Below are 56,752 nucleotides of genomic sequence, written 5' to 3'. Positions count from 1 at the left end.
GGTTTGGTGCATATCTCATCATTATCGGATAAATTCGTGCAAGATCCGCATGAAGTGGTGAAAACCGGCGATGTGGTAAAAGTCAAAGTGATGGACGTGGACATCGCCCGCAAACGCATTGCCTTAAGCTGCCGTTTAGACGAACAACCGCAGGATAAAAACAGCTCAAACCGTGGCAGTGAACAGAACAAAAGTGCGGTCAATTCGCCGACAAATCCAAAAAATCATAGCCGCCGTCATGCGCCGCTTGGTAATAATGCCTTTGCCGATGCGTTAAAAAACTGGAAAAAATAGCTGTATCAAAACCGTCCGAGATCAAAAACGGACGGTTTTTTTTGACTATTATGGAGTAAATATTCGCCCATTTCCAAAATGAATGTGATTTCCCTCTCAATTTTCATAATCGAAAACTCAAAGTCCGAATGAAGCTGTTACAATGTGCGAGAAGATACATATTGTTTGCTATGTATCCCTACATATGATTAATTCAATAATAATTCTTATAAAATAAGAAGAGGTGTTCTATGATTGGTTTTTTTAAACCGGCGGCACATAAGCCGTTATTACCTCAAGAGAAAATCGACCCAACTTATACTCGGCTGCGTTGGCAGGTGTTTATGGGCATTTTCTTTGGTTATGCAGCATACTATTTTACCCGCAGTAATTTCGATTTAGCACAAAAAGGCTTGATCGAAGCCGGGTTATACACCAAAACACAACTGGGGATTATCGGGATTGCGCCGGGTTTGGCGTACGGACTGTCTAAATTCTTTATGGCAGCGATTTCCGACCGCTCCAACCCGAAAATGTTTATGCCGTTCGGTTTAGCACTTTCCGGAATGTGTATGACCCTGATGGGCTTGGTGCCTTGGGCAACCTCCGGCATTTTAATCATGTTCGTACTGCTATTTATCAACGGTTGGTTCCAAGGTATGGGCTGGCCGCCGAGCGGACGCAGCATGGTGCACTGGTGGTCGAAAAAAGAGCGCGGTACTATCGTGTCGATCTGGAACACGGCGCACAATCTCGGTGGCATGATGCCGGCGGTATTGGTCGGTTTAGCCAGTGTGATTTACGCTGCAAACCACCCGGAAGTCACCAAAGTCACCTTCGGTCACGTTTGGCAAGAAGCCTTGTATTATCCGGGTATTGCGGCAATGATCGCTTCGGTTATCATCTATTTTGCGTTGAAAGATACCCCTCAATCCTGCGGTTTGCCGCCGATTGAAGAGTATAAAAACGACTATCCGGAAGATTACAACGAAAAAACCTACGAACATGAACTGAATACCCGTGATATTTTCGTCACCTATGTGTTGAAAAACCGCCTGTTGTGGTACATCGCCATCGCTAACGTGTTCGTTTATCTGATCCGTTACGGTATTTTGAAATGGTCACCGGTCTATTTGGGCGAAGTGAAACACTTCGATATCAAAGCCACCGCTTCCGCCTATGCCATCTATGAATTTGCTGCGATTCCGGGCACGCTGTTGTGCGGTTGGATGTCGGATAAAGTGTTCAAAGGCAGACGCGGTCTGACCGGCTTTATCTTCATGGTGATGGTGACGATTGCGGTGGTGATATTCTGGATGAATCCGGCGACACCTGAAGCGGAACTGGCGCATTATGCAACGCTGCCGTGGTATCAAAACCCGTATCAATTGACTGACTTTATCATGATGACCATCATCGGTTTCCTGATTTACGGTCCAGTAATGTTAATCGGCTTGCACGCCTTAGAGTTAGCGCCGAAAAAAGCGGCAGGAACGGCGGCGGGCTTCACCGGTTTATTCGGTTATTTGGGCGGTACAGTAGCAGCCAGTGCGGTGATCGGCTGGGCAGCAGACACCTACGGTTGGAACGGTGGTTTCTATATCATGATCGGTGGCTCGGCACTGGCTTGTGTGCTGATGTTGATCACTATGGTGGAAGAAGCCAAACATAAAGCCAGAATTGCAGAAGAAGATCGCTTGATCAAATAATGCAACTTAATAGTGGAAAGGCGAACATTGTTTCGTCTTTCTTTTTACTTAAATTCTGCGATATTATTAAAAATAAGGAAAATGTTATGAAATTAAAAACCTTAGCTATCGTACTGGCAGCGTCAACCGCACTTGCCGCCTGTGTTGGCGGTAATCAGCACGCTAGCAACCTGAGCAATCAAGAAAAATTGGTGATCGCCCATCGTGGTGCCAGCGGTTATTTGCCGGAACACACGCTAGAATCCAAAGCGTTGGCATTCGGACAGAAAGCCGACTATTTAGAGCAAGATTTAGCGATGACCAAAGACAATCGCTTAGTGGTGATTCACGATCACTTTCTGGACGGCTTAACCGATGTGGCGAAAAAATTCCCAAAACGTGCGCGCAAAGACGGACGTTACTATGTGGCAGATTTCACCTTGAAAGAGATTCAAACGCTGGAAATGACTGAAAACTTTAAAGTCGAAAACGGCAAACAAGTGCAGGTCTATCCGGGGCGCTTCCCAATGTGGAAATCGCATTTCACCATTCACACTTTTGAAGATGAAATTGAATTTATCCAAGGCTTGGAAAAGTCCAGCGGCAAAAAAATCGGGATTTATCCTGAAATCAAAGCCCCATGGTTACACCACCAAGAAGGCAAAGACATTGCGTTGGAAACCCTGAAAGTCTTGAAAAAATACGGTTATACCACGAAAGATTCCGCAGTTTATCTGCAAACCTTCGATTTCAACGAACTCAAACGCATCAAAACCGAATTACTGCCAAAACTGGGCATGGACATCAAATTGGTTCAATTGGTGGCTTATACCGACTGGCATGAAACCGAAGAGAAAGATGCTAAAGGCAAATGGGTGAATTACGACTACGACTGGATGTTCAAACCGGGTGCAATGGCTGAAGTTGCCAAATATGCCGACGGGGTCGGACCGGGTTGGTATATGCTGATTGACGATAAAAAATCCACGGCGGGCAACATTCAATACACCGAAATGGTCGCTGATATCGCCGCCAACAAACTAGAATTACACCCGTATACGGTGCGCAACGATGCGCTGCCACCGTTTTTCAGCAACATCGACCAAATGTTCGATGCGTTATTAAACAAATCCGGCGCCACCGGTGTCTTCACCGACTTCCCGGATATGGCAGTGAAATTCTTGGGTAAAGATAAGCAATAACCACGCTTGATACCTAAAGTGCGGTCAGACTGAAAAGCTGACCGCACTTTTTGTTGCTGGGCAAAACGATTATTAATTTAACCACTATTTCCTGTGCGGTGACATGCTTTTTAATACCTCATCTTTGAAATAGAAATGGTGCAGCAACGCTGCCGCCGCATGCAATCCTGCTAATACCAGAAATAAATTGCCGAGAAATGGATGAAGTTCCCCAACAAAATGTAGCAGACTACCATTGTTATTTAACGGGATAGCCACGCCAAATGCACTGAACTGCTGTGTTTTGTTAGCCAGTGCCAACCAGCCGCTCAGCGGAATCAATGCCATGCAGAGGTAAAGTGCGGTTTGCACGATTTTTGCCGCTTTTTCTTGCCAATCGGCTAGCGCTGGCTGTTGTGGAATGTGGCGGCGGTAGAAGAACCGAAGAGGCAAGCGCACTATAAGCATACTTGCCACCAGCAGCCCGCTAAAAACATGCAGCTCCCCGATCAAGCCGTCGCGGGTCGGATGGCCGCTGCTGAGGTAGGCGATCAGCACCAATACAACCGTGAACCAATGGCTGTAAATCATTGCGTTAGGGTAACGAGTTGTCATTATCATATCCTTACTCATCATTATTGAACTTAGCCAATATTATATGCGGCAAAATTAGCTACAAATTAGGACGTACTGATTCCTTTATGTATTGATAAAAAAATCCCCTTAACCTTAGGGTAAGGGGAAAGAGGACAAACTCAATAGAGGAAGTTTGTTATTCAATCATTAATTTACTGCCGTCGTATTCCAATACTTGGATCGTACTCAGCGCCTTGCCATTCTCATTTTCACCGCCAATCAACAATACCTGATTGTGGTAAGAAACACTGACCGCACCGCTGACCGGATTGGTAAGTTCCCCGATCATTTTCCAACGTCCGTTTTTTAGCGCATAAATCTCTTTTTGTTGGACTTTTGCTAGACTCTGGTGAGCAAACAGCTCTCCGGCAGCAAATTGAGCTTGCGCTCCCGGAAAATTTGCACCACCTACAATCAAATAGTAGCCGTGGCTGTAACCAACACCTGCCCACGCAATGCCTTCTTGCGATTTGCCTCGCAATGTCGGCAAATTCGGCAGCGCTTTCCAACTGACCCCTTGCGCTGAAAGTCGCCCCTGTGCAGTAGTGGCGCTTGTCAAGCCGGGTTTAATCTCACCACTGACCACTAACAGTGTTTCACCTTGCCCTAACACAGCAGCCCCGATTCTCGGTTCAAAAGGGATTTTACCTTCATTTCGCCATTGGTTACTGTATGGCGTATAACTCAGCAATTCGTTGGTAAAAAAATAGTCCTGTGGACGTTTTTGAAAAAATGCCTCATCTACCACTTGTCGTTGTGCCGGATCTGAGGCGACGGCATAATCTTGTAAATAACCGTTTAACAAGGATAAATTAGCTCCGCCGAGCAGATAAATTTTTCCGTTATGAGTTACCGCACCACCGCCAGCCAAACCTCGTGGTGCCTCCGCATTGAGCTTGACCCAACGATCTTGCTGCGGATCATAACGGTGTACATCATTAATAAACTGGCGAACGCCCTGTTCATTGCTTTGCTGTCCACCAAAAACATATAACTGCTGATCCAGCACCGCAACAATTGGCTGTATTCGCTCACCACCCGGGAAATCAGCAATCGGTTGCCACTTTGCCTTGCTCTCTGCTGCTTGCAGCGACAACCGATAAAATTTGTCACCCGCAGTGCCCAAACCGACATACAGCATATCGCCAATCAACGCACCGCCGCCTTGCTTAATCGGCTGCGGCAAATCCGGGTACGCTGCTGACACAGCAACTGCCGTTGTCAGACACAAACCGAATATAAGACGGGATAACAGGGTTTTTATCGCTTTCATACTCTCACTTAGGTTAGAACTTGGCGATAATTCAACCAACACTGAAAGGTAATTATCATTCTTTATGTCAGGATGATATATTTACTCCATTTATAAAAGCAATATTAAATTCAATTTTGTTACCGGAATTTCAAGGAAGATCACACTTTTGCTACAAACATGGGGATATTTTATGCCGTAAAAGTGCGGTTTGTAGCTTTTACGGCAGGAGAAAAGGCGAGTTATTTTTTCTTGGTCGGACGCTGCCAGTTGGCAATATGGCGCTGTGGCACACGGCTAATCACCAGCTCGTTGTCGGCAACATCTTTGGTAATCGTTGCGCCGGCGCCGATGGTTGCCCCGTCGGCAATCTTGACCGGTGCTACCAACTGGCTGTCGGAACCGACAAACACATTATCACCGATAATGGTTTTGAATTTATTCACGCCGTCATAGTTGCAGGTGATCACCCCGGCACCGATATTGCAATTACTGCCGATTTCTGCATCGCCGACGTAGGTCAAATGGTTCACTTTTGAACCTTTGCCGACGTGTGATTTTTTAATTTCGACAAAGTTGCCGACATGGGTTTCCGCTGCCAACTCGGCGCCTGGACGCAGCCGTGAGAACGGGCCAATCACCGCACTTTCGCCAATCACCGCATCATCAATCACCGAATACGGTTTGACTTCAACATCCGCAGCAATCCGGCAGTTTTTCAATATGCAACCGGCGCCGATCCGCACTCGGTCACCCAGCTCTACTTTGCCTTCGATAATCACATTGACATCAATTTCTACATCTTTGCCGTGCAGTAGTTCGCCACGCAGATCAAACCGAGCCGGGTCAATCAACATCACGCCCGCCAACAATAGCCGTTTGGCCTGTTGCTGCTGATAATAGCGTTCCAATTGCGCCAGTTGCAGCCGATTGTTAGCGCCCTCGACTTCCATCCGATCCGCCGCAGGCACGGCACAGACTTGGCAGCCGTCTTGATTCGCCAACGCAATCACATCCGTGATGTAATATTCGCCTTGGGCATTGTTGTTATTCAAACGTGACAGCCAGTTTTTGAAGCTGGCGCCACTGGCGACCATCACACCGGTGTTGACTTCTTGAATCTTGAGCTGCTCAGAATTGGCATCTTTTTGTTCCACAATCGCCACCACATTGCCGTCCTTGCGGATAATCCGTCCATAACCGGTCGGGTCGTCCAGTTTCACCGTCAACAGTGAAATACCATGTTGTGGCTTAGCGGCAATCAGCTTTTCCAACGTCGCCTGTGTAATCAACGGACCGTCGCCGTACAACATCAGAATGTCTTCATCATCGGCAAAGTGCGGTGCTGCCTGCTGCATCGCATGACCGGTTCCCAATTGTTCCGCCTGCAACACCCAGTTAACCGGCTCTGCTTGCAACCGCTGCTGCATCAGCTCGCCGCCATGACCATAAATCAGGTGAATATTGTTGGTGCCTAACGCTTTTACGGTGTCGATCACATGCTTGACCATCGGTTTGCCTGCAACATTATGCAGCACCTTCGGCAGTTCTGAATACATTCGGGTGCCTTTACCGGCAGCTAAAATCACCACACTTAATTTTTGTTCGCTCATTTTCGATTTCTCTCGTTTAAATCAGATTGCACAGATTTTACCTTAAATTTAACGACTGATAAATGCAAATAACCGCACTTTATTGCCGAGCAATTCGGCAGCAAAGTGCGGTTAAGGTGTGCGGTTAAATGACGCTATTCAATCACTCAGTGCTGGCCTTATTCAACCCGCTCGCCATGCAACACCACATCCAATCCTTGGCGTTCTTCGTCTTTTTCCACTCGCAAGCCGGTGATTTTGCTAACCAGAAAGAACAGGATCACACTGCCGACGCCGCTGTAACCCACCGTAATCAAGATACTTTTAATTTGCACCCACAGACTGGCGCCACCACCCGTGATGTCGGTCGAAACAAACACACCGGTCAATACTGCGCCAACGATACCACCGATACCGTGAATCCCAAATGCGTCCAACGAATCGTCATAGCCTAACCAATATTTGAGTTTGGTTGCGCCCCAAAAACAGATCACACCGGAAATCAAACCGATGAAAACCGCACTTTGCACGCTGACAAAGCCCGCAGCCGGGGTGATCGCGACCAAGCCTGCTACCGCACCGGAAGCTAAACCCAACGCTGACGGTTTATGTCCCAGCAAGCGTTCGGTCAACATCCAAGCCACTGCCGCCGCGGCTGTCGCAATTTGTGTGGTTGCCATTGCCATCCCGGCACGACCGTCCGCTGCTAATGCGGAGCCAGCGTTGAAGCCGAACCAACCGACCCACAACATCGCCATGCCCACCAGCGTCAATACCAAGTTGTGTGGCGGCATCGCTTCTTTGCCATATCCAATGCGTTTACCAATAATCACTGCGCCGACTAAGCCTGCAATACCGGCATTGATGTGGATGACCGTGCCGCCGGCATAATCCAACACACCATCAGCCGCCAACCAGCCGTCCGGCCCCCAAACCCAGTGCGCCGTCGGCACATAAATCAACAGTGACCATAAAGCGCTGAACAATAACATGCCGGAAAATTTAATCCGTTCGGCAAAAGCGCCCGTGATAATGGCGGCGGCGATCACGGCAAACGCCATTTGAAAAAGCATAAACACCGGTTCCGGAATGGTGGCGGCACCAGGGAAGATCGTCAGTTGTTCACTTTCGGTAAAGACATTCATACCGCTCAGGAAAAAACGCTCCGTCCCGCCGATAAAGCCATTATTGGAGGTGAAAGCTAAGCTGTAACCAAAGCACATCCATAACAACGAGATTAAGCAAGCAACGGCAATACTTTGCACCATGGTCGCCAACACATTTTTCTTCCGTACCATGCCAGCATAAAACAGTGCTAAGCCGGGCAATGTCATAAATAGTACCAAAATCGCCGAGACCATCACCCAAGCAGTATCGCCTGCGCTGATGTCCGACATCGGGCGGATCCAGTCCGTCGTTTCTGAGGCAAAGCCTGCAGCAGGCAGCAGGGCGGTCATGCCGCCGATAACAAGTGATTTTTTCATGTTTTCACCTATACAGTTGTTTCCGAGTTTAAAATGAAATAAAAATAAAAAATTAAAGCATCGTTAAATGGCATTTTCATCGGTTTCACCGGTGCGGATGCGAATCACTTTATCCACCGGTTTTACAAAGATTTTGCCGTCACCGATTTTTCCGGTGCGCGCCGTTTGGCAGATGACCTCGACCGCTTGCTCGGTCAATTCATCGCTCAACACAATATCCAGTGAAATTTTAGGCAGAAAATCCACCGCATATTCGGCACCACGATACAGCTCGGTGTGTCCTTTTTGCCGCCCGAAGCCTTTGACTTCAGTGACGGTGATGCCTTGGATGCCGATGTCGGACAAGGCTTCACGGATCTCATCTAAACGGAAGGGTTGCACAATGGCAGTGATTTGTTTCATAAGTTTCTCCTTAGAAAGTCATACAATAAAACTTAAAATGAGGAGCAAACCTAATTTGTCTGACGACATAAAAAAGGTTGCTTTCCGAGTAAATATCAAAAAATAAAAATAAAAAAAGTACTGCTAAAAATCGCTTACAAAATATTTTCGTACTGATCGGTAATCCGTTTTGGCCACACGCTGGACTGCACTTGTCCGATATGTTCTTTATGCAGCAACAACATCGCCATGCGCGACTGTCCGATACCACCACCGATCGATTGCGGCAATCTGCCATTCAATAAATCCTGATGCCAAGGAAATTCAGCGCGTTCTTCGTTGTTAGTCAACGCCAACTGATGCCGAAGTGCGGTTTCATCAACCCGAATCCCCATTGAAGACAACTCAAATGCCGATTGCAGCACCGGATTCCACACCAGAATATCACCGTTCAAGCCTTTATATTCGCCTTCGCTTGGCGTAGTCCAATCATCATAATCCGGCGCTCGTCCATCGTGCGGTTTGCCGTCAGACAGCTTGCCGCCGATCCCGATTAAAAATACTGCGCCAAACTCTTTGCAGACCGCACTTTCGCGTTCTTTGCCACTCATATTCGGATAGCGACGCACCAGATCTTCGGTGTGGATAAAGGTGATCTCCGACGGCAGCGAGCCTTTAATCCCAAACTGCACTTCCACCATTTGCTCGGTTTCTTTGATGGCAGTGTAAATCGAGCGCACCGTTTGTTTTAAAAAGTCCAAATTGCGACTGCCTGCCGGAATCACTTTCTCCCAGTCCCATTGATCAACAAATACCGAGTGGGTTTGATCAAGGCTGTCTTCATCGGGGCGCAACGCAATCATGTGTACAAACAACCCTTCGTTTGGCTGGAAATCAAAGCGTCCCAACGTATGGCGTTTCCATTTTGCCAAGGAGTGCACCACTTCAAAGCGCACCCCGTGAATTTCACGAATATTCACCTGCACTGCATTTTCCACGCCGGACAGATTGTCCTGCATACCATTGCCGACTTGACTAAGTAGCGGCCCTTGCACCTCAACGATTTTTAAGTGTTCTTTTAACATTTGTGTGAAGGTGTTTTTAACGAAACTGATTTCTTGTTGTTGCAAAATAAAGGAATTTTTCATAATTTATCTAAAGTTTATCTGGGTTGATTAAATAAAAAAAACGTTTTGCTTGTCGTTTTTATGCATTATTCAACAAACAAACAAAAAATTCCAATACTTTTTTAATTTTTTTTGTTAATATGTAGTCATTAATCAATAGAAGCATATTTTTTTTGAAAAAAAACTAAAATCGGAGAAGCGTATGCAACATACCAGCCACATTGATGCTCTTGATCAACAAATCTTGCGAGTTCTGACCAAAGATGCCCGCACCCCTTATGCCGAAATGGCGAAAAAATTCGGGGTCAGCCCGGGAACAATTCATGTTCGAGTGGAAAAAATGCGCCAATCGGGCGTGATTGAAGGCACGAAAGTGCGGATCAACGAACGCAAACTGGGTTATGATGTTTGTTGCTTTATCGGCATTATTCTAAAAAGCGCTAAAGACTACGACACCGTGATTAAAAAGCTGCAAACTTTTGACGAAGTGGTCGAGGCTTATTACACCACCGGCAATTACTCTATCTTTATCAAGGTGATGACCCACACTATCGAAGAACTACATGGGGTGTTGGCAAACAAAATTCAGCTGATAGATGAGATCCAGTCCACAGAAACACTAATTTCTATGCAAAATCCTATTCTGAGAGATATAAATCCATAATGGTTTGGCGTAGAATATCTGCCTTAGGTTATAGGGCGTGTTGAGGTAATATCTCAACACGCCCTATATAGGTTTTATAGATAGATCAATAATAATAACAAGGAGATGTTTTTATGGCAGATGTATTTCATTTAGGGTTAACCAAAGCGGATCTGGAAGGGGCAACAGTTGCGATCGTCCCGGGCGATCCGGCACGTGTCGAGCGTATTGCTAAGCAGATGGACAAACCTAAATTTTTGGTCTCTACCCGCGAATTTACCTCATGGTTAGGCTATGTCAGCGGCAAGCCGATTATGATCTGTTCCACCGGGATCGGTGGTCCTTCTGTTTCAATCGCAGTAGAAGAGTTAGCACAATTGGGCGTGCGCACTTTCTTGCGCATCGGCACCACCGGTGCGATTCAGCCACATATTAATGTCGGTGATATTTTAGTCACCACCGGTGCGGTGCGTTTAGACGGTGCCAGCCAGCACTTTGCGCCGTTGGAATACCCGGCAGTAGCCGATTTCACTTGTACTTCGGCGCTGTACCAAGTTGCCAAAGAAAGCGGCGCAGCGACCTATGTCGGCATCACGGCTTCTTCCGATACATTCTATCCGGGACAAGAGCGCTACGATACCTACAGCGGCAAAATCTGCCGCCGTTTCAAAGACTCGCTGAAAGAGTGGCAACAACTGAACGTGATGAATTTTGAGATGGAATCTGCCACCTTATTCACCATGTGCTCAGCGTTAGGCTTAAGAGCTGGCATGATTTCTGCCGTGATCGTCAACCGCACCCAGCAAGAAATTCCAAACGAAAGCACCATCAAAGCCGCTGAAGGCACAGCGGTAGCCTTGGTGGTGAAAGCGGCTGGACAGCTGGCTTAAACCTTAACGATAGTCAGATAAATCAATCCCGCAACATTGGCCAATGTGCGGGATTTTTGATATTAGCGCCTATCCTAGGCTACTGCGTTTTTCAAAATCAGATATAACTCATCTTTGAGGCGCAGCTTCTCTTTTTTCAGATTTTCCACTTCGGTCACCGTACCCAATTCTATATTGGTTTCAATGGCTTTGATTTTGTGGTCAAGTTCATTGTGCTTGTCAAACAAACGGCTAAAGTGGGCATCTTCTAATTTCAGACGGCTGATCAAATCACGATATTCTGGAAACATACTAAAACTCCTGTTAAATGATGGGAATAGACGGAAGCAAATCAATTTTGTTTTACTCTAACACCAAATAGCAAATATAACTCAGCGACAGTTCACAAAATTGACTTTAATTAGGGTTTGTTGATGTTTGTTTATATAGTGAAATAAAAAACAGGACGCCACCGCTGCATCCTGTCAATGATAAAGCGAGTCTGCTTATTTGCGTAAACCGCCAACAAACTGCACCGCTTCTTGCGTGAGGCGTGTCACTTCATCCCAATTTCCAGCGGCGATTGCCTCATTCGGAATCATCCACGAACCGCCCACCGTCGCCACACAATCCAATGCCATATAATTAGCCACATTTTTCGGGCTAATCCCGCCGGTCGGGCAGAACGTCAACTGTGGCAATGGGGCAGAAATCGCTTTCAATGCCGGAGCACCGCCATTGGCTTCTGCCGGAAAAAATTTCAAATGATCGTAGCCCAATTCAAGTGCGGTCATCATCTCAGATGGCGTTGAAGTGCCTGGCATTAAAGGCACTTCGCCCTGCGCGGCATGTTTTAATAACGACAGCGTCGCTCCCGGCGAAATAATAAATTTCGCCCCTGCTGCAAGTGCCGCATCATATTGCTGTGGCGAAATCACTGTTCCGGCGCCCACCAGCGCCTCTGGCATCGCTTCACTGATGATTTTAATCGCCTCTAGTGCCACCGCACTGCGCAAGGTAATCTCAAACACCTTGATGCCGCCTGCCGACAGTGCTTGCGCCATTGGTAACGCATCCTTTAAATGTTTGATCACCATCACCGGCACCACCGGGGAAGCGGCAAAAACCGTACTGGGTTGTAAACTCCAATTCATAGCAAAAATCCTTGTTAAAAATTCCGTCAATCAAAAAACACAATATCAAAACAGCTTTTTAAAGATAGCAAAAAAACGGACCACTGTCGCATATCACACGATGAAAAGTGCGGTTTGAAGCCATTTTTTGTGATCTTGATCACCTAATATAAACACAAACGGACAGAAAATTCTGTCCGTTGTTTGAGCTAAAACGAGCTGTACGCTTAACGCGACGGTAAGTAGCGAGCCGGATCGACTGATTTGCCTTTGTAACGGATTTCAAAATGCAGTTTGACCGAATTAGTGCCGGAGCTGCCCATTTTGGCAATTTGCTGTCCGGCGCTGACTTCTTGCTGGTCTTTGACCGAAATACTTTCATTATGCGCATACGCACTGAGGAAATCATCATTGTGTTTGATGATAATCAGATTGCCGTAGCCGCGCAACGCATTGCCGGCATACACCACCCGCCCTGCGGCAGCGGCATTCACTGCTTGTCCACGTGAGCCGGAAATATCGATACCTTTATTGCCGCCGTCTGAAGAGGAGAAGCCTTGAATCACTTTGCCGTTGCTCGGCCAGCGCCAACTGATGTTAGAATTAACCGCACTTGGTGGGGTCGTATCCACACGAGTAGCTGCTGTGGCTACTGTTCCTGCCGTTGCCGTCACTGCTTGTTGTGCTTGCTGTTGCTGCGCCATAGTGGCGGCATTACCGGCTGAGGCCTTCACCGGTCCGATAATCGTACCGTCAGAGCCATATTGAGTATTATTCGGACCCGGTGTATAAGAAACCGCTGGTTGGGTAACGGCTGGAGTTGTCGCTGGTGCTGATTGTGCCGCCACCGTACCGACTGCCGGCGCTGAGCTAGGTGCAACCGCACTTGCTCCGTTGCCAATTTTCAAAACTTGTCCGACTTTCAGATTGTAAGGCTCGCTCATCTGGTTTTTCGCCGCCAGCTCTGCCACATCCATACCGGAAATATAAGCGATTAAAAACATGGTATCGCCTTTACGCACGGTGTAGCTATCGCCTTTATAAAAACCTTTATCAATTTGATTATAGATTGGAGCGTTAGTGGCGCTGTCACGCGGGATCGTGAAATCCTGTGAGGCATTATTAGTACGAGTTTGGCTGTTCACCGCCGTGCCGACAGTTTGAGTAGCCTGCTGCACTTGTCCAATCGGCTGTTGTACCGCACTTTGTACATTTTGCTGCACCTGTTGCGTTTGGGTTTGCGCTTGTCCGATCGGCTGTTGAATGGCTTGTTGCACCGACATACTTTCCGGCATGCTTTGCTGCTGAATTTCAGGCTGCCAACTACCATTGCTCGCACCACTGGCTTCAACCGGCTGCATAATGCCCGGAGACAGGTTGCCGTCCGCACTTTGTACCGGCGCACCGCCACTGCTGCTACAACCGGCTAAAACAGCCAACGCCAGCGCAGTTGCCGGGAAAAAGAACAGTTTATTTTTCATGTTTAAATCCTTGACTAACGTAAAATAAGATAAGCGATAACCGCTAAGACTACCACGCCCCAACCGATCACTTCAATAGAACGGCGCAACTTGGCTTCAATTTTTGGCCCACCCCAGGCGGACAATTTCGCGACCAGAATAAACCGTGCCGCACGGGAAACAAAGGCAGTCACGGCAAACGGCAGCAGTGCCATATGCAACAACCCGCCGGCAATGGTGAATACTTTATAGGGAATCGGCGAGAAACCGGCGACGAATAATACCAAGATCCCCCACTGGTCAAACCAAGCGATCACCTGTTCCATCTTCGCCTGATAACCAAATTGGATAATATAATGTTGAACAAAATCATAAGCGTAATAGCCGATTGCATAACCGAGCAATCCGCCCAACATTGAGGCAAGTGCGGTGTAAAGCGCATATTTCATTGCTTGTTTAGGCTTGTTCATCGCCATTGGAATTAACATCACATCCGGCGGAATCGGAAAAAAGACCGCTTCAATAAAGCTGACAAAGCACAACCAATAAACCGCTAAACGGTGACGTGACCACTGCATGGTCTTATCATACATTTTACTAAAAATTTTCACTGTAGCTCTCCTGCCACCAACGGTACAAATTTAACATCTTCTATATTTTCCACTCGATACCGATCGCCGATTCGAGTAATCAATTGCAATATTTGATTGCAAACTCCGATTGGGATCACCATTCTGCCGCCGTCACGCAGCTGTTGTAGCAACTCAATCGGCATATTTTCAGCCGCAGCAGTCACCATAATCGCATCAAACGGCGCTTTAGCTTTCCAGCCCTCCCAGCCATCAGCATGGCGCAGTTGCACATTATGCAACTCCAATTTTTTCAGGCGGTAAATCGCTTGCCATTGTAATTTTTTAATTCGCTCCACGCTATAAACTTTATGGCACAATTTTGCTAAAAGTGCGGTCTGATAGCCACTGCCGGTGCCGATTTCCAACACATGATGCTCGGCTTGCAATCCCAACAGTTCGGTCATTCTGGCGACAATGTAGGGCTGTGACAAGGTTTGTCCTTCGCCAATCGGAATCGCCATATTTTCATAACAACGGCGAGTGAACGCCTCCTCCACAAAAAACGCACGCGGAATCTCATAGATCGCCTGTAAAATAGCCTGATCTTTGATTCCCTGCGCCTGAAGGCGCTGCACCAAGCGGCGTTGTTCGATTTTAGACATCTTACGCCGTTTCCAACCAATGTTGTAGCCGTTGCAGTGACTGGTGTGCCGTCATATCAGTTTGAATCGGCGTCAAAGAGACATAGCCGTGCTCCACGGCATGAAAGTCTGTTCCCTCACCACTGTATTCCGGCAGACCGCTGGCACCCACCCAATAGATGCTTTCGCCACGTGGATCAATCTGCTTCACCATTTCACTGGCTGATTCGCGATAACCCAGCTTGGTCACTTTCGAACCTTTTAAATCGGCATAAGGAATATCCGGCACGTTGATGTTGATGATTTCGCGCGAACTCAACACATTGTCGTGCAGTTTCGGAATCAAATCACACACCACCTGCGCTGCGGTTTCAAAATAGATTCGTCCGTCTAATGACACCGCAATCGACGGCAACCCCAAGTGTCGTCCTTCCAACGCCGCTGCGACTGTGCCGGAATAAATAACGTCATCGCCTAAATTCGCACCGGCATTGATGCCGGAAACCACCAGATCAACCCGTCCGGCAAGGAAACCGTTCAGCGCCAAATGCACACAATCCGCCGGCGTGCCGTTGATACAATAGTCACCGTTTGCTAATTTTAGCGGTCGCAGCGGTTCAACCAAGGTTAACGAGCTCGAGGCTGCACTGCGGTTACGATCCGGTGCCACAATGGTCACAGTGGCAAATTTGCGTAATGCCGCCGCCATGGTTTGAATTCCCTCGGCGTGGATCCCGTCATCGTTACTTAACAAAATATGCATAATTGTCCTTGTTATTCTTCTTTTTCACTCAATAAGGCCACTTCACGCACCAGCGCCGTGGCATAACTGCCGCTGTCCAGATAAAACGATAAACGCAAGCCGTCTGCCACAAACTGCCAAGTGAAATCTTGCGCCTGCGCCAACAATGCGCGGCGCGCATTTTGCAACCGCTCTTGCTGCATTAAAGCCAGCAATTCAGGGTGTTGCTCTACCACCGCTCGTTCACGTTCGGCGGCTTCGGCTTGGCTGTCCAGCGGCTGTGAACCGACTAGCGCTGCGGTCAAAGCAAGATCATGTTGCTGCAAGCGCAACTGTAACAACGGCAATTCCGCTGCCGTTGCCACAAACCAACTGTGTGAGCCTTGCAATTGCAGCACATCACCGTCTAACACCGTCGTTGCCAACTGATCTTCAATCCGCTGTGAAACGATTAAATTAAACAATTCACTGCGGGCGGCAGAGAGGTAAAAGCTACGCTTTTTACGGTCTTTAACTTGAATTTCACCTTGCGCCCAACGCAGTGCCTGAGTCAAATTATGCCCGTCACGTCCGAAGCGTTGCTCCATAAAATAGTTGGGAAAACCGCACTTTTCAATTTGTTGTAAACGCTGAATCAAATCGGCACTTTGCTGCAAATCACGCAATAAAATCTCAAAACGGTTGCCTTGCAAGCTGCCGATGCGGATTTTGCGATTATGGCGGCTGACGTGCAAAATTTCAACGCCCTCCTCAACGCCCTCCAATGCAAACTGGCTGAAATCCGGTGTCGCCTTGCCCGGCAGATGCAGGCAAAACCACTGCTCAGTGACTGCATGGCGATCTTTCAAGCCGGCATAACTCATGTTTTTGGCGGAGATACCTGCAAATGCCGCCAACTTCTCGCCAACAAACAAGGTATTGGCATTGGTTTTGCGTACCTTTAAGGCAACAAATTCGCCTTCGCCACTGATGGCGTAGCCCAGCTCTTCTTTCACGATAAAATCGCTGAATTCAACTTTTAAGCGGGCGGTTTGTTGTGGTTTGCCGTATAAATATTGCAGTTCTGACATCAGCTATCCTTAAGCAGCAGTGCTACCGCTTCACAGGCAATACCTTCGCCACGCCCAGTAAAACCCAGCTTTTCCGTGGTGGTTGCCTTCACATTGACTTGTTGCACATCACAGCCCAAATCTTCGGCAATGCAAGCACGCATCGCGTCAATATGTGGTCGCATTTTCGGCGCTTGCGCAATAATCGTGACATCCACATTGCCCACTCGGTAGCCTTGCAACCGCACTTGGCGATAGGCTTCACGCAATAAGCCACGGCTGTCAGCACCTTGATATGCCATATCGGTATCGGGGAATAATTTACCGATGTCGCCCAACGCCACTGCCCCCAGCAAAGCGTCGGTCAAGGCGTGCAGTGCTACATCACCGTCCGAATGTGCCAACAACCCCTTTTCATAGGGAATTGCCACGCCGCCAATGATTATCGGCCCTGCGCCGCCGAAAGCGTGTACATCAAAACCATGTCCTATGCGTATCATTTGCCGTTTCTCCGTTGTAAATAAAATTCCGCCAAGGCCAGATCCTCCGGCCGGGTGATTTTCAAATTATCCGAGCGCCCTGACACCAAGTGCGGTCGATAGCCCAACAGCTCCATCGCCGAGGCTTCATCCGTCAGGATCAAATCCTGTTCAAACGCATGGGCATAGGCTGTTGCCAGTAATTCGGTAGGGAAGAATTGCGGGGTTAAGGCGTGCCACAATTGCGAGCGATCTTCAGTGGCTTGAATCTGTTGTGCACTATCGGCACGCTTAATCGTATCGGTTGCCGGATACGCTAAAATAGCCCCGTTTGGATCGTCAATTTGCAGCAATTTATCCAAATCTTGATGGGTCAAACAAGGGCGTGCCGCATCATGCACCAGCACCCAACTCTCGCCATTCCCGATTTCTACCGCACTTTGCAACGCAGCAAACACCGAAGCCGCACGGGTTTCACCACCGTGTACAATCTGAATTTGCGGATGTTGCGCTAAACCCAATTGCCGGATGTAGGGGTCGTCTTGCGCCACCGACAAAATCACTTTTTCAATCGGCGCATAACTCAACAGCACGTCCAAGGTGTGTTGCAAAATCGGTTTGCCGTTCAGCAATAAATACTGCTTGGGTTTATCCTGCTGCATCCGACTACCGACACCCGCCGCCGGCACGATGGCAATAATATTACGCGCCACCATTATTGATATTCGTCCGCTTTCATCAAACGGTAGAAAACTTCGTTGGATTTAACCATGTCGTGTTCTAGGCGGGCACGTTCTTCTACTGCCGCTACACCCTCTTTCAAATCTTTGATTTCTGCCATAATCAATTGATTACGCTGCGCCAACAGGGTGTTTTCCGCCGATCGTTGCTCAATTTCCTGCTGCACCGCCTGATAATCACGGTAGCCGTTTTTGCCGAACCAAAAGCTGTATTGAAACAGCAGCAGCAGACCACCAAGGATAATGATCAATACCCGCATACTTGCCTTTCCTGTTTGAGTGAAAATGGGGATAGTTTACCTTGAAACGGGGAGAAAATGGAATTTTAAACCAACCAATTAATAAAGATTTGTACTAAAACAGCACTTTTATCGACAAAACGGTAAAAGTGCGGTTTGCCGTCGAGCCTTAGGAACGGATAAATAACTGACGGTGATCCAGTGCCGGCAGTTGTGAGCGCACTTCAGCCAAGCGCCGAAAATCAAGGGTCGCCAGCGCAAAACCTTCGCCTTCGCCGACACCGCTGATAATCTCCCCCCAAGGGTCGATGATCATACTTTGCCCAAATGTAGTACGCCCATTTTGATGGCGTCCGCCTTGTGCCGAGGCAATCACATAACACTGATTTTCGATGGCTCTGGCACGCAACAGCACTTCCCAGTGCGCCTTGCCGGTGGTGTATGTGAACGCTGCCGGCAACACCAGCACGTCATACGGGGTTTGGGCGCGAAACAATTCAGGAAACCGCAGGTCATAACAAATCCCTTGCCCAACCTGAATATCGCCAATCTTCAGTTGTGGCACTTGATAACCGGCTTGAATGCTGTCGGCTTCGCAATATTTTTCACCGATGCCGGTGTAGCTGAACAGATGGATTTTGTCGTAACGGGAAAGTAGTTCGCCCTGTTCACCATACACCAACATACTATTTAACACTTTATTGTCTTCACTGCTGCGCAGCGCAATCGAACCGGAAAATAGCACGATGTTCAGCGCCTTTGCCAGCTCGGATAGTAATGTTTGTAATCTGCCCTCACCAAAAGCTTCGGCGATCGCCAGCTTGTCCTGCTCATGCGCCCCCATTAACGCCCAATATTCCGGCAAAACCACCCATTTTGCCCCAGCTTTGGCGGCTTTGCGTACGAGTGTCTGCATCGTATCGATATTGTTATTGATATCTGTGGTTGAAACCATTTGAATGGTAGCGACTTTAAAATTGGCTGCCGTCATATGCCCTATCCTTCTGTATTACCTCTATCGATTTCAGTATCGCTTGATTCTATTCCGAAAACAAGCTTTCTGCGCTATTTTTAAACGAATTCATGTCGTTACCCATCAAATTACAACTCCTTATGATGGTCAAATTATAGCGCACAAAAAGTAACATAGTGGTATTATCTGTACTCAAAATCTAAATACTTTTTTTAGAATTAAATATAAACATCATATGAAGCGAAATAGTGTTTGTAGTCTGCTTCTGAATAGCGTAATATTCGCTCGTTTTTACATCAACAAAAGGATATTTTAGTATGAACAAATATTTTGCTGAATTCTTTGGCACATTCTGGTTGGTCTTCGGCGGTTGCGGAAGTGCGGTTTTGGCAGCGGCTTATCCTGAATTGGGTATCGGTTTTGCCGGTGTCGCATTAGCATTCGGTTTAACCGTATTAACCATGGCCTATGCGGTCGGACACATCTCCGGTGGTCACTTCAACCCGGCAGTTTCCGTCGGACTAATGGTCGGTGGTCGTTTCAGCGCAAAAGAATTACTGCCATACATTATTTCTCAAGTGGTGGGCGCCACAGCGGCGGCGGCTGTGTTGTACTTCGTTGCCACCGGTAAAGCGGAATTCGACGCAGTAGCCAGCGGTTTTGCCAGCAACGGTTACGCTGAGCACTCGCCAAACCAATACAGCTTAGGCGCAGCATTGGTGATCGAAGTGGTACTAACCGCCTTCTTCCTGATCATCATCATGGGCGCCACCGATGAGCGTGCGCCGAAAGGGTTTGCCCCGATTGCGATCGGCTTAGGCTTAACCCTGATTCACTTGATCAGCATTCCGGTAACCAATACCTCGGTTAACCCGGCACGTAGTACCGGTGTTGCCTTGTTCCAAGGCGGTTGGGCAATTGAGCAACTATGGTTGTTCTGGTTAGCACCGATTGTCGGCGCAGCACTCGGCGGTATCATTTACCGTTCATTATTATCCGGCAACAAATAAGCATTTATTTTGCTCATATAAGCCGCTTTCTGGCAACGGAAAGTGGTTTTTTTGTATGTTATACTCTGCTTTTCGAGCAACAAACCCTATTATTCAATCATGGCAAAATCAAACTACATTACTCGCAACGGCTGGAATGTGCTGGATCAAGAATTGAAATTTCTCTGGCGTGAAGAGCGGCCGAAAGTGACGCAGGCGGTTTCTGAGGCGGCGGCATTGGGCGATCGCAGTGAAAATGCGGAATATATTTACGGCAAACGTCGCTTGCGTGAAATCGATCGCCGGGTGCGCTTTTTAAGCAAACGCTTGGATGTGCTGCAAATCGTGGATTATCACCCGAAACAAGAGGGCAAAGTGTTTTTCGGGGCGTGGGTGGAATTGGAAGATGTCGATGGCAACAACAAGCACTATCGGATTGTCGGCTGTGATGAATTTGATCCGCACAAAAATTGGATTTCGATTGATTCGCCGGTCGCACGCGCCTTAATCGGCAAAGCGGTTGACGATGAAATCAAGGTCAATACCCCGTCCGGTGAAGTGGTGTGGTATATCAATAAAATTTGGTATCAGGCGGATTAAGGCCGGTCATGACGAAAAGTGCGGTTTAATCTGCGCAAAAAAATCGGTTGATACAACGCATGGCGGCTTAAACGGTCGCTGATTTTTTTGATGCCGACAAAGGCAAGTGCGGTCATCGCCAACACAAACAGCGCAAGAATCAGTTCGTTATCTAAATACAGCGAGCCGACCACGGTCGAAAGCAAAAGTGCGGTCAGTGGCACGATATACAGCAGCATCGCCGAGAGGAGCATTGATTTTTCTTGCAGACCAATTTCGATCAAATCGCCCTGCCGCAGCGGTTCGGCAACGGCAATTTCAAACAACAAACTGCCATCGTTTTTGCTGCCGTTCAACTCAGAGAGCGCCGCCGCACCACAACCGGCACGCGCCGCACAACCGCCACACCCTTGTTTGGTCTCACACCGCACTTTGGCGATGCCGTTGTGGTAGTCCGCTACCACTGCGGTTTCAATCAACATCGTTATTGTCCGCTGCTGTCAAAGCTGAGATCTTTGACAATCCGTTTTGCCGTCGCCAATGGAATCTGCCCGATTAGCGTGATTTCACGGTTATTCAGCACTTCGCTGTAAATCGTATTGCCTGCCTGCTGCCAGTAGTGCTCGCCCAATTTGTCTTCAATGTTATGATTGATATATAAACTGAAAGAGAAAAGCCCGTCACTAAACATCACGCTTTCTAACATGCCTATTTCTGTTTGATAGTATTCGTGCTTGATTTGTTGAAATCCCGGCGGCAGCCATGCCAAACGCCATTGTTGTTTACCCGGCAGCGCATCACCTTGTACATTAATCAACGGTGGTAAATTAAGTTGATCTAAGCGACTGCTCAGCGTTTGTAATTCAATCGCATCTTGTTGCAGCGCAATCACCCGAAATTGCTCCAACAATTCGCCGTTGCGTTCCAACATATCGCTGCGCAGTAACAGGTGGCTCTGCTCATCCAGCCATAAAACATACTGGTAACGAAAATCATCTTTCGGCAGCAGCCGAATCACTTGAGCAACCCGATCAGCGATACGGGTTTTACCGGCATCAACAAAATCATAATAGCTTTTCAGCTTATCATAATCCGCATAGACCACACTGGGAATATTGTCCAAAATATATGGACCTTTAATACTGAACGGCTGATAGCCGTTGCCGTAATAACTGATAATAGCATCACGTTGCACCACTTCCTGCTGCACACCGTCTAAAGCAGATAATTGAGCGTAGTGGCGCTGATTGGTAAAAACGTGACGATATTGGTAGCTGTTAACCTGATTCGGTAAGATTTGGATAAACGCCATTTCATAATTGCCGTGGCGCCATGTTTGCGCCATTCGTTGCAGTGTATCCAACAGTGTCGCAGGCAATGCCGGATTTTGTACCGGCTCGCCCAATGGCTGAAGTGCCGGTTGGCTATTCTGTTGTGCGTTTAATATGCTAGAAAAGGTTAGGGCTGCACAGATAACCCATACTGTTTTAAATAACTTCATAAAGGTCTCAACATAAACCGACTAGAGTGGATTAAATTTGTTTTAAGACAAAACACACTAACACAGTATTAGAACCAATTTAATTCACTATAAAACAAATTCACCACCCAAAGGTGGTGAATATCCTCATCGCATTATGGTTTGCTTACTCACGGCTAGCGGCAGCACTCAAGGGCGGAGTATGGCTGCGGCGCTGCAATTCATAATTTTGCAGCATCATATTAATCCGCTTGCTTTGCTGTTCAAGCTGCGCCTGAGTCGGCACATCTTGGCTTGGAGCATTATAGCTGACCTGCTGAATATTATTGGTAAATGGCAGCGTTTGCAGCACCGGATTATCGGCAACCGCTACGCCATTGTCACTTTGCAGATAATTCTGTACACCAAAAACCGCAACCAAGCACACGGTTGCTGCCACAGCAACTTGAGTCAGCGGCGCAAACAAACCTTTGAGTTTTTGCATAAACGGCAATTTTTCTACTTCGGCTGGCGTTGGTTGAGCCACTGTCGCTTGGGCAGCAAAGTGCGGTGCCGGCTCTGCGTCAATTAGCGTCGCCATTTTCGCGGTAAAATCGGCACCGAGCAGCACCGTCGTTTCCTGACGTACCACGGTACGCACCAGATGGTAGTGATTCCATGCCTGTTGAAGTTCTTCATCTTGGCAGAGAGAATCAAGCAGGTGATCATTCTGATATTCTCCGTCTAGATAAGCTGAAAGCAACTCTTTTTGCATTTTAATCTACTCCGCTATTTTTAATCAATTTTCAGTAAACTGTTCAGTTAACTTAAGTTTCGTCAATATTAACGTTCGTTGTTGATTAGAGGTGAAATCTTGCTGTCGATAATTTCCCTTGCCCGAAAAATGCGGGAACGTACCGTTCCGACCGGACAATCCATAATCTCAGCAATCTCTTCGTAACTCAATCCCTCTAACTCCCTCAATGTAATTGAGGTTTTTAATTCTTCCGGTAGAGCGGCAATCGTTTCAAACACGATTTTTTTCAATTCCGACGATAAAATCAAATTTTCCGGCGTATCAATATTTCTCAAACTGTCGCCGGCATCATAAGTTTCTGCATCTTCAGCCTGAATATCTTCACTGGGTGGGCGCCGCCCTTGTGCCGTGAGATAATTTTTTGCCGTATTGACGGCAATCCGATAAAGCCAGGTATAAAATGCGCTATCGCCACGAAACAGTTCCAAAGAGCGGTAGGCTTTAATAAAAGTTTCCTGCACCACATCCGGAATATCGTTTGCCGAAACATAGCGGGTCAGCAACCCTGCTACTTTATTTTGGTGGCGTGCAACCAACAAATTAAATGCTTTTTTATCACCTTGCTGTGCCTTTTCTACCAGAGCCTGATCTGTTAGTTGTTCACTCATCAGAAGTGAATCTCCTTACCTCATATTACGCTAACAATCCAATTGCAATGACAGCAGGTCGGTATACTGAATTAGAGAGCACAATTTTTTAAAAGTTCAATTTTTATAAAAATTATCTTAATTATTTCTTAATTTTTACTTAAATGCGCTTGAATCAGCCGTACCATTTCCTCCAACGCCGGAGTGGGGGCGGATTGTTGGTTCATCAGCCAGCGAAACAGCTCGGGATCGGTGTAATCCAATAATTCAACAAAAGTCGCCTTTTGTGCGTCAGAAAGATGCTCAAACCGGTTTTGGTAAAACGGCATAATCATAAAATCCAGCTCCAACATGCCGCGCCGACAAGCCCATGCGATTTTTAATTGATTGTATTGCCCCATCTTTCCTTCCTATACTTGCAGCGATTTAAGCCTTGAATGGCGCAAATCATACCATAATTCTTTAAACCGCAGGCATAAAAAAACCCGACATCACATCGGGCTTTTTCATTAAAAACAAAAATTATTTAATTTTTGCTTCTTTATACAGAACGTGCTTACGAACAACGGGATCGTATTTTTTGATCTCCATTTTTTCAGGCATGTTACGTTTGTTTTTTGTCGTAGTGTAGAAATGACCTGTTTCAGCAGTAGAAACCAGTTTGATTTTCTCACGAGCACCTTTACTTGCCATAATTCAGATCCTTAAAATTTTTCGCCTTTGGCACGCAGATCAGCCAAAACTGAATCGATGCCTTTTTTATCAATAATCCGCATACCTTTGGCAGAAACGCGCAAAGTGACGAATCTTTTTTCACTTTCAACCCAAAAACGGTGGGAGTGTAAATTCGGTAGAAAACGACGTTTGGTCGCATTCATTGCGTGCGAACGGTTGTTACCAACTGCCGGACGCTTGCCTGTTACTTGACAGACTCTAGACATGGTTAATTCTCCAATAAAACTTATTTAGCTCGAGCTTCGTGGTTCGGATCCCGCCTTGCGGTAACCTCGTCAGGTATGTAACCCGACCCACGCCAATATTAAAGGTGGGGGATTATACCATTTTTTTGCAGTGACTCAAGTATAAAAACAGATTAAATCCAATTTTCAGCGAGCAGTGGATCTTTTACTTATTATAGCAGGATCATTTTCTCTGCTCATAACCAACCCAGCTCGGAGAACGCCCGATAACTGCCATGCCCGATAACAAAATGATCCAGCAACCGCACTTCGACCAGATCGCATGCCAAACGGATCCGATCGGTAATCGCACGATCGGCATCGCTCGGCTCAGCAATACCGGACGGATGGTTATGCGCTAAAATCAAGGCTGCGGCATTATAGGCCAGTGCGGTTTTCACAATCTCACGCGGATGTACATAGGCGCTGTTGATACTGCCGAGAAACATCTCCTCTTGTTTAATCAAACGATGTTGATTGTCTAAAAACAGCACTAAAAAAACTTCTCGCTGCCGTGCCTCCAATTCAGTTTGCAAATACAGCCGTACGGTTTCCGGATTCGAAAACGCCACCTCACGCCGTAATTCTTGCTGCAAATAACGCTTGGTCATCTCTTTGCATGCCTGCAATTGAATATATTGTGTCAGCCCCAAACCTTTCATCTGACAAAACTGCTGCTGATCCACATTCAGCAATTCACGCAATGAACCGAAATGCGCCAACACCTGCGCCGCCAATGTCATCACAGGACAGCCTTTAATCCCGGTACGCAAAAAGATTGCCAGCAGCTCTTGGTCAGATAATTGTGCTGCCCCATAATGCAGCAACTTTTCACGCGGCATCAGTTCATGCAAGCTGAGATCGATTGATATTCCCTTGTTTTCACTCTTCATAACACACCAGCTCTTCTTAAAGTAAAACAGCAGTTTGCTTGCCTAGGCTGTGGAAGAAAACGGTGGATAACTATTTTTGCGATCCAGTGCGTAAAACCCGTAACCAAGCTGCCCTAGCCCAAGCGAGAAAATTCCAGTAAAATAGTGCAAATTGATTAACGGAAATCACAACTTGAGAACCTCGCCATGTCGAAATTAAACGGAAAACGCATTGTCGTCGGTATCAGCGGCGGAATTGCTGCCTATAAAAGCATAGAACTGATCCGCTTGTTACGCAAAAGCCATGCCGAAGTGCGGGTGGTGTTGACCGAAGCGGCAACTCACTTTGTCACGCCGCTGACCTTGCAGGCAATTTCCGCTAATCCGGTGGCGGATTCGCTGCTGGATCCACAAGCCGAGTTGGCAATGGGGCATATTGAATTGGCAAAATGGGCAGACTGTATCGTGATTGCCCCTGCTACTGCCGATTTGCTGGCACGCCTTGCTGTCGGCATGGCCAATGATCTGTTGACGACTATCTGTCTCGCCAGTGCAGCCCCGATTTTGTTAGCACCGGCCATGAATCAACAGATGTATCGCCAAACGATTGTGCAGCAAAATTTATCCTCGTTGCAACAACGCGGCTTGAAACTGATTGGACCCAATGACGGTGAACAGGCTTGTGGTGATGTCGGTACCGGGCGTATGTCTGAACCGCATGAAATTTTCAACCACATTCAAACCGCACTTTCAAGCGAGCAGCCATTTAAAGGCTTAAAAATTACCATCACCGCCGGTCCGACGCGCGAAGCGATCGATCCGGTGCGTTTTATCAGTAATCATAGTTCCGGCAAAATGGGGTTTGCTTTAGCGCGTGCTTTTGCCGAACAAGGCGCACAAGTCAGTTTGGTGGCCGGCCCGGTCAATTTGGTTACGCCACAAAATGTACGGCGCTACGATGTGGAATCGGCACAACAGATGCACGATGTCACCTTATCCTTGGCGCCACAGCAAGATATTGTGATCGGCTGCGCTGCAGTGGCGGACTATCGTATGCAGACCGTTGCCGAGCAAAAACTGAAAAAAACCGATGACAGTGAGCAGCTGGTGTTAACCTTAGTCAAAAATCCGGATATCATCGCTGCGGTCGCAGCACTATCAGCACAGCGTCCGTTTGTGGTCGGCTTCGCTGCCGAAACACAAGCGGTGCTGGATTATGCGGCGCAAAAACTGCAACGCAAAAATCTGGACATGATCTGTGCCAACGATGTTGCACTGCAAGGACAGGGTTTCAACAGTGAACACAATGCCTTAACTGTACTGTGGAAAGGCGGACAACAGCAGCTGCCACTCAGTGATAAATATCGCTTGAGCCAAAAACTGGCGGCATTAATTGTGCAGCAATATCGCGCTAGTCAAATCAGCTAACCGCACTTTGATAACGAGCCGTCCTAAAATAACAACATAAAAACGAGAACATAAAAAAATGAAAAAAATCGACATCAAAGTTTTGGATCCACGTATCGGCAACGAATTTCCACTGCCAAGTTATGCCACGCCGGGATCCGCCGGTTTGGATCTACGCGCCTTGCTGACTGAACAGCTCACTTTACAACCGGGTGAAACTCAACTGATCCCGACCGGTTTATCAATTTACGTTGCCGACCCCAATTTGGCAGCAGTTATCCTGCCTCGTTCCGGCTTGGGACATAAAAATGGCATTGTATTGGGCAATTTGGTCGGGCTGATCGACTCCGATTATCAAGGGCCGTTAATGGTGTCATTGTGGAATCGTGGCAATACACCTTTCACGGTAGAGGTCGGTGATCGCATTGCGCAACTGGTGTTTGTGCCGGTGGTGCAGGCGGAATTTAACGTTGTCACCGAATTCGACCAGACCGAACGTGGCAGCGGCGGTTTCGGGCACTCCGGTAAGCAATAACGCGTCATGAATCATTCTGTAAATAATAGCCCATCGGCAAAACGTTCGATAAAAGAGCGGCGTAAACAGGTGCTGACCGTACTGGCTCATATGCTGCATTCCGACAAAGGCATGGAGCGCATCACCACCGCCCGTTTGGCGCAAGAGATCGGCGTATCCGAAGCCGCACTTTATCGCTATTACCCGAGCAAAACCAAGATGTTCGAAGCGTTGATCGATCTGATTGAAGAGAATCTGCTACACCGCATCAAGCAGTCGATAAAAAACGATACCGACACCGTGACTCGCATTCATAATATTATGCAAATGATTCTGGATTTTGCACGCAAAAATCCGGGCATGACCCGAGTGCTGAGCGGACATGCGTTAATGTTTGAAGATCCGGCGCTCAAAGTGCGGGTCGTCAAATTTTTTGACGGTCTGGAATTGCAATTCAACAATATTTTACAGATGCAGCGCTTACGCAACGGTAAAGCATTTGAAATTGATGAAAAAGTGATCGCAGCCCATCTGGTGACCTTTTGCGAAGGGCAATTTTTACGCTATGTACGCACCAATTTCCGTCGCAGCAGCCACAGTGAATTTGCACAACAATGGCCGTTATTTGCGTCCTTGTTAAAATAGCGTTACTATGATCATTCCATGGCAAGCATTAGCAGCAGAAACCCTCGACAATATCTTGGAATCTTTTGTGCTGCGAGAGGGAACCGATTACGGTGCAATCGAGCTGACACTGACACAAAAAAGGCACAGCTACGTCGCCAACTGGAAGCAGGCAATGCCGTATTAGTGTGGTCAGAGTTACACCAGTCGATTGATATAAAAGATAAAAAATTATTTTTACAAGCACAATAAGCTGTATCGTTTAGAATACAGCAACATCGTTAAAAGAGGCATTTATGCAAGATCAATTTGCAACAAAACCAACATCTTCAGATCCAACATTAGAGTGGTTTCTTTCTCATTGCCATATCCATAAATATCCGTCGAAAAGCACCTTGATTCACGCCGGTGAAAAGGCCGAAACGTTATATTATTTAATCAAAGGCACAGTTTCGGTGTCGATTAAAGATGAAGACGGCAAAGAGATGATTCTTTCATATCTGAATCAAGGGGATTTTGTCGGCGAAATCGGGCTGTTTGAACAAGAAAGCGAACGCACTGCTTGGGTGCGAGCCAAAACCACTTGCGAGGTGGCAGAGATTTCCTATAAAAAATTCCGCCAACTGATTCAAATCAATCCTGAAGTGCTAATGTACCTTTCGACTCAGCTGGCAAGACGCTTGCAACACACTTCCAAACAAGTCAGCAATCTGGCGTTTTTGGATGTGACCGGACGCATTGCACAAACGCTGCTAAATTTAGCAAGAATGCCCGAAGCCATGACACACCCTGATGGCATGCAAATCAAGATTACTCGTCAGGAAATCGGACAAATCGTCGGCTGCTCGCGCGAAACCGTCGGTCGAATTCTGAAAATGCTGGAAGATCAAAACCTGATCTCGGCACACGGTAAAACCATTGTGGTTTACGGCACCCGCTAACACCGCACTTTATCATGTTAGAAGCCTTGCAGGGCGTGCTCTGCAAGGCTTTTTTATTATTTAAAGATAATAACAATTTTCATTTGTCAAACACGCTGTACTTCTTTATGATAATGCTTATTTAAAATATATCTTTAATCTGAGTCCAGAAGAATAAAAGGTGTGAAGGTGTGAGCGTATGAATATGAAAAAAGAGGAAGTCGGGCACAATTTTTTGGCACGCTTAGGCAAAACCCGCTTGCGTCCGGGCGGGCGACGTGCCACCGAATGGCTGATTGGACACGGCAACTTCAATTCCGATAGCCAAGTGCTGGAAGTGGCGTGCAATATGGCGACCACCGCGATCGGTTTGGCAAAGCAATACGGTTGCCAAATCACCGCTGTGGACTTGGACGAACAAGCATTAAGCAAAGCCGAAGCCAATATTCAACGGCACGGCTTGCAAGATAACATCCACCTCCAGCGTGCCAATGCCACCAAATTACCGTTTGACGACAACTGTTTTGATGTGGTGATCAACGAAGCAATGCTGACCATGTTACCGCTGGAAGCGAAGCGCAAAGCCGTCAGTGAATATTTTCGCGTGCTGAAACCGGGTGGCGTATTGCTGACCCATGATGTAATGCTGACCCGTGATGACGACCCTGAAATAATCCAAGCGCTGCGTCATGCGATTAACATCACCGTCACACCGCTGAGCCAAGCAAACTGGCAAAACCTGTTTCTGGAGTGCGGTTTTTCCCGTTGCGAATCAATTTATGACCGTATGACGCTATTATCGCCAATCGGCATGATTTATGATGAAGGCGTCGCTGGCACATTCAACATTGTGCGTAATGCCCTAAAACCGCAAAATTTTCCAACCTTTAAGAAGATGTTTAAGCTGTTCAATGACCCACAACAGCGGCTGAATTTTATTGCGGTATGCAGCTATAAAGCCGAATAACTAAGCCAAATAACTCGCGACCGCACTTTTCTAATCGCCTTTTTCTAACCGCACTTTCAACTAAAAAGTGCGGTTTTCCACCTCAATTGCGATCACTTCGGCGCTGTTGTTTGCTACAAAACGGAAACGGACGTTGAATTGCCAGATGCTCATACCATATATTCGGTCACGGTCACTGTTTTGTTGTTGGTAGGCAGGGCGGGGGTCTTGTTCAATCAGTTGGCGAATAAAACGTTGTAGGTTCGGGTAGTCGCTTTGTTGCTGCATAAACGCCGCAACATCAGGAGCAAACCGCACTTCGATCTCAGCGCTTGGTTGGGTTTGGGCAAAACCGCTGACGGCATTCGGTTCGCTGTCGGCGTAAGCAAGATAGGGCTTGATATCCAGAATCGGCGTACCGTTGACTAAGTCGATGCTGCCAACCTGTAACCGCACTTTACCCTTCTCTATTTGGATGCCGTCCAACCGCACTTTGGATAAACCGATTGGGTTTGGGCGGTGGGTGGCGCGCGAAGCGAACACACCAACTCGCTGGTTGCCGCCCAGACGTGGTGGGCGCACGGTGGGCTGCCATTTATCGGCAGCGATGCGATCAAACTGAAAAATCAGCCACAAATGGCTGAACTGTTCCAAACCTCGTACCGTTTCGGGCTGATTATAGGGCGGCAACAGCTCAATGATGCCCGTGCCGTCTGGCACCAAATCCGGCTGACGTGGCACAGCAAATTTTTCGTTATACGGCGTACGTGCCACGGCCACCGGTTGCAGTTGTAATGCAGAAAATACCAAATCCGCAGCCATTCTGGATTTTTCCTCTTAAAAAAACATGAAAATACCCGTCCAAATCAAAACACGGGGAAAATTTTGGCATATAATACCACTCAAACGATTATAAATGGTGAAATTGAGTGTGGTGGATAACCGCACTTTTATTTTTTATTGAAATGGTAACGATGGACAAAACCTCTTTAAAAATGTGGCTGGAAACCGCCCGCCCGAAAACCTTGCCACTGGCGTTGGCATCAATTGTCAGCGGCTCGGCGTTGGCAAAATGGAATGGTAGTTTCAGTTTGCCGATTCTGTTACTGTCAATTTTGACCGCACTTTTATTGCAGATCGTCTCCAATTTCGCCAATGATTATGGCGATCACCTCAAAGGCTCCGACACGGCCGAGCGCATCGGACCATTGCGCGGTATTCAGCATGGGGTGATCAGCCCTAAGCAACTTAAAATCGGACTGATTTTAGTTATTCTAGCCACCTTATGTTGCGGCTCAGCGCTGATTCTGCTCGCTACCGAAAGTTGGCAGGACTTGATCGCCTTTGCGGTGTTGGGCGTGGTGGCTGTGCTGGCATCGATCACTTACACCATCGGGCGAAAACCCTATGGTTATTTAGGTCTGGGTGATATTTCGGTGCTAATCTTTTTTGGTTGGCTCGGTGTGGGCGGCAGTTATTATCTGCAAATTCACCGCCTCGACTTTCCGGTGTTGATGGTCGCCACCGCTTGTGGTTTGCTGGCAACCGCCGTGTTGAATATCAATAATCTGCGCGACATCGAACAGGATCGCAAAGTCGGCAAAAATACCCTTGCGGTGCGGCTGGGTGATAAGCCCGCTAAAATTTACCACTGCTGGCTGCTTGCCTGCGCCATGGGACTATATTTGGCGTTTGCTCTGCTCTATTTTCCGCACTGGTTCGGTGCGTTGCCAATCTTAACCTTTCCGCTGCTGATCAAACACGCTTGGACGGTGTTTCATACCGAACAGCCACAACAGCTTCGTCCGATGTTAGCGCAAATGTCACTGCTGGCGCTGTCGGTCAACCTGCTATTTAGCGCCGGATTGCTGCTGTCAAGCGGGTTTAATTGGTAATTTTTATGTTTCCTGTTTATACTAGCGACTGATGTGCTGATGATTTATTATCGATTAAGGATAGGGCTATGCGTATTGACACTTCAGAATTATGTGACATTTATCAAGATCAAATTGACGTGGTAGAGCCGATTTTTTCCAGCTTTGGTGGAAAAACCAGTTTCTGCGGCAAAGTCACCACCGTAAAATGCTTTGAAAGCAACGGTTTGATTGAAGAAGTCTTAGAAGAAGATGGTCTGGGACGGGTGTTGTTGATTGATGGCGGTGGCTCGGTGCGTCGTGCCTTGATCGATGCAGATTTGGCGCAGCTGGCAGCAGACAACGATTGGGAAGGCATTATCGTTTATGGTGCGGTTCGTCAGCTGGATATTTTGGAAAATCTAGACATTGGTATTCATGCCTTGGCACCGATTCCGGTGTCTGCCGATGATAAAACCCTCGGTGAAACCGATGTGCCGATCAATTTTGGTGGCGTCTCGTTCCTGCCGGAAGATTATGTGTATGCCGACTTAACCGGCATTATCTTATCGCCGGAACCGTTGGAACTCAATGTGGAAACCACAACCCCTGCTTTTGAAGACTAACACGTTGATCAGCCTCTGATTACCACCGGTGACAGGGGCTTTTATCCCTCACACGATTCATCCTCTCAACCGCTAAGTGCCACCAAACTAACGTGTTAACCTTTTTCCTTGTGCCAGTTCACATTTCTGGCAATTGCTTATTCCATTTAGTTAATAAAATTACAACATTCTGCTATATTCAAACCTTACAACCAACAAGACGATTAAGCCACAGCCTTAAATTGTGCTGAGTATTTGTCGATAAGGAAAACATTATGAGCGACATCAACAAACCTGAGCCGCTGCAAAGCGAGATTGAAGAACATACCGTAAGACGTGCCAGCATCATATTTTTAGCGGATGTTATACTATTTTTTATCCTACTGAATGTGTTGCCGTTCGAACCGAATGCAAATAAAGGCTTAGCGCTATTGGTCTTTGTTGGGATTTTATGGCTGACAGAAGCATTGCATGTAACCATAACCGCACTTTTGGTACCGATTATGGCGATTGCTCTCGGATTGGTTTCCACCACTTCCGCTTTGGCTTCGTTTGCCAATCCAACGATTTTCCTGTTCTTCGGCGGCTTTGCCTTGGCTACCGCATTGCATATTCAAGGTTTGGATAAAATTATCGCCAATAAAATCATGAATCTAGCCAAAGGCAGGCTATTTTTGGCAGTACTCTACCTGTTCACCACCACGGCATTTTTGTCGATGTGGATGAGCAACACCGCCACTGCTGCAATGATGTTGCCGTTAGCGATGGGAATTTTGAGCAAAATGGATAAAAGCCGCGAACACAATACCTATGTTTTCGTGTTACTCGGCATCGCTTACAGCGCCAGTATCGGCGGCATGGGTACTGTGGTCGGCAGTCCGCCAAATGCCATTGTGGCTTCACAGTTGAATATTACATTTGGGCAATGGATGGCATACGGCTTCCCGGCTATGCTGCTGCTGATGCCAATTATGATCGGCACACTCTACATTGTTTTTAAACCTAATTTAAACGCTGCCTTCGAAAAGAATTTTGAAGAAAACGCATTGAACAAAAAACAGTACACCACCTTGGGTATCTTTGTGGTGATTGCGCTGTGCTGGGTGTTCAGCGGACATCTGAATCCACTCCTCTCTGCCTTGTTTGGGCTAGAGAAAAATATCGCCAGTTTCGACAGCGTGGTGGCTCTGGTTGCCGCCGTGGCGATCTGCGTCACCCGTGTCGCAGCTTGGGACGACATTCAGAAAAATACCGATTGGGGCGTATTAATGCTATTCGGCGGTGGTTTGACCCTAAGTGCGGTGCTGCGTGATTCTGGCGCCAGCAAAGTATTGGCAGATCAAGTCGTGAACATTATTGAAGGTGGGCATTTCTACATCATCGGCTTAGTGGTTGCCGCGTTTATCATCTTCTTGACCGAATTCACCTCAAACACTGCCAGTGCGGCGCTATTGGTACCGATCTTTATCTCTATCGCTGAAGCCTTAGGCATGCCGCCACTGGGCTTATCGTTAATTATCGGCTTAGGTGCTTCTTGTGCCTTTATGCTACCGGTCGCCACCCCGCCAAATGCGATTGTATTCGGTACCGGTGAGGTGAAACAGAGTGAAATGGTACGTGGCGGATTCTGGTTGAATATTCTTTCCACCTTTATCATCGCAACCATTGCCTATGTGTTCTGGTTCTAGTTGCGATAAGCAACAAATCGGCAAAGATATTCGATAAGTCAATATAGGGCAGATTGCATCTGCCCATTTAAAAATGAATACAAGAGCCGAGGCAATCTGCTCGGACTGTTATAGAGGCTGTTGATCTTTGCCGGCAACAATTTCTGTATGCAATGACAAATTAAACCAACGGATTCAAAGCGTTAATCACCCGCACTTCGTCATAATCCGCTAACGTGTCGATGGTAATCGAGCGCAATTGAATTTTATTTTCTACCAACAGTTTCGCCCGTTGGGTTCCTGCCAACAGTGGCGTATCCGGGGTGTACCACACGCCGTTTTGCAATAACACCAGATTGCCAATCGAACAATCCGTCAGTTTGCCGTGTTTGATAATCAAAATTTCATCGCAATTGCCGCGCTGAGCATACAGCTGATCCAGTAAAGTGCGGTCACTGTATTTCAGGTGGTAGTCGATCGTATCGCAAATCACCGGCTGAAAACGGCGAATCGTACGGCGTTGATAGGGGAAAAACCGCACTTGCTGCTGCATGGCGTTATAATCCACCCGACAACGCACCACCCCGTGCTGAAACTCCGGTGGCACAATGATTGCCGATAAATCAAATACTTGCACGTCCGTATCGGCATAATATTCGTGCAATGCCTGTTGGTAGCGCTGCTGGTGATACGCCACATTCTGCAACTGACCGTTTTCGACGGCAATGGTTTCCATGAGCGGCAACATTAACCCACCTCATATGAGATGATTGGAATATACACTTTTTGCAGCATCTCCTGATATTCGTCTTGCAAACTGCTTTGTGCGGTGATGCCGCCGCCGCTACGAAACAGCAACTGCTCACCTTGTTGCTGCAAATAGCGGATCAATACCGCACTTTGCAGATTTTCGCCATCAAAAATGCCGAAAATGCCGCTGTAGTAACCACGCTGGTCCAATTCGGCTTGGCGGATAATGTCGAGTGTTTTCTCTTTCGGTGCGCCACTGATCGAACCAGCCGGCAGCAACTTAAACAGCAGATCGCCAATCTGATGTTGCCAATCCGCTGCCAGCTGTCCACAAATTTCCGAGCTGGTTTGTAAAATGGTACCACGTTCGGTTTGCAGCCGCTCAACATAACGAAATCGGCTGACTTCAATTTGCGTTGCTACCATCGACAGATCATTGCGAATCAAATCCACGATCGTATTGTGCTCCCACTGCTCTTTTTCCGAGGCCAGCAAACGTTGTTCAGCATTGTCCAACGCCGCATCAATCGTGCCTTTCATCGGATATGAATAGATTTTATTTTCGGCAGTGGTGACAAAAGACTCCGGCGAAAAACAGACAAACTGATCGTCCCACAGCACTTTAAATGGCGCTTGGCTAAACTGAAAAATTTGTCGCAGGCTATAATTGCAATCAAGTGCGGTCGGATAGGTTAAATTCAGCAGATAAGTATTGCCTGCCTGTAGTTCCTGTTGCACGAGCTCAAATCCTTGCCGATAGCGCTCGAAAGAGATTGGGTGACGGGTCATCTGCAATGGCTCGTTCGGCTTGTCCAACTGCCAATCACGATTGGTTGCGCCTTTAATGCCATAATAAATGCCCTGCGCTGCCGCTTCATGCAACGGCAATACCAACGGATTGCGCTGTTCAAAATCGATCAAAAACAGAAACGGCTGCCGAGTTTGCCCAAAATGGTTGGCCTGTACAATAGCGTGTTGAGTAGCGTGTTGTTTTGGCATCATCGGGCGTGTTGCGCAGCGAGCAGTGGGTTTGTCAAACCGCACTTATTGATCAACAACTCACCAGTTTCATAAATCGGCAAGCCCATTATTCCGCTGAAACTGCCGCTGATATGGCGTACAAACAGACTGCCGAAGCCCTGAATCGCAAACGCACCGGCTTTGTCCATCGGCTCACCGGTCGCGATATACGCCCAAATTTGCTCGTCAGTTAATTGGGAAAAGGTCACCTCACTGGTTTGCAGCACGCTGTGAGTTTGCCCCTGCCAGTGCACACAAACCGCCGTCAACACTTGGTGAGTGCTGCCGGAAAGCCGTTTTAAAATCGCAGCGGCATCTTGCTCTGATTCGGGCTTGCCGATAATTTGCTGCTGCAATGCCACGGTGGTATCTGCGGTCAACAGTGGAAATTCCGGCGTTTTGCCCAACACTTGCAACGCCCGCTGATTTTTCTGCTGTGCCATGCGCAGCACATAACGTTGCGCCGGTTCATCCGCGAACGGCGTTTCATCAATTTCAGCACTGACTTTGATTAAATTCAGCCCCAATTCTTGCAGCAATTGCCAACGACGCGGACTGCCCGACGCCAAATAAAGGGTGTTTTGCATAATATAATAGCCGTTTAAGGTAGAGGTACAATTTCGCTAAGTCTGATATTTTGCTTTATAATCGCTGCAAAGAAAAGAGGGAACTTACCAGATGACAGAATTAAGCCAAAACCAATGGTTATTGATCTGTGCGGTGCTGACCGCACTTTGCCTGCTGCTATTTTTTATCGCCGTACGGCGCAAACGCGACAGCCAAGAATTGCAACAAGATCTGAATAAAAATATTGATGATTTCAATCAATTGCTGGAAAAATATGACAGCGTGCAACAGTTGCGTGAAACCCTGCAGCAGCGCATGATTCAAGCGCAAACCCGCAGCGAAGGGTTGCAACAACGCTTGGAGGAACGCGACGAAAAAATCGGTTATCTGCAACAAGAGTTTGATCAATTGCAACAACGCAACGAGGGTATTAACCGCAATATCACCGAACTGAAAGAGCGCTACGGCAGTGCTTCGGCACAAGCACAGAGCCTGCAACAGCAGCTGCTGCACAGCCAAAGTGCGGTCGAACAAAAAGAACAGGGTTTACAACAACAACGCCAACAATTAAGCGAATTGGCACAACAGTTGACCGAGCTGAAAACCACGTTATCAGAAAAAGAGAAAAATTTTGCCGAGCAACAGCATAATTTTGAGCAGAGCAAACAACAACTCTCGGTTGAGTTTCAAAACCTAGCAAACCGGATTCTGGAAGAGAAAAGCCAAGCGTTTCGCCAAAGCAACCAACATTCGATCGACAGCCTGTTGAAGCCGTTCCGCGAGCAGATTGAAAGTTTTCAAAAACGGGTTAATGAGGTGCATTCTGAAGCAATCAAAGGCAATACCGCACTTGAGGGGGAGATCAAAAAAGTGCTGGAGATTGGTCTGTCGATGTCGCAAGAGGCAAATAACCTGACTTCGGCGTTGAAAGGCAGCAAGAAAACCGCCGGTAATTGGGGCGAAATGCAGCTGGAACGCAGCCTGCAACTGGCAGGTTTGGTTGCCGGTGATCACTACGCTACCCAAGCCTCATTTCAAGACAGTGACGGCAAGCGCAAACAACCGGATTTTATCGTCAAATTACCGGACGACAAACATCTGATTATTGACAGCAAAGTCTCGTTGGTGGACTATGAAAGAGCGGTTGGCAGCGAAGAGGAGCAGCAACAGCATTACCTGAGTGAGCATGTTAAAGCGATCCGCAATCACATCAATGAGTTGTCTAACAAAGATTACAGCAACCTGATCGGCATGCGCAGCCCCAATTTTGTGTTGATGTTTATCCCGATTGAGCCGGCGTATATCGAAGCGATGAAGCTCGACCGCACGTTGTTTAACGATGCCTATAATAAAAACGTGATTTTGGTGTCGCACACCACCTTAATGCCGATTTTGCGCACGGTGGCAAATTTATGGCGAATTGAACGCGGCAATAGCGAAGCGCGTGAAATCAGCGAACGCGCCGGCGAGCTGTATAACCAAGTCAGTCTGCTGGCAGAACGGCTGCAAAAACTGGGCGGCTCGCTCACTGCCGCCAATAACCACTACAATAATACCGTTACCGCACTGGTCGGCAATCAGGGCTTATACGGCAAAGTGGAACGGTTCAAAACCCTGTCGGCAAAAGTAACCAAAACCTTGCCGGAAGTGGAAACGCTGCAAAGCAATATTGAAACCGACCGCTTGGTTATTTTGCTTGATGAGCAAATAACCGACGAGTAAGGCGATGACAGCAAGTGCGGTCAAACCGCACTTGTGATTAGGATTTCCAGTGAATGTAGAAGAGTAGGTTTGATCTTCTACAACTCATCAACTCTTTGCACCACTCGATATTTAATTCCATCAAACACCGCAAAATGCCGCTGTGCACAAGCGATTTTTTGCTGTTCTGCTTGTGAAAGCTGAGATAAATCAACGCCATCTTGAATGCCTTTGCCCGTGTTTTTGGTTTCGGCGACAAAATACACCTGCTCACAATCTTGCATAACAATCGCCCAATCAGGGTTGTAACTGCCAATCGGCGTAGGGATTTTGAACCAGCTTGGCAATTTGAAATACAATTTTACGTTGTCATAATTTTCACAATCTTCGGCGAATTGTTTTTCGGTGTGCGAATCCAAGGCGATAAAATCCGCAAAAATGGTTTTTTGGCTATTCTTCACATAAAAAGTATGTTCATTTAAGAAAAATTGTGTGCCATTTTTTTCTAAATCTTGCCATTTTGCCAAACTTTGCCTATAGCTTTCGCTATTTTCAGGCAATTTAGAATATTCAATGCCATCAACCATTAATTCATGCAAGGCGAGTAATATTTTTTCGCTGACCAAATCAATAAACCGCTGTGGATTATGCTGTAATTCATTCAAGCGATTAGACTTGATAATAATCTCATACACCGTTTGCCGAGTGAGTTGTGTTTTTCGTTGGATATCTTGCAAAATATTCGGTAGCTTGCCATTGATTTGCACATCTTGATAATGGCTGGCTTTTTCTTTGCCAAAAATACCATCGGTTTGATTTTGCTGAATAGTGGCTTTTTTAATTTCAATTTGTGGTTTTTGAATGGTAGGCATTTGTGCAATCGACTCACAAGCCTGCCTGATTAATGCTTGTCGTTCAAACTGCACCGAATAACAGGTTTTGTGTTGCAGTTTTTGCCAAATTTCCAAAAATTCAGGATCGAGTGTAAAGCCCTTACGAAAGGTTTGTGATTTTTTGCTGTCGGCGTTTTTGACTCCGCCATTGGCAAAGTGAATGCCACATTCATCGGTATATTCTTTTTGCAGATTAGCAGCAAAACTTTCATAGCTTTCATTGGGAATCACGGTCAGAATATTCACCGCTTCATCACGCACACGCATCCCTTGCTGATTGACTGCTAAACGCAAACCTCGCCCAATCTCTTGGCGTTTTTTTATCGGAGAGCGAGTTTCATTTAATGTACAAATTTGAAATACATTAGGATTATCCCAACCTTCTTTTAAGGCGGAATGAGAAAAAATAAACCGCAGTGGTGAGTTAAATGACAGCAATTTTTCTTTATCTTTCATGATTAAATCATAAGTCGCTTCATCGGCGGCGCTATTGCCTTTAGTGTCTTTATCACCTGAAAAATAACCATCATGCACACCGACCGCACTTTCACCGGTTTCACGCTCATAAATTTCGACAAACCATTTGGCAAATTTGCCGTCACTCCGATAATTTGCCACTTTATCAATAAAAAACAACGACAACACTTTAATGCCTTGTGGATTTAGCCGTTTTTCTTTGGCTAAATGTTCTTTGATGGTGCATTGCATTTGGGCTTTCATGATTTCATCACGCAACAAATCATTGTCATCATCACGGCTGATAATTTGACCGCCCGATAACGCCATTGTGCCATTTTCCATATCTAAGCCATTGACAATAAAACCATGACGATAGCTTTCGTTACCATTTGATTTATCAAACAGATCATCGCCTGATTTCACGCTCACCGTTTTTTTCTTGGTTTCTTTGTTGTCGTGATAATGCAGCTCGACTTTGGCTTGTAGGCTTTTTTTGCCAGCCACAAATTCCTTTAACACCACATACGCCCCATTGGTGTCGTTTTTGCTCAGCACCGAATTGACTTCAATTTGTTTCACCAATTTTTGGTTATAGGCTTCAATCGGATTTAGGCTGTAGATTTTGTGATAAGGGTTTTTATGCGTAGCAGAATATCGCAGCACAAATAACGGATTTAACGAATCAATGGCTTGCTTGGCTAAATCTGTTTCCATATTTTGCGGTTCGTCCACCATTACAATCGGGCGAGTTTGGCTGATTTGCGTCATCGGGGCTTCACCGCTTTCGTTAATCCGATTAATCACATTGTCGTCTTTTTTGAAGGCATCAATATTCATAATCAAAATTTCGATATGTTGGCTGGTGGCAAATTGTTTTAAAGCGGTTAATTTGCTACTGTGATAGACAGTATGATTGAAAACAGGCTTATCAAATTCCGTATCAAAATGCGTTTTCATCGCCCGAATGCTCTGCAGCACGCCCTCACGAATGGCAACACTGGGCACGACGATCACAAATTTTGTCCAGCCATATTGTTTATGCAATTCAAAAATCGTCCGCAAATAAACATAGGTTTTGCCTGTGCCAGTTTCCATTTCTATCGAAAAATTTAAACCGTGTTCACAAATCTGTGTTTGTGGCTGATGATTTGTGCGTTGTACGCTATTCAAGTTTTTGCTAATTTCATCGACTGGCAAAGTCAAGTGATTGGCAACCACTGGTGTATTGCCCCCAGCCATTAATTCAAATTCTTGGGTGCGATTGGCTTGCCCACAAAACAGTTGCACAACGGCATTAATGGCGTGGTGTTGATAGGCTTGATGTTCAAATTGTAATTGCATACTATTTCCCCCATCACAACACTTCAAAAGATACGCCACTGTCTTTGCACTGCAAGGCGGTGTTGGCTTTTAGGGCATCATCACCATGAAAGATTATATCCAAGGCAAATACTTTGGTGGGATTTGCGGATAAAATATCAGGCAAAATATCCAGTGTGTATTCCTGTAATAACAACGCTGTTTTGCGAGAACCATCGGCATGGCTTAGCCAAACGATATTATCGGCAAATGTCATTGGATCGGTTAATTGAAAGCCCAATCGTAAGGCAATTTCATACGCCATATTTTGAGTGGTGGCGTGTGTCTGAATAATGTCTTGTTGCTCTGCTAATTGTGCAGTTAGGTCAAGTTCAAATTGTTTTTTTGCATTTGGGCTATCTGATACAAGATTGTCAGAACTAGGGCTAGCAGAAACAGGGCTTTGCCATTGCTTAAAATTGCTTTGGCTAAGTTTAAACACTTTAAACCCTGTATCTACGCTTTGCCCATTTTTCAAGCTGCTTGAAATTTGTTTACCCGCACGACGAATGCGTTCTTTGGCAATTTCGGCGATATTATCAAAGCCTGCTTTTTTAGCTTCGGATTTTTCATCAATGGGTTCGGGCAACTGCATACAAATATATTTGCGATTACCGCCATCTTCGGCATTGAGTTGCATGACGGCATGGGCGGTTGTACCACTGCCTGAAAAGAAGTCTAGGATTAGGTCATTAGTTTGCACATTAGCAATTTTAAGAATCCGATTTAACAAGCGAGTAGGCTTTGGACTATCAAAATAGCCACGTCCAGCAAATACATCTTTTAATTCTTGTCGCCCTTCTTGATTATGTCCAACTTCCTGATAAAACCATAAAGTTGTAGAAACCATTTCATTTTGTACTTCACTTAAAAAACGTTTTAAACGTGGTACACGTTCTCCACTTTCTCCAAACCAAATACGATTATCAGCCTTTAATTCTTCAAATCTTTCTTTTGATATTCCCCAACAACGCCCTGCTGTTGGTTTTAATTTATTACCAACTGGCGTAGTTATTTCATAATCATAATTTTCTGAATAAGTTTTTACTGTTAAATCACTTGAAGTCCAATTTCCTCTAGGATCATTATCTTTATTGGTGTAACGAGCATTAGCTTCTTCTGTTCTAGGTAATCGCCCAATTTTAAATTGAGAAATATTTTTGGTATATATAAGAATATAATCGTGATTTTCAGATAAATATTTAGCATCATTTTTAGGAGAAAAAGCACGTTGCCAAATCACATCAGCCACAAAATTCTCTGCCCCAAACACCTCATCACATAACAGCTTTAATTGAGCCTGTTCATTATCATCAATGCTGATAAAAATCACGCCATCATCACGCAATAGGGTTTTGGCAAGGTGTAGGCGTGGCAACATCATATTCAGCCAGTTGCTGTGATAATGTCCGCTGTCTTTGCTGTTTTTGCGAAATGCCCCTTGGAACACACCATCACGTTTAAGATAACCGTCGTCATCGGTATCGCCCACACGGCGAGCATATTCGCTTTTCGTTTCACTGAATTTGTCAGGATAAATAAAGCTGTCATTGCCTGTGTTGTAGGGCGGATCGATATAAATCATCTTCACGCTGCCAGCGTAGGATTTTTGCAGGATTTTTAAGGCTTCGAGATTTTCGGCTTCGATAAAAACATTTTGCGTGTTGGCAAAATCGACGCTCTCGGCTTGGCAAGGGGCGAGTGTGTTAAAGGTGGGAGCTTGTAAAGTGCGGTAGGCGTTGGTTTTACCAGCCCAATTTAAGTGATAACGTTCGCCTTGGTCTGCAAGATTGTCTTCGCCTAAGATGAGTTTGAGTTTTTCAAAATCTATTTTACCCTCACAGAATACTTCAGGAAAAACTCGTTTTAACCCATTGATTTTTATGTTATAATTGGCTGTTGGCTGTTGGCTGTTGGCTGTTGGCTGTTGGCTGTTGGCTGTTGGCTGTTGGCTGTTGGCTGTTGGCTGTTGGCTGTTGGCTGTTCATCATTGTATATCCTTTTTTTTAAGCTTCAACAAGAAACATGAAATATCATTAAAACTCAATTAATGAAATGTTGGTCTTCTCTGTGACCTTTGTCAATAATCTCAAGTGCGGTCAAACCGCACTTGCGTGGTTGTTATGCGCTTGGCACGCCCGAGTGAAACTTAAATTCATCGTCAGGCGTGCTAATCAGTTCCGCTTCCACCCGGGCAAAATGCGCCACCCGTGCGCTGATGTCTTGTGCGGCGATCTGTTGGGCGAGGATCAGGTAATCTTCGTAATGGCGTGCTTCCGAGCGCAACAGCGAAACATAAAATTTCTCTAATTGTGCATCTAAATAGGGCGCAAGTTTGGCGAACCGCTCACAAGAGCGGGCTTCGATAAACGCACCGATAATCAGTTTGTCCACCAGCGTATGCGGTTCGTGATTAATCACCTCACGCATCAAGCCTTTGGCATAACGTCCGGCGCTGATGTTTTCCAGCTCAATACCACGCTGTTCGATAATTTCCAACACCTGATAAAAATGGTGCAGCTCTTCTTTAATCAGCAGCACCATTTTATCAATGATCTCTGCCGCATACGGCTGATCGCTGCGCGGTTCGATTTTCTTGGTGATCTGGCTTTTGCCTTTCAAGCTGTTGAGATCGCCGATTTTACGGTAAGCAAAGTCTTCGTAAGGCTTCATCCATAGCAATAGATTTTGATTGCTTTCGCTGTCGGCAGCATATTTGCGTAATAAAAACATCGCCGATTGTGCCGCTTTCAGCTCACACAGCATGTGATCTTGCAGAATTATGCTGAGATTTTGCGGTTTTTTGGCTTCCTCTATCCATGCGTCGGGGGTTTCGCATTGCAGAAATTGCTGAATCGGGGCTAATAGGTGTTGGTACATAATCAGTTCACTTTTACTCTGTCTTTTTCGGCTGGATTTCAGCGGTAAGGGTGATTTACAACCGCTCTTGCGTTGATTAGGGCAGAGACAATCTGCCCCTATATTACATTAATGGGCTTTCAGCAAATTCCAATATTTTTCATAAATATCAATTGCTTCGCCCACATCGGCTTGCAGCACGCCGTTTTCGATTTCGGCCACCGATGGAAATAAGGTCGGGTCGTTAGCATCGGCTTCGCTCAGCAGTGCTTTGACCCCGTTATTCGGCATTGAGAAGCCCATGCTTTCAATCACCACTTTGGCGCTTTGCGGGCGCAGCATAAAATCGATAAATTGGTAGGCAGCATCAGGATTTTTAGCGCCTTTCGGGATGGCATAGTTATCCATCCAGAAAATGGCGCCCTCTTTCGGGTAAACAAAACGGATATCCGAATTTTCGTGGTGGGCGCGGAAAGCAGAACCGTTCCAGATCATGCCGATATCCACTTCACCTTGTAAATACGGCACTTCCGGCGAATCGGAATTAAACGCAACCACATTCGGAATCAATGTTTTCAGTAATTGGTATGCCTGTTCAATTTCGGCTTCGTCAGTGGTGTTTGGCGAGAAGCCTAATAATAGCAAGGCAATATGAAAAACTTCGCGTGAATCTGCGGTCAGCAACACTTTGCCTTTATATTCCGGACGCCACAAATCCCGCCAACTAGTGACCGCACTTGGCTCAATTTCGGCGGCATTCAAGCCGATGCCGGTCAAGCCGTAAACATACGGCAAGGAATAGCGGTTTTGCGGATCAAACGGTTTGTCCAATAACGCTTGGCTGATGTTGTTCAAATTGCGTAATTTGCTTTTGTCCAGTGGCTGCAACATATTTTCCTGCGCCATTTTGCCGATATAATAACTGGATGGAAACACCAAATCGTAGCCGCTGCTTTTCATCAGCTTCATTTTAGAATACATCTCTTCATTGCTTTCAAAGGTCGAATAAATCACCTCAATGCCAGTCTCTTTGGTGAAATCGGCCAGCAATTTGGACGGAATATATTCGGTCCAGTTATACACATAGAGTTTTTGGGCAAACAGCGAAGTGCTGAAAAGGGCGAGTGTAGCGATCAGAGCGGATTTAAGTATGCGGCAAGCCAATAGTTTTTTCAATTTTCAAGTCCTCCAAAGCCTTCATTGCAAGGCTGCAACTATAAAAAGTGCGGTTAGTCAATTAACTGCGCTGAGTATAGCAAGAGCAGCCTGATTTATCTAACCGATTTTTATCCCAACCACTTGATGGTAAAAATTGCCTGCTCTTTCACAATTATTTGGGGTTATATCAATATTTGTCTACAACACTTGATGGCATAATATGCGCATTGATATTTTACGAGGAGAAACCCAATGTATTCAAGGTTGAAAACACATTTGCTCTATAGCTTGAGTCTTTTTTGTTTGCTCGTTAGCACACCGGTGATAGCGGAAAACCTAAAAATGACTGTTTGGAAAGATCCTTACTGCGGCTGTTGTGTCGAATGGGTAGAATATCTGCAAGCCAACGGTTTTGAGATTGAGGTAATCGAATCGCTGCGCATCGGCGTACGCGAAAAATTAGGCATTCAAATGCAATACTCCTCCTGCCATACCGCACAAATCGGCGATTATGTGATCGAAGGTCATGTGCCAGCAGAAGACATCAAACGCTTGCTGGCAGAAAAACCGGATGCTGTCGGATTAGCCGTGCCGGGCATGCCTATCGGCTCTCCGGGCATGGACAATCCGCTATATGGCGGACAAAAAGATCGTTACCATGTGCTGTTGCTGCTCAAAGACGGCAGTAGTGTCATTTATAATAGCTACTGATAAGGAGAGTTTATGAACAGTATCAAACGTCGTGATTTTTTGCGCTACAGCATTGCGCTCGGTTTAGCCACCCACTATGGCTGGGTGGAGGCTACCCCACATATGCACCATGGCGAGATGATGTCACCAAATATGGGCGGCATCGGTGCGATGCAATCTGCGGATCTGCCATTGATGCCACCATCAGCCATGCCGAGCGGACAGCCACTCTCTCCACTGGTACAATTGGCAAACCAAAGTGATCAAAGTGCGGTTTTTGAAGCCGATCTGGAAGCCAAGGTGGTCGAGATGGAACTGGCCGGCGGCAAAAAGACCGAAGTCTGGGCGTATAACGGACAGCTGCCCGGCCCGCAAATTGTGGTCAACGAAGGCGATACAGTACGTATTCGCTTTAAAAACAGCTTGCCACAACCGACCACTATCCATTGGCACGGACTAGCCGTGCCGGAAGCACAAGACGGCAATCCGCAGGATGAGGTTCTGCCCGGACAAACACGGTTGTATGAGTTTAAAATTGCTGAAAATAGTGCCGGAACTTACTGGTATCACCCACACCCTCACGGCTTGGTCGCCGAGCAGGTTTATATGGGGCTGGCAGGTAGTTTGATCATCAAAAGCAAAACCGATCCGTTCGCCCATTTGCAAGAACAGCATTGGCTGATTTCCGATCTACGCTTGGATCAAGATGGGCGCATTCCGCCTAACACTCTTTCAGACTGGATTAACGGTCGCGAGGGCGAGTTTGTGCTGATTAACGCCCAACTCACGCCACAAATCAGCTTGAACGGCAACCAGCGGCTACGTATTTGGAACGCCACCAGTGCCCGTTATTTCCGTTTGCATTTGCCGAATGTCGAGTGGATTGTGGTCGGCACCGACGGCGGTCTGCTGGAAGAGCCGTTGAGCGCCGGCGACGAGTTGTTTTTAGTGCCGGGACAACGGCTGGAAGTGATTCCTCGTATCAGCCAAAATGGAACCGCGACATTAATAAGCCGTTACTATGACCGTCGTAAAATGATGGTACGTGAAGCACCAACCACCTTAACCCTTGCCAAGGTTGAGCTAACACAAGCTGATGTCGCATTACCACAGCGTCTACGCACCTTTGCCGCACTGCCGCCGATTGCAGTAAAACGCACGGTGGTCTTCAGGGAAAGAATGCCGTCAGGCATGAACGGGAATACCGCCAGCATGTTGCAAAATATGTTTTTGGTCAACGATCAAGTTTTTGACATGAAGCGTATTGATTTTGAAGGTAAACAAGGTGAAACCGAAGAGTGGCTGCTGTTTAATTCTTCACATATGGATCACCCGTTCCATATTCACGGCACACAGTTCGAGCTGATCAACCGCACTTTGAACGGCGAAACCCGGCAAGAGCCCTATCGTGCCAAACGCGATATCCTGAATTTAAAACCGATGGAAAAAGCGCTGATTCGCTTTGTTCAAACCGAGAAAGGCTTAAAAATGTTCCATTGCCATATTTTGGAACACGAAACCCTCGGTATGATGGCAATGCTACAGGTGAAATAGCAATTTTGTCATCGGCGCTTTGAGAAAAAGCAGAAAATACGCTCGACTTTCTGCTTTTTTAACTAGTTTTCTGCTTTTTTAACCAGTGTATTTTACCTAGTAAAACTCAACCATATCGTAATAAAATCGCCCTCTCACGCCTAATTAATACATTTATCGGCTGAAAAATCACAAGAATAACGTATAATCCACCGATTATTGATATTAAGGGGTATAGATTATGCTATCTCGCAAAGATATTCTTATTTTAGGCATGATGATTTTTTCGCTATTTTTAGGCGCAGGCAATATTATTTTTCCACCCATGGAAGGTTATCATGCCGGTACAAACTGGTTATGGGCAGCGTTTGGATTTGTATTAACCGGTGTCTGTATGCCATTTATCACCTTGGTGGTCGTTACGCTGAAAGGACGGGGCGAAGCGCTCTCGCTTGACCTTCCAAAATGGGTCGGCGTGACATTTTGGTCAATTCTCTACTTAGTAATCGGCTCCACTTTTGCGATGCCACGGGTGACCAATGTCGCCTATGAAATGGCATGGCAGCCCTTGAATCTGTTCAACGGCGAGTATCAACATATTCTATTTGCCTTAGTCTTCAACCTCATTGGAATGTTTTTTATGCTGGGACGCAGCACCATGATCTCCAGCATCGGCAAATTTATGGCGCCCATGTTGCTGGTCTTGTTGATAGTGGTCGGCTTTGCGGTGATTTCCAATCCGCTTTCCACAATCGTCTTGCCTTCTCACGCCTATGCCGAGAACTCTGCGGTCGCAACCGGGCTAGTGGGTGGCTATCAAACGATGGATGTGCTGTCTGCAATGGCTTTCGGCGGCATTGTCGCCAGAGCGCTGGCAGTCAAACAGGTATCGGATAAAAAAACCATACTGCAATACACCTTAAGTGCCGGAGCAATTTCTGTGATGCTGCTCAGTGCATTGTACATCTGCCTGTTTTACCTCGGCGCCACCAGCCACAGTGTCGCTGTCGAGGCAAGCAACGGTGGGCAAATTTTTGCCGGTTATGTTAATGCACTGTTTGGCAACACAGGATTATTGATGATGAGCGGTATTGTCATGCTGGCAAATTTGACCACCTTAGTGGGTGTCACCAGTGCCTGTGCCGATTACTTCTCCAAATTTCACCCACGGCTTACCTATAAGTTTTTTGTTATCGTCTTTACCGCTGCGACTATCATCATTTCTGAAGCGGGTTTGGACACCTTGCTCAGAGTCACCATTCCTGCATTATTACTGATCTACCCGATAGCCATTATGCTGGTCGCACTACAGCTGCTGCGCCATAAACTACCGTCAATAAAATTCAGCTATCAACTCACCATCGGCACCGTATCACTGTTTAGCCTGTGCGATAGCCTGAATAATATCGGCGTATTACCGCACTTTGCCAACGAACTACTGGCGTATGTGCCGTTTTACCCGCTTGGCTTAAGCTGGGTGGTGCCGGCTGTTATGGCACTGTTAGTGAGTATTGCGATTGGGAAAAGAATCAGCTAAAAAAATTAACCCCCGATAATTTATCAAGGGTTATCTTTACGGTTTATCTAAAGCCACTTGTGTAGCACTACTTGCTTAAATCGACTTGATATAAGGCAAAGCCCACTTCGTCTTGCCCGATTTTCTTCATCGGATATTGCGCATGTTGTTGAATAAACTCTGCGGCTTTTTCCGATGGTGAGGTTTCAAACACAATCTTCAAGTTGGCTTGTGGAATCGCTTTAAAGCGCCAGTTGTTATCCGCTTGCGGTTTCACCTCGCCCTGCTCTTGGCTGACCCGGCGAATATAGTCGGCTAAAATTGTGCGGTTTTCATCCGGCGCAGCAAACGCTAACTGGCTGCCGTCGGTGCCCGGGAACTTGTTACCAAAGGCACGATAGTTATTGGTGGCGATCAAAAACTCTTGTTTCGGGTCAATCGGTTTGCCGTTAAACGTTAGCTCGACAATCCGTTCTGCTTGCGGGTTCACCAGTTTGCAGTCACCGTCATAACGTGCCGCTTGGGTCACATCCACTTGGTAGTCCACACCGTCAATCACATCAAAATTATAGGTGCGGAAATCGTCCCAATTGATCAGATGCTGCGCTTCGGTTTTGCTAGGGTCAATTTGCTTAAATTGACCGGCAGAGCACTCTAACCACTCTTTCAGTTGCGCCCCATTGATTTTCACCGCCACCAAGGTGTTCGGATACAGATACAAATCCGCCGCATTGCGGAAACTGAGCTGTCCGGCTTCGACCTCGGTGTAGCTGGTCGGATCATTTTTACGTCCCCCGGTTTTAAACGGCGCTGCCGCAGAAAGCACCGGCAGGTTTTCCAGCTCCGGATTGCCTTTGATAAAGTTTTTCACATAATCCTGTTGCGCCAGATTCACAATTTGAATCGTCGGATCATCTTGCACCAAGGCTAAGAAGCTGTACATGTTATCAGCGGCTTTACCAATCGGTTGGTTGACATACTCACGAGTGCTGTCATGATCATCTTTCAGCACCTTCACAATCTCCGGATGTGCTGTTGCTACCGCACTTTTACTCTCATTATCAAAAATCGGGCGAGCTTCCGCGCGCGCTCCCGTGACCAGCCACTTGCCACTGTCGTTGTTCAAGTTCAGATCGATAATTCCCAGATGGCTGCCCCAATAGCCCGGCATCACTGCCGGAACACCATTGATCGTGCCTTTTTCCAGATCCACATTCGCCACATCGGCAAACGATTTACTTGGGAATAAACCGTGCGCATGCCCGAACGCAATGGCATCAATGCCGTCAATTTGTGAAATATAGGCTACGGCATTTTCTGCCAACGGTTGATATGCCTCTTTTGATAACCCGGAGTGCATTAAAGCAATCACTACATCCGCTCCCTCGGCTTTCATCTGCGGCACCAGCTCGCGCGCGGTTTCAGTGATGTCTTTCACTTCCAATTTGCCGTCTAAATGTTTTTTGTCCCACGTCAGAATTTGTGGTGGCACAAAACCGATATAACCGATTTTAATTGTCTGTTTTTCGCCTTTATCATCAACCAATTGGTAATCTTTGATTAAATATGGCGTGAAATACGGCTTGCCGGTGGCGATGTCAATCACATTGGCACTGACATAAGGAAAATTGGCACCTGCCAGCGCCTTGTCCATAAACGCTAAGCCATAGTTAAATTCATGGTTACCGACAGTCGCTGCATCATAATTCAGCAAATTCATCGCTTTATAAACCGGGTGAACCTCGCCGGCGGCTAAGCCTTTGCTCGCAATGTAATCACCCATCGGGCTGCCTTGAATCACATCACCGTTATCGACCAACACGCTGTTTTTCGCCTGTTCACGGGCTTTGACGATCAAATCCGCCGTGCGTGCCAAGCCCAATTTATCTGATGGAGCATCTTTATAGTAATCATAATCCAGCATATTCGCATGCAAATCAGTGGTTTCGATAATACGCAAATCTACATTGGCGGCTGAAGCCAAGTTCGGTATCGCAAGTGCAGCAGTGATTAACGTTGTCAATAAAGTCGGTTTAAACGCCATGGAATCATCCTCTTTTTAAAAGTTAATAAATCGTTAAATGTTATTTTAATATCACTCTATTTTGCAGTAACGTTGCCGATTTTATGCCAATTGTGCCAGCTTGCAACGTTAATCACGGAAAAAATTGAGCTGGTAACCAAGCAGAATGCAACTTTGCGAGTCTGCTCACAAAATTCTCTTTTCCCCAACAGAACGGCAATGTTATGCTGAAGCAATTAACATGAGGAGATTGTATGCAACAGTATAAATTAATTGCGCTCGACATGGACGGCACATTGCTCAATAACGAAAAAAAGATCAGCGAACGCAATAAAACCGCTATTTTGGCGGCGCGCGAACAAGGCGTATATGTGATTTTGGCCTCCGGTCGCCCCTATATCGGCATGCAACAATATATGCAGCAGCTCGGCATGACCGGCAATGATGATTATGTGTTGTGTTTTAACGGTGCGATTGTCGAACGAGCCCATGACGGCTATGTAATTAACAGCAAAATGTTGCAAGGCAAGGACGCCAAATTCGTGGCACAGCATGCCGATCGCTTTGGCTTAAACGTGCATGCGTTTTCACCCACTCGTGGGCTGATCACCCCAAAAGCCAACCACTACACCCAACACGAAGCCGATTCCAACGGCATTGATTTCAGCTTACTGGATTTTTCGCTGCTGGACGATCACGAGCCGATCATCAAAACCATGATTATCGATCCCCCTGAACTGCTTGACCCGTTTGCTGCCGCTGTGCCGACCGCACTTTGCCAACGTTACACCGTAGTGCGCAGCGCACCGTTCTTTCTGGAATTTATTCACCCGCAAGCCAATAAAGGTGCCGGTGTGGCGGCGCTGGCTCAGCATTTGAATATCAACCCCGAACAGATCATCTGCTGCGGCGACGCCGGTAACGATCTGCATATGCTGCAATATGCCGGTTTGGGCGTGGCAATGGGCAATGCCACTGAAGACATAAAAGCCATCGCCGATTACATCACCGCCGACAACAACAGCTCCGGCGTTGCCGAGGTGATTGAAAAGTTCGTGTTGGCATAAAAGTGCGGTCGGACAGCCAATGAAACTGGACAAAACCATCGCCCAGCAGATCGTCAGCCGCACCATGAAAATCATTGCCAAATCGGTCAATGTGATGGACGAAAACGGCATCATCATCGCCTCCGGCGATCCGAACCGCTTGCGGCAACGGCATACCGGCGCGGTGTTGGCATTGCGCGAAAAGCGCACGATTGAGATCGATGCGACACTGGCAAAACAGTGGAATTACGAAGCCCAACCGGGGATTAACCTACCGATTCACTATCTGGGACACACCTTCGGCGTGGTCGGCATCTCCGGCGTGCCCGATGAAGTGCGGCGTTATGCCGAACTGGTGAAAATGACAGCGGAATTAATCGTCGAACAAAACGTGTTGCTGGAGCAAGAGCGCTGGCAACGGCGCTATAAAGAGGAGTTTTTGCTGCAACTGGTTCAGGGCAAGGCCGACGCACAGGCTGCGCAGCAAGCCGCGCTGTTTGCCCTCGATCTCAACCGTCCCTATGTTGTTGTGATCATTAAACTGCTGGCAAGCAGCATGGAATCGTTGCGCGAATTGGTTGGTTATCTGGAGCTTTCCCGTTTGGATCTGCACCTTGCGGTCAGCGCCCTTGATGAAATCGTGATACTGCAAAGCGCTGAATCTGCGGCGTGCGGCACGCAGATCTTGTCGGCGCAACTATTGCCGCCGACCATTAATCCGCAACAGTTGAAAATCGCCTTTGGCTGCCCGATGGGCGGCTTGGACGGTATTGCCGTTTCCTATCGAACCGCACTTTCCACCTTGAATTACGGACGGCGTATCGCGCCCAAAAAACAGACTTACCGCTATCAGGAATATAAACTACCGGCACTGCTGGACGGGCTGTCCGACTGGCAATTGGCGGAAATCACCCGCATTTTGCAGCCGCTGTATGCCGCCGATGAGAAACGGGTGTTGTATAAAACCTTGCAAACCTATTTTTCATCAAATTGTGATCCGGCTCGCAGTGCGAAAAAACTGTTTATCCACAGCAACACCCTGCGTTACCGCTTAAGCAAAATCGAACAATTAACCCAGTTATCTTTCAATAAGATAGATGAAAAATTCATGCTCTATTTAGCCACACTTTTAAAAACATGATTTGTGCCATATAACAAAAATATTCTTTTTTCACGGCTTATTTTTGGCTTTTTACACAACGATTTTGATTAACCGTTGTGTGCATAATGACCGCACTTAACGGTTGAGCGTGGGAGAAAAAATATGGTGAGCGTTTCTGCTTGGGGTGCAGTCGTGGCGTTAGTGATTGCCATCGGCTTGATTTTAAAGAAAGTTCCGCCGGCATACGGCATGATTGTCGGCGCATTGGCAGGAGGCTTGGTCGGCGGAGCCGGCTTAAGCGAAACCGTTGCCCTGATGATCGGCGGCGCACAGGGCATTACCACCGCGGTTATGCGCATTTTGGCGGCAGGCGTGTTAGCCGGCGTGCTGATTGAGTCCGGCGCGGCAACCACGATTGCCGAAACCATTGTCAAAAAACTGGGAGAAACCCGAGCGTTGCTGGCATTGATTCTGGCAACTTGGCTGTTGACCAGCGTCGGCGTGTTTGTCGATGTCGCCGTGATCACTGTGTCGCCGATTGCACAGGCGTTAGCCAAACGCGGTGATCTGTCGAAAGCGGCGATTTTGCTGGCAATGGTCGGCGGCGGCAAAGCCGGCAACATCATGTCGCCCAATCCCAACACGATTGCTGCGGCAGAAGCATTCGACATTCCGTTGACCTCGCTCATGGCAGCAGGGATTATTCCGGCGTTGTTCGGTTTGCTGATCACCTATTTTCTTGCCAAAAAATTAATTGCAAAAGGCAGCAAAGTCAGCCGCGAGGAAGTGATCATCGTCGACGACAGCCGCTTACCGCACTTTGCCGCCGCCATTTCCGCACCGCTGGTGGCAATTATCTTATTGGCACTGCGTCCGCTGGCAGATATTGCAGTTGATCCGTTAATCGCCCTGCCGCTCGGCGGCTTGGTCGGCGCTTTGCTGATGGGCAAACGGAATGATATCAATCACTATGCAATCAGCGGTTTAGCCAAAATGGCGCCAGTGGCGATTATGCTGCTCGGCACCGGCACCTTAGCCGGCATTATCGCCAATTCCGGCCTAAAAGACGTGCTGATCGAAGGCTTAACCGCCTCCGGCTTGCCGTCGTATCTGCTGGCGCCGATTTCAGGGGCGCTGATGTCGCTGGCAACGGCATCGACTACCGCCGGAACAGTGGTTGCCGCGAATGTGTTCAGCAGCACCCTGCTCGAATTGGGCATCAGCGGTCTGGCAGGCGCTGCGATGATTCACGCCGGTGCAACTGTGTTTGATCATATGCCGCACGGCTCTTTCTTCCATGCCACCGGCGGCAGTGTTAACATGAATATCAGAGAGCGGTTAAAACTGATTCCATACGAAACCTTCGTCGGGCTGACCTTAGCACTGGTTTCAACCCTTATTTTTGGTGTATTCAATTTATTTTAAGTGAGGATTTATCATGAAAATTGTCATTGCCCCCGATTCGTTTAAAGAGAGCTTAACCGCACTTGAAGCGGCAGATGCGATTGAAACCGGTTTTAAAAAAGTGTTTCCGCACGCAACATACCTCAAAGTACCAATGGCGGATGGCGGCGAGGGCACGGTGCAATCGTTGATTGACGCCACCGGCGGACGCTTGCTGCATTTGGACGTGACTGCGCCATTGGGCAATCAAACGGTGGCTTTTTTCGGGCTGTCCGGTGACGGCAAAACAGCAGTGATTGAAATGGCGGCGGCATCCGGTTTACATTTAGTCCCGCCGAGCCAACGTAATCCGTTGCTGACCACCAGTTATGGCAGCGGAGAGTTAATTAAAGCAGCGTTGGATCACAAGGTTGAAAAAATCATTCTCGGCATCGGCGGCAGTGCCACCAATGACGGCGGCGTCGGTATGTTGCAAGCACTGGGGGCTCGTTTTCAAGATGCTGGCGGGCAAGAATTAGCATTTGGCGGCGCGGCATTAGCCGAATTAACCAGCATTCACTTGGACCAACTGGATTCGCGTTTGCAGCACGTGGCGATCGAAGTGGCTTGCGATGTGGATAATCCACTGTGCGGCGAACAGGGCGCGTCTGCCACTTTCGGCCCGCAAAAGGGCGCTACACCTGCGATGGTGGCGCAATTGGATCAGGCTTTGGCACATTTTGCCAAGCTAGCCAAACAGCAACTGGGGCTGGAAATCGCTGAGCTTGCCGGTGCCGGAGCGGCAGGCGGCATGGGCGGTGGCTTGCAGTTACTGCCGAATGTACAGTTAAAACCAGGGGTACAAATCGTGATTGAAGCAGCCAAGCTGGCGCAACAACTGCAAGATGCCGATTTAGTGATCACCGGTGAAGGGCGGATTGACGGGCAAACGGTGCACGGCAAAACCCCGATTGGCGTGGCGAAAACCGCCAAGCGGTTTAATAAACCGGTGATCGCAATTTGCGGCTGCTTGCGCGATGACTATGACGCCGTTTATCAGCATGGTATTGATGCGGTGTTCCCGATTATCAGCCAACTCGGCAGCCTCGCGGACACGTTGGCAGACGGACACAAAAATTTGGTTTCGACCGCACACAATATTGCTCGGTTGTATTGTTTAAACCGCGATGGTTTAAACCGCTAAATCCCAGACCGCACTTTGCACGAAAATGCGCCCAGATTGGCAAAAGTGCGGTTGGCTATTGCCTCACTTTTCCGCCCTGTGTTATGTTGACAGCGACAATCAACCAGCGGAGGAATTTATCTGATGAAAAAACCACTTTTAACCTTGCTATTAGGACTTTCTGTCGGCAGCGTTGCCTTGGCGGACAATGCGCTGCTGCTGCAAACTGACTTCAGTTTGCAAGATGGTGCGGTTTCTGCCATGCAAGGGGTCGCCTTCGGGGTTGACAACGATCTGAAAATCTTCAATTTAACCCACGAAATTCCGCCTTATGACATTTGGCAAGCCGCCTATCGACTGTATCAAACCGCACCTTATTGGCAAAAAGGCACTGTGTTTGTCAGTGTGGTCGATCCCGGTGTCGGCACCGATCGCAAATCGGTGGTGCTGAAAACCCAAAGCGGTCACTATTTTGTGACGCCGGATAACGGCACGCTGACCCTCGTCGCCGAATCGCTTGGTATCGACAGCGTGCGCGAGATTGATGAAAAAACCAACCGTCTTTCCGGCTCGGAGAAATCCTACACCTTTCATGGTCGTGATGTGTACGCCTACACCGGCGCACGCTTGGCGGCAGGGAAAATCAGTTTTGAGCAGGTCGGACCGGAGCTAGAGAAGAAAGTCTTTGAAATTCCGTACCAAAAAGCCACCTTGGACAACGGCGAATTAAAGGGCAATATTCCGATTTTGGATATTCAATATGGCAATATTTGGACCAATATCAGCGATCAATTATTAGAACAGTCCGGCATTCAAAAAGGCGATACCGCCTGTGTTCAGATTAAACAGGGCGAACAACTGCGCTACAGTGGCAAAATGCCGTATGTCAGCAGCTTCGGCGATGTCAAAGACGGCGAGCCGCTGTTATATTTAAACAGCCTGCTGAATGTCTCTTTCGCGCTGAATATGGAAAATTTTGCCGAGAAAAATCAGGTGAAATCCGGCGCAGATTGGCACGTTAGCGTGAAAAAATGCGGTAACTGATTGCTATTCAATGTTAAAGTGCGGTTTGCAACCGCACTTCAGATTATTGACAAAGATATTTGATGAGGCAGGGTAGCAACTGTGTTTAACTTCAAAAAAGTTATTCTTTTTTAACCCACAGATACTGTGGATAAATGGCGTGTAGCGTCCCATTTCTCATTACGTTTTACTAACGCATTGATGATGGTTAACAGTTTCCGCATACATGCCGTTAATGCAATTTTTTTCGCTTTGCCTCTCGCCACCAATCGCTCGTAAAAGGCTTTAAAAACAGGCTCAAAACGAACAGCAGATAACACCGCCATATATAATGCATTGCGAACAATAGCACGCCCACCGTGGCAGAATGATTTCCCCGTCCATTGCCCACTTTGCTGTGTGTGCGGAATCACGCCAACCAGTGAAGCAATACGTTTATTCGAGAGCTTGCCCAGTTCCGGTAAACTTGACATCAACACCGCAACGCAGTTCTTTCCGACACCTTTAATCTCCGCGATAAGCTCAGCTTTCTCGT

At 47.1% G+C, this 56,752-nt stretch carries 58 protein-coding genes and 2 pseudogenes (1 of these 60 cut by a window edge); 25 read left to right on the top strand and 35 right to left on the bottom strand.

What is annotated here, in order from left to right:
- The 3 genes and pseudogenes from FHQ30_RS01195 to glpQ all read left to right on the top strand — a co-directional run.
- A pseudogene (locus FHQ30_RS01195) lies at positions 1 to 148 on the top strand (Tex family protein); its annotated part reaches 2,025 nt to the left of the window's first position; the annotation flags it as partial.
- A 376-nt stretch (positions 149 to 524) separates the two neighbouring features.
- Positions 525 to 1,982, top strand: coding sequence for a glycerol-3-phosphate transporter (gene glpT / locus FHQ30_RS01190; protein ID WP_139610581.1), 1,458 nt, complete (start codon positions 525 to 527; stop codon positions 1,980 to 1,982).
- Between the two features lie 86 nt (positions 1,983 to 2,068).
- Positions 2,069 to 3,163, top strand: a complete 1,095-nt coding sequence (glpQ, locus tag FHQ30_RS01185; protein WP_139610582.1) for a glycerophosphodiester phosphodiesterase — start codon at positions 2,069 to 2,071, stop codon at positions 3,161 to 3,163.
- Between the two features lie 84 nt (positions 3,164 to 3,247).
- Here the strand turns inward: glpQ and FHQ30_RS01180 are convergent, their stop codons facing one another.
- From FHQ30_RS01180 to asnA, 6 genes are all read right to left on the bottom strand, one after another.
- On the bottom strand, positions 3,248 to 3,757 hold the full coding sequence (locus FHQ30_RS01180) for a cytochrome b (protein ID WP_176552601.1): 510 nt from the start codon (positions 3,755 to 3,757) through the stop codon (positions 3,248 to 3,250).
- Positions 3,758 to 3,914: 157 nt separating this feature from the next.
- Positions 3,915 to 5,051: an N-acetylneuraminate epimerase gene (locus FHQ30_RS01175; RefSeq protein ID WP_139610584.1), complete on the bottom strand. Its 1,137-nt coding sequence runs from the start codon at positions 5,049 to 5,051 to the stop codon at positions 3,915 to 3,917.
- 221 nt (positions 5,052 to 5,272) lie between these two features.
- Entirely contained in the window at positions 5,273 to 6,643 is a 1,371-nt protein-coding gene (gene glmU / locus FHQ30_RS01170; RefSeq protein WP_139610585.1) for a bifunctional UDP-N-acetylglucosamine diphosphorylase/glucosamine-1-phosphate N-acetyltransferase GlmU, read from the bottom strand.
- 158 nt (positions 6,644 to 6,801) lie between these two features.
- Positions 6,802 to 8,106, bottom strand: a complete 1,305-nt coding sequence (locus FHQ30_RS01165; RefSeq protein WP_139610586.1) for an ammonium transporter — start codon at positions 8,104 to 8,106, stop codon at positions 6,802 to 6,804.
- 63 nt (positions 8,107 to 8,169) lie between these two features.
- Positions 8,170 to 8,508: a P-II family nitrogen regulator gene (locus FHQ30_RS01160; RefSeq protein ID WP_139610587.1), complete on the bottom strand. Its 339-nt coding sequence runs from the start codon at positions 8,506 to 8,508 to the stop codon at positions 8,170 to 8,172.
- 134 nt (positions 8,509 to 8,642) lie between these two features.
- Positions 8,643 to 9,635: an aspartate--ammonia ligase gene (gene asnA / locus FHQ30_RS01155; RefSeq protein ID WP_132965145.1), complete on the bottom strand. Its 993-nt coding sequence runs from the start codon at positions 9,633 to 9,635 to the stop codon at positions 8,643 to 8,645.
- A gap of 181 nt (positions 9,636 to 9,816) precedes the next feature.
- Between asnA and asnC the strand changes: the two genes are divergently transcribed.
- The gene (gene asnC / locus FHQ30_RS01150) at positions 9,817 to 10,278 is read left to right on the top strand and encodes a transcriptional regulator AsnC (protein ID WP_132965147.1); all 462 of its coding nucleotides are present in this window, start codon (positions 9,817 to 9,819) and stop codon (positions 10,276 to 10,278) included.
- A 113-nt stretch (positions 10,279 to 10,391) separates the two neighbouring features.
- A complete protein-coding gene (gene udp, locus FHQ30_RS01145) occupies positions 10,392 to 11,147 on the top strand; it encodes a uridine phosphorylase (RefSeq protein ID WP_139610588.1) in 756 nt (251 codons plus the stop codon).
- A gap of 74 nt (positions 11,148 to 11,221) precedes the next feature.
- Here udp and FHQ30_RS01140 read toward each other — a convergent pair whose 3' ends face one another.
- The 11 genes from FHQ30_RS01140 to FHQ30_RS01090 form a co-directional block, all read right to left on the bottom strand.
- Positions 11,222 to 11,437 carry an HP1242/YdcH family protein gene (locus FHQ30_RS01140; RefSeq protein WP_139610589.1) on the bottom strand — a complete coding sequence of 72 codons (216 nt, stop codon included), beginning with the start codon at positions 11,435 to 11,437 and terminating at the stop codon, positions 11,222 to 11,224.
- Between the two features lie 195 nt (positions 11,438 to 11,632).
- A complete protein-coding gene (locus FHQ30_RS01135; protein WP_139610590.1) occupies positions 11,633 to 12,280 on the bottom strand; it encodes a bifunctional 4-hydroxy-2-oxoglutarate aldolase/2-dehydro-3-deoxy-phosphogluconate aldolase in 648 nt (215 codons plus the stop codon).
- 206 nt (positions 12,281 to 12,486) lie between these two features.
- Positions 12,487 to 13,740, bottom strand: a complete 1,254-nt coding sequence (gene nlpD / locus FHQ30_RS01130; RefSeq protein WP_139610591.1) for a murein hydrolase activator NlpD — start codon at positions 13,738 to 13,740, stop codon at positions 12,487 to 12,489.
- Between the two features lie 14 nt (positions 13,741 to 13,754).
- Positions 13,755 to 14,330, bottom strand: a complete 576-nt coding sequence (locus FHQ30_RS01125) for a YqaA family protein (RefSeq protein WP_139610592.1) — start codon at positions 14,328 to 14,330, stop codon at positions 13,755 to 13,757.
- The gene (locus FHQ30_RS01120) at positions 14,327 to 14,953 is read right to left on the bottom strand and encodes a protein-L-isoaspartate(D-aspartate) O-methyltransferase (protein WP_139610593.1); all 627 of its coding nucleotides are present in this window, start codon (positions 14,951 to 14,953) and stop codon (positions 14,327 to 14,329) included. Before FHQ30_RS01120 ends, FHQ30_RS01125 begins: the two co-directional genes overlap by 4 nt.
- Position 14,954: 1 nt before the next feature.
- Positions 14,955 to 15,695: a 5'/3'-nucleotidase SurE gene (gene surE, locus FHQ30_RS01115; protein WP_139610594.1), complete on the bottom strand. Its 741-nt coding sequence runs from the start codon at positions 15,693 to 15,695 to the stop codon at positions 14,955 to 14,957.
- Positions 15,696 to 15,706: 11 nt separating this feature from the next.
- On the bottom strand, positions 15,707 to 16,744 hold the full coding sequence (gene truD, locus FHQ30_RS01110; RefSeq protein ID WP_139610595.1) for a tRNA pseudouridine(13) synthase TruD: 1,038 nt from the start codon (positions 16,742 to 16,744) through the stop codon (positions 15,707 to 15,709).
- On the bottom strand, positions 16,744 to 17,223 hold the full coding sequence (gene ispF, locus FHQ30_RS01105) for a 2-C-methyl-D-erythritol 2,4-cyclodiphosphate synthase (protein ID WP_139610596.1): 480 nt from the start codon (positions 17,221 to 17,223) through the stop codon (positions 16,744 to 16,746). The genes truD and ispF overlap by 1 nt, the downstream gene beginning before the upstream one ends.
- Complete coding sequence (gene ispD / locus FHQ30_RS01100) at positions 17,220 to 17,918, bottom strand: 2-C-methyl-D-erythritol 4-phosphate cytidylyltransferase (protein WP_139610597.1); 699 nt, start codon at positions 17,916 to 17,918, stop codon at positions 17,220 to 17,222. The genes ispF and ispD overlap by 4 nt, the downstream gene beginning before the upstream one ends.
- Positions 17,918 to 18,202: a cell division protein FtsB gene (ftsB, locus tag FHQ30_RS01095; RefSeq protein ID WP_132965169.1), complete on the bottom strand. Its 285-nt coding sequence runs from the start codon at positions 18,200 to 18,202 to the stop codon at positions 17,918 to 17,920. Before ftsB ends, ispD begins: the two co-directional genes overlap by 1 nt.
- Before the next feature lie 148 nt (positions 18,203 to 18,350).
- Positions 18,351 to 19,172, bottom strand: coding sequence for a carbon-nitrogen hydrolase family protein (locus FHQ30_RS01090; RefSeq protein WP_139610598.1), 822 nt, complete (start codon positions 19,170 to 19,172; stop codon positions 18,351 to 18,353).
- Between the two features lie 299 nt (positions 19,173 to 19,471).
- Here FHQ30_RS01090 and aqpZ point away from each other — a divergent pair, with 299 nt between their 5' ends.
- Together aqpZ and greB are read left to right on the top strand one after the other, a co-directional pair.
- Positions 19,472 to 20,164 carry an aquaporin Z gene (gene aqpZ, locus FHQ30_RS01085; protein WP_139608294.1) on the top strand — a complete coding sequence of 231 codons (693 nt, stop codon included), beginning with the start codon at positions 19,472 to 19,474 and terminating at the stop codon, positions 20,162 to 20,164.
- A 99-nt stretch (positions 20,165 to 20,263) separates the two neighbouring features.
- A complete protein-coding gene (greB, locus tag FHQ30_RS01080; protein ID WP_139610599.1) occupies positions 20,264 to 20,743 on the top strand; it encodes a transcription elongation factor GreB in 480 nt (159 codons plus the stop codon).
- Here greB and FHQ30_RS01075 read toward each other — a convergent pair.
- The 8 genes from FHQ30_RS01075 to radC form a co-directional block, all read right to left on the bottom strand.
- Complete coding sequence (locus FHQ30_RS01075; protein ID WP_139610600.1) at positions 20,740 to 21,204, bottom strand: SoxR reducing system RseC family protein; 465 nt, start codon at positions 21,202 to 21,204, stop codon at positions 20,740 to 20,742. The two genes, greB and FHQ30_RS01075, sit on opposite strands and share 4 nt — an antisense overlap.
- Positions 21,205 to 21,206: 2 nt before the next feature.
- A complete protein-coding gene (locus FHQ30_RS01070; protein WP_139610601.1) occupies positions 21,207 to 22,223 on the bottom strand; it encodes a MucB/RseB C-terminal domain-containing protein in 1,017 nt (338 codons plus the stop codon).
- 145 nt (positions 22,224 to 22,368) lie between these two features.
- Positions 22,369 to 22,956: a sigma-E factor negative regulatory protein gene (locus FHQ30_RS01065; RefSeq protein ID WP_139610602.1), complete on the bottom strand. Its 588-nt coding sequence runs from the start codon at positions 22,954 to 22,956 to the stop codon at positions 22,369 to 22,371.
- A 68-nt stretch (positions 22,957 to 23,024) separates the two neighbouring features.
- Positions 23,025 to 23,606, bottom strand: a complete 582-nt coding sequence (rpoE, locus tag FHQ30_RS01060; RefSeq protein ID WP_132965182.1) for an RNA polymerase sigma factor RpoE — start codon at positions 23,604 to 23,606, stop codon at positions 23,025 to 23,027.
- A gap of 128 nt (positions 23,607 to 23,734) precedes the next feature.
- Complete coding sequence (locus FHQ30_RS01055) at positions 23,735 to 23,986, bottom strand: FAD assembly factor SdhE (RefSeq protein WP_139610603.1); 252 nt, start codon at positions 23,984 to 23,986, stop codon at positions 23,735 to 23,737.
- A 121-nt stretch (positions 23,987 to 24,107) separates the two neighbouring features.
- Positions 24,108 to 24,278 carry a 50S ribosomal protein L33 gene (gene rpmG, locus FHQ30_RS01050; protein ID WP_132965186.1) on the bottom strand — a complete coding sequence of 57 codons (171 nt, stop codon included), beginning with the start codon at positions 24,276 to 24,278 and terminating at the stop codon, positions 24,108 to 24,110.
- Between the two features lie 11 nt (positions 24,279 to 24,289).
- Positions 24,290 to 24,526, bottom strand: a complete 237-nt coding sequence (gene rpmB, locus FHQ30_RS01045) for a 50S ribosomal protein L28 (RefSeq protein WP_034615498.1) — start codon at positions 24,524 to 24,526, stop codon at positions 24,290 to 24,292.
- Between the two features lie 215 nt (positions 24,527 to 24,741).
- Positions 24,742 to 25,437 (bottom strand): RadC family protein, encoded by a 696-nt coding sequence (gene radC, locus FHQ30_RS01040; protein WP_267963762.1) that lies wholly within the window; start codon positions 25,435 to 25,437, stop codon positions 24,742 to 24,744.
- Between the two features lie 186 nt (positions 25,438 to 25,623).
- Between radC and coaBC the strand changes: the two genes are divergently transcribed.
- From coaBC to FHQ30_RS01010, 6 genes and pseudogenes are all read left to right on the top strand, one after another.
- Complete coding sequence (gene coaBC, locus FHQ30_RS01035; protein ID WP_139610604.1) at positions 25,624 to 26,844, top strand: bifunctional phosphopantothenoylcysteine decarboxylase/phosphopantothenate--cysteine ligase CoaBC; 1,221 nt, start codon at positions 25,624 to 25,626, stop codon at positions 26,842 to 26,844.
- 58 nt (positions 26,845 to 26,902) lie between these two features.
- Complete coding sequence (gene dut / locus FHQ30_RS01030; RefSeq protein WP_139610605.1) at positions 26,903 to 27,358, top strand: dUTP diphosphatase; 456 nt, start codon at positions 26,903 to 26,905, stop codon at positions 27,356 to 27,358.
- A gap of 6 nt (positions 27,359 to 27,364) precedes the next feature.
- On the top strand, positions 27,365 to 27,982 hold the full coding sequence (gene slmA / locus FHQ30_RS01025; RefSeq protein ID WP_139610606.1) for a nucleoid occlusion factor SlmA: 618 nt from the start codon (positions 27,365 to 27,367) through the stop codon (positions 27,980 to 27,982).
- A 7-nt stretch (positions 27,983 to 27,989) separates the two neighbouring features.
- Positions 27,990 to 28,213 (top strand): annotated as a pseudogene (locus FHQ30_RS01020) (YheU family protein).
- A 44-nt stretch (positions 28,214 to 28,257) separates the two neighbouring features.
- On the top strand, positions 28,258 to 28,902 hold the full coding sequence (crp, locus tag FHQ30_RS01015; protein WP_132965196.1) for a cAMP-activated global transcriptional regulator CRP: 645 nt from the start codon (positions 28,258 to 28,260) through the stop codon (positions 28,900 to 28,902).
- A 184-nt stretch (positions 28,903 to 29,086) separates the two neighbouring features.
- Positions 29,087 to 29,848 (top strand): class I SAM-dependent methyltransferase, encoded by a 762-nt coding sequence (locus FHQ30_RS01010; protein ID WP_139610617.1) that lies wholly within the window; start codon positions 29,087 to 29,089, stop codon positions 29,846 to 29,848.
- 60 nt (positions 29,849 to 29,908) lie between these two features.
- Here the strand turns inward: FHQ30_RS01010 and tsaA are convergent, their stop codons facing one another.
- Entirely contained in the window at positions 29,909 to 30,649 is a 741-nt protein-coding gene (tsaA, locus tag FHQ30_RS01005; RefSeq protein ID WP_139610607.1) for a tRNA (N6-threonylcarbamoyladenosine(37)-N6)-methyltransferase TrmO, read from the bottom strand.
- Positions 30,650 to 30,801: 152 nt separating this feature from the next.
- On the opposite strand from tsaA, the gene FHQ30_RS01000 reads away from it, so the two are divergent.
- From FHQ30_RS01000 to FHQ30_RS00990, 3 genes are all read left to right on the top strand, one after another.
- A complete protein-coding gene (locus tag FHQ30_RS01000) occupies positions 30,802 to 31,722 on the top strand; it encodes a 1,4-dihydroxy-2-naphthoate polyprenyltransferase (protein ID WP_139610608.1) in 921 nt (306 codons plus the stop codon).
- Between the two features lie 68 nt (positions 31,723 to 31,790).
- Positions 31,791 to 32,306 (top strand): ribonuclease E activity regulator RraA, encoded by a 516-nt coding sequence (gene rraA / locus FHQ30_RS00995; RefSeq protein WP_139610609.1) that lies wholly within the window; start codon positions 31,791 to 31,793, stop codon positions 32,304 to 32,306.
- 254 nt (positions 32,307 to 32,560) lie between these two features.
- The gene (locus FHQ30_RS00990) at positions 32,561 to 33,973 is read left to right on the top strand and encodes a DASS family sodium-coupled anion symporter (protein WP_139610610.1); all 1,413 of its coding nucleotides are present in this window, start codon (positions 32,561 to 32,563) and stop codon (positions 33,971 to 33,973) included.
- Between the two features lie 160 nt (positions 33,974 to 34,133).
- On the opposite strand, the gene FHQ30_RS00985 is transcribed toward FHQ30_RS00990, so the two are convergent.
- The 3 genes from FHQ30_RS00985 to FHQ30_RS00975 are packed head-to-tail and all read right to left on the bottom strand — an operon-like array spanning position 34,134 to position 36,312.
- Positions 34,134 to 34,700 carry an aminotransferase class IV family protein gene (locus FHQ30_RS00985; RefSeq protein WP_139610611.1) on the bottom strand — a complete coding sequence of 189 codons (567 nt, stop codon included), beginning with the start codon at positions 34,698 to 34,700 and terminating at the stop codon, positions 34,134 to 34,136.
- Positions 34,700 to 35,704 (bottom strand): aminodeoxychorismate synthase component I, encoded by a 1,005-nt coding sequence (locus FHQ30_RS00980; RefSeq protein ID WP_267963763.1) that lies wholly within the window; start codon positions 35,702 to 35,704, stop codon positions 34,700 to 34,702. The genes FHQ30_RS00985 and FHQ30_RS00980 overlap by 1 nt, the downstream gene beginning before the upstream one ends.
- A complete protein-coding gene (locus tag FHQ30_RS00975) occupies positions 35,701 to 36,312 on the bottom strand; it encodes a Maf family protein (RefSeq protein ID WP_442805646.1) in 612 nt (203 codons plus the stop codon). Before FHQ30_RS00975 ends, FHQ30_RS00980 begins: the two co-directional genes overlap by 4 nt.
- Positions 36,313 to 36,400: 88 nt before the next feature.
- Between FHQ30_RS00975 and FHQ30_RS00970 the strand changes: the two genes are divergently transcribed.
- Positions 36,401 to 38,011 carry a DNA recombination protein RmuC gene (locus tag FHQ30_RS00970; protein ID WP_139610613.1) on the top strand — a complete coding sequence of 537 codons (1,611 nt, stop codon included), beginning with the start codon at positions 36,401 to 36,403 and terminating at the stop codon, positions 38,009 to 38,011.
- Positions 38,012 to 38,088: 77 nt separating this feature from the next.
- On the opposite strand, the gene FHQ30_RS00965 is transcribed toward FHQ30_RS00970, so the two are convergent.
- From FHQ30_RS00965 to FHQ30_RS00950, 4 genes are all read right to left on the bottom strand, one after another.
- The gene (locus FHQ30_RS00965; RefSeq protein WP_139610614.1) at positions 38,089 to 40,683 is read right to left on the bottom strand and encodes a restriction endonuclease; all 2,595 of its coding nucleotides are present in this window, start codon (positions 40,681 to 40,683) and stop codon (positions 38,089 to 38,091) included.
- A gap of 13 nt (positions 40,684 to 40,696) precedes the next feature.
- The gene (locus tag FHQ30_RS00960) at positions 40,697 to 42,286 is read right to left on the bottom strand and encodes a DNA methyltransferase (RefSeq protein ID WP_500692246.1); all 1,590 of its coding nucleotides are present in this window, start codon (positions 42,284 to 42,286) and stop codon (positions 40,697 to 40,699) included.
- Between the two features lie 536 nt (positions 42,287 to 42,822).
- Positions 42,823 to 43,581 (bottom strand): tRNA isopentenyl-2-thiomethyl-A-37 hydroxylase MiaE, encoded by a 759-nt coding sequence (gene miaE / locus FHQ30_RS00955; RefSeq protein WP_139612132.1) that lies wholly within the window; start codon positions 43,579 to 43,581, stop codon positions 42,823 to 42,825.
- Between the two features lie 108 nt (positions 43,582 to 43,689).
- On the bottom strand, positions 43,690 to 44,736 hold the full coding sequence (locus FHQ30_RS00950) for an extracellular solute-binding protein (protein ID WP_139612131.1): 1,047 nt from the start codon (positions 44,734 to 44,736) through the stop codon (positions 43,690 to 43,692).
- Between the two features lie 324 nt (positions 44,737 to 45,060).
- On the opposite strand from FHQ30_RS00950, the gene FHQ30_RS00945 reads away from it, so the two are divergent.
- The 3 genes from FHQ30_RS00945 (at position 45,061) to brnQ (ending at position 48,478) form a co-directional block, all read left to right on the top strand.
- On the top strand, positions 45,061 to 45,429 hold the full coding sequence (locus FHQ30_RS00945) for a DUF411 domain-containing protein (RefSeq protein ID WP_267963872.1): 369 nt from the start codon (positions 45,061 to 45,063) through the stop codon (positions 45,427 to 45,429).
- A 12-nt stretch (positions 45,430 to 45,441) separates the two neighbouring features.
- Positions 45,442 to 46,962, top strand: coding sequence for a multicopper oxidase family protein (locus FHQ30_RS00940; RefSeq protein ID WP_267963871.1), 1,521 nt, complete (start codon positions 45,442 to 45,444; stop codon positions 46,960 to 46,962).
- 220 nt (positions 46,963 to 47,182) lie between these two features.
- Positions 47,183 to 48,478 carry a branched-chain amino acid transport system II carrier protein gene (gene brnQ, locus FHQ30_RS00935; RefSeq protein WP_139612129.1) on the top strand — a complete coding sequence of 432 codons (1,296 nt, stop codon included), beginning with the start codon at positions 47,183 to 47,185 and terminating at the stop codon, positions 48,476 to 48,478.
- 67 nt (positions 48,479 to 48,545) lie between these two features.
- On the opposite strand, the gene FHQ30_RS00930 is transcribed toward brnQ, so the two are convergent.
- Positions 48,546 to 50,501 carry a bifunctional 2',3'-cyclic-nucleotide 2'-phosphodiesterase/3'-nucleotidase gene (locus FHQ30_RS00930; RefSeq protein ID WP_139612128.1) on the bottom strand — a complete coding sequence of 652 codons (1,956 nt, stop codon included), beginning with the start codon at positions 50,499 to 50,501 and terminating at the stop codon, positions 48,546 to 48,548.
- Positions 50,502 to 50,734: 233 nt separating this feature from the next.
- Between FHQ30_RS00930 and yidA the strand changes: the two genes are divergently transcribed.
- The 5 genes from yidA to FHQ30_RS00905 all read left to right on the top strand — a co-directional run bounded on the left by yidA (position 50,735) and on the right by FHQ30_RS00905 (position 56,238).
- Positions 50,735 to 51,547 (top strand): sugar-phosphatase, encoded by an 813-nt coding sequence (yidA, locus tag FHQ30_RS00925; RefSeq protein WP_139612127.1) that lies wholly within the window; start codon positions 50,735 to 50,737, stop codon positions 51,545 to 51,547.
- Between the two features lie 19 nt (positions 51,548 to 51,566).
- Positions 51,567 to 52,667 (top strand): sugar diacid recognition domain-containing protein, encoded by a 1,101-nt coding sequence (locus tag FHQ30_RS00920; RefSeq protein ID WP_139612133.1) that lies wholly within the window; start codon positions 51,567 to 51,569, stop codon positions 52,665 to 52,667.
- Positions 52,668 to 52,790: 123 nt separating this feature from the next.
- On the top strand, positions 52,791 to 54,053 hold the full coding sequence (locus FHQ30_RS00915; protein ID WP_139612126.1) for a GntP family permease: 1,263 nt from the start codon (positions 52,791 to 52,793) through the stop codon (positions 54,051 to 54,053).
- Between the two features lie 13 nt (positions 54,054 to 54,066).
- Positions 54,067 to 55,215, top strand: a complete 1,149-nt coding sequence (locus FHQ30_RS00910) for a glycerate kinase (RefSeq protein ID WP_139612125.1) — start codon at positions 54,067 to 54,069, stop codon at positions 55,213 to 55,215.
- Positions 55,216 to 55,338: 123 nt separating this feature from the next.
- Positions 55,339 to 56,238 carry an SAM hydrolase/SAM-dependent halogenase family protein gene (locus tag FHQ30_RS00905; protein WP_139612124.1) on the top strand — a complete coding sequence of 300 codons (900 nt, stop codon included), beginning with the start codon at positions 55,339 to 55,341 and terminating at the stop codon, positions 56,236 to 56,238.
- A 110-nt stretch (positions 56,239 to 56,348) separates the two neighbouring features.
- Here FHQ30_RS00905 and FHQ30_RS00900 read toward each other — a convergent pair.
- Positions 56,349 to 56,752, bottom strand: a 404-nt coding sequence (locus tag FHQ30_RS00900) for a transposase (protein WP_139612123.1), incomplete at its 5' end; no start/stop codon positions are given.

The organism is Testudinibacter sp. 'clade 2', assembly GCF_006227735.1.
Classification (GTDB): domain Bacteria; phylum Pseudomonadota; class Gammaproteobacteria; order Enterobacterales; family Pasteurellaceae; genus Chelonobacter.
Note: the sequence above shows the minus strand (reverse complement) of the source record. Positions and strands in the feature narration are given on the sequence as shown.

Bases quoted from the DNA above. Each gene is read 5' to 3' on its own strand.
- glpT (WP_139610581.1), top strand. From the start codon at position 525: ATGATTGGTTTTTTTAAACCGGCGGCACATAAGCCGTTATTACCTCAA.
- glpQ (WP_139610582.1), top strand. From the start codon at position 2,069: ATGAAATTAAAAACCTTAGCTATCGTACTGGCAGCGTCAACCGCACTT.
- FHQ30_RS01180 (WP_176552601.1), bottom strand. From the start codon at position 3,757: ATGACAACTCGTTACCCTAACGCAATGATTTACAGCCATTGGTTCACG.
- FHQ30_RS01175 (WP_139610584.1), bottom strand. From the start codon at position 5,051: ATGAAAGCGATAAAAACCCTGTTATCCCGTCTTATATTCGGTTTGTGT.
- glmU (WP_139610585.1), bottom strand. From the start codon at position 6,643: ATGAGCGAACAAAAATTAAGTGTGGTGATTTTAGCTGCCGGTAAAGGC.
- FHQ30_RS01165 (WP_139610586.1), bottom strand. From the start codon at position 8,106: ATGAAAAAATCACTTGTTATCGGCGGCATGACCGCCCTGCTGCCTGCT.
- FHQ30_RS01160 (WP_139610587.1), bottom strand. From the start codon at position 8,508: ATGAAACAAATCACTGCCATTGTGCAACCCTTCCGTTTAGATGAGATC.
- asnA (WP_132965145.1), bottom strand. From the start codon at position 9,635: ATGAAAAATTCCTTTATTTTGCAACAACAAGAAATCAGTTTCGTTAAA.
- asnC (WP_132965147.1), top strand. From the start codon at position 9,817: ATGCAACATACCAGCCACATTGATGCTCTTGATCAACAAATCTTGCGA.
- udp (WP_139610588.1), top strand. From the start codon at position 10,392: ATGGCAGATGTATTTCATTTAGGGTTAACCAAAGCGGATCTGGAAGGG.
- FHQ30_RS01140 (WP_139610589.1), bottom strand. From the start codon at position 11,437: ATGTTTCCAGAATATCGTGATTTGATCAGCCGTCTGAAATTAGAAGAT.
- FHQ30_RS01135 (WP_139610590.1), bottom strand. From the start codon at position 12,280: ATGAATTGGAGTTTACAACCCAGTACGGTTTTTGCCGCTTCCCCGGTG.
- nlpD (WP_139610591.1), bottom strand. From the start codon at position 13,740: ATGAAAAATAAACTGTTCTTTTTCCCGGCAACTGCGCTGGCGTTGGCT.
- FHQ30_RS01120 (WP_139610593.1), bottom strand. From the start codon at position 14,953: ATGTCTAAAATCGAACAACGCCGCTTGGTGCAGCGCCTTCAGGCGCAG.
- surE (WP_139610594.1), bottom strand. From the start codon at position 15,695: ATGCATATTTTGTTAAGTAACGATGACGGGATCCACGCCGAGGGAATT.
- truD (WP_139610595.1), bottom strand. From the start codon at position 16,744: ATGTCAGAACTGCAATATTTATACGGCAAACCACAACAAACCGCCCGC.
- ispF (WP_139610596.1), bottom strand. From the start codon at position 17,223: ATGATACGCATAGGACATGGTTTTGATGTACACGCTTTCGGCGGCGCA.
- ispD (WP_139610597.1), bottom strand. From the start codon at position 17,918: ATGGTGGCGCGTAATATTATTGCCATCGTGCCGGCGGCGGGTGTCGGT.
- ftsB (WP_132965169.1), bottom strand. From the start codon at position 18,202: ATGCGGGTATTGATCATTATCCTTGGTGGTCTGCTGCTGCTGTTTCAA.
- FHQ30_RS01090 (WP_139610598.1), bottom strand. From the start codon at position 19,172: ATGACGGCAGCCAATTTTAAAGTCGCTACCATTCAAATGGTTTCAACC.
- aqpZ (WP_139608294.1), top strand. From the start codon at position 19,472: ATGAACAAATATTTTGCTGAATTCTTTGGCACATTCTGGTTGGTCTTC.
- greB (WP_139610599.1), top strand. From the start codon at position 20,264: ATGGCAAAATCAAACTACATTACTCGCAACGGCTGGAATGTGCTGGAT.
- FHQ30_RS01075 (WP_139610600.1), bottom strand. From the start codon at position 21,204: ATGTTGATTGAAACCGCAGTGGTAGCGGACTACCACAACGGCATCGCC.
- FHQ30_RS01070 (WP_139610601.1), bottom strand. From the start codon at position 22,223: ATGAAGTTATTTAAAACAGTATGGGTTATCTGTGCAGCCCTAACCTTT.
- FHQ30_RS01065 (WP_139610602.1), bottom strand. From the start codon at position 22,956: ATGCAAAAAGAGTTGCTTTCAGCTTATCTAGACGGAGAATATCAGAAT.
- rpoE (WP_132965182.1), bottom strand. From the start codon at position 23,606: ATGAGTGAACAACTAACAGATCAGGCTCTGGTAGAAAAGGCACAGCAA.
- FHQ30_RS01055 (WP_139610603.1), bottom strand. From the start codon at position 23,986: ATGGGGCAATACAATCAATTAAAAATCGCATGGGCTTGTCGGCGCGGC.
- rpmG (WP_132965186.1), bottom strand. From the start codon at position 24,278: ATGGCAAGTAAAGGTGCTCGTGAGAAAATCAAACTGGTTTCTACTGCT.
- rpmB (WP_034615498.1), bottom strand. From the start codon at position 24,526: ATGTCTAGAGTCTGTCAAGTAACAGGCAAGCGTCCGGCAGTTGGTAAC.
- radC (WP_267963762.1), bottom strand. From the start codon at position 25,437: ATGAAGAGTGAAAACAAGGGAATATCAATCGATCTCAGCTTGCATGAA.
- coaBC (WP_139610604.1), top strand. From the start codon at position 25,624: ATGTCGAAATTAAACGGAAAACGCATTGTCGTCGGTATCAGCGGCGGA.
- dut (WP_139610605.1), top strand. From the start codon at position 26,903: ATGAAAAAAATCGACATCAAAGTTTTGGATCCACGTATCGGCAACGAA.
- slmA (WP_139610606.1), top strand. From the start codon at position 27,365: ATGAATCATTCTGTAAATAATAGCCCATCGGCAAAACGTTCGATAAAA.
- crp (WP_132965196.1), top strand. From the start codon at position 28,258: ATGCAAGATCAATTTGCAACAAAACCAACATCTTCAGATCCAACATTA.
- FHQ30_RS01010 (WP_139610617.1), top strand. From the start codon at position 29,087: ATGAAAAAAGAGGAAGTCGGGCACAATTTTTTGGCACGCTTAGGCAAA.
- tsaA (WP_139610607.1), bottom strand. From the start codon at position 30,649: ATGGCTGCGGATTTGGTATTTTCTGCATTACAACTGCAACCGGTGGCC.
- FHQ30_RS01000 (WP_139610608.1), top strand. From the start codon at position 30,802: ATGGACAAAACCTCTTTAAAAATGTGGCTGGAAACCGCCCGCCCGAAA.
- rraA (WP_139610609.1), top strand. From the start codon at position 31,791: ATGCGTATTGACACTTCAGAATTATGTGACATTTATCAAGATCAAATT.
- FHQ30_RS00990 (WP_139610610.1), top strand. From the start codon at position 32,561: ATGAGCGACATCAACAAACCTGAGCCGCTGCAAAGCGAGATTGAAGAA.
- FHQ30_RS00985 (WP_139610611.1), bottom strand. From the start codon at position 34,700: ATGTTGCCGCTCATGGAAACCATTGCCGTCGAAAACGGTCAGTTGCAG.
- FHQ30_RS00980 (WP_267963763.1), bottom strand. From the start codon at position 35,704: ATGATGCCAAAACAACACGCTACTCAACACGCTATTGTACAGGCCAAC.
- FHQ30_RS00970 (WP_139610613.1), top strand. From the start codon at position 36,401: ATGACAGAATTAAGCCAAAACCAATGGTTATTGATCTGTGCGGTGCTG.
- FHQ30_RS00965 (WP_139610614.1), bottom strand. From the start codon at position 40,683: ATGCAATTACAATTTGAACATCAAGCCTATCAACACCACGCCATTAAT.
- FHQ30_RS00960 (WP_500692246.1), bottom strand. From the start codon at position 42,286: ATGATTTATATCGATCCGCCCTACAACACAGGCAATGACAGCTTTATT.
- miaE (WP_139612132.1), bottom strand. From the start codon at position 43,581: ATGTACCAACACCTATTAGCCCCGATTCAGCAATTTCTGCAATGCGAA.
- FHQ30_RS00945 (WP_267963872.1), top strand. From the start codon at position 45,061: ATGACTGTTTGGAAAGATCCTTACTGCGGCTGTTGTGTCGAATGGGTA.
- FHQ30_RS00940 (WP_267963871.1), top strand. From the start codon at position 45,442: ATGAACAGTATCAAACGTCGTGATTTTTTGCGCTACAGCATTGCGCTC.
- brnQ (WP_139612129.1), top strand. From the start codon at position 47,183: ATGCTATCTCGCAAAGATATTCTTATTTTAGGCATGATGATTTTTTCG.
- FHQ30_RS00930 (WP_139612128.1), bottom strand. From the start codon at position 50,501: ATGGCGTTTAAACCGACTTTATTGACAACGTTAATCACTGCTGCACTT.
- yidA (WP_139612127.1), top strand. From the start codon at position 50,735: ATGCAACAGTATAAATTAATTGCGCTCGACATGGACGGCACATTGCTC.
- FHQ30_RS00920 (WP_139612133.1), top strand. From the start codon at position 51,567: ATGAAACTGGACAAAACCATCGCCCAGCAGATCGTCAGCCGCACCATG.
- FHQ30_RS00915 (WP_139612126.1), top strand. From the start codon at position 52,791: ATGGTGAGCGTTTCTGCTTGGGGTGCAGTCGTGGCGTTAGTGATTGCC.
- FHQ30_RS00910 (WP_139612125.1), top strand. From the start codon at position 54,067: ATGAAAATTGTCATTGCCCCCGATTCGTTTAAAGAGAGCTTAACCGCA.
- FHQ30_RS00905 (WP_139612124.1), top strand. From the start codon at position 55,339: ATGAAAAAACCACTTTTAACCTTGCTATTAGGACTTTCTGTCGGCAGC.